Genomic DNA, 55852 nt, shown 5'->3' with positions numbered 1-55852 from the left:
AGGATAGTATGTATTCCTCCACGGTTGCGCCTTTGGATTTCGCAAAGGTACGAATAGCCTGTTTGCTACCAATGTCGCTCAAAGTCACGCGTTGATCTTCGTCGATGAAGAAAATCGAGCATTTCGCTGAGTTGATCAATTCCTTGATTTGGTTCTCGCCCAGGTTTCCATAAAGACCGCTTTTCTCGTTGAGTCTGTGAGCTTCGTCAACGATGAGTGCGTCGAACGTGTTGGGCTCGGTTTCGATAAACGCACCCGAGCCGGAAAAGAAATTAGAAAAATGACTACGCTTGATCGTACCGACCAGTTTGCTTTCGTAGACCTTGCGTGGTGCGGCGTTTTTCGAGACGTATTTGCTCAGTAACTTTAACCCGGTGAGTCTTACCAGCAAGTTAATTGCTAAAACGGTTTTTCCGGTTCCAGGGCCGCCCTCGATGATTAGCACCTTTGGCGCTGCTATGGACGCTTCACTCGCCGCAACAAGCGCTGACTCGAATATTTCCTTTTGGTCGTCAATCAATACGAACTCTGGTTTGCCTTTCATGAGCCCGCCAAGCGCCTCGGCTAACGCTTTGGATGGCCGAATTTTTCCGTTGGAGAGTTCGTAGAGAACCTCCTTGTTATCGCCGTGGGTAATGTGTTTTTTCAGGAAGGTCCGTAGCTTGGTCAGTTCCTCGGGGCCTTTGAGGAACAATGGAGCTTTACTGGTATGGGCTTGGTAGTGAGCGGAGTCGATGACGCCATCACTGACGTAGTTATGCAGATAGGCGCAGGGGCGAATTTCGATGCTTTTGTCATATACCGCTTCGTTGAAGCCTTCCAGTAGCGCTGCGTACGACCATACCTGGTAGGACGGGTGAATGGTTTCAACGAGACCGCCACCTAAGGCGGTTTTGACAATTGCGTCCTTGCTGGTTGCGCTCGCCTTGCTCCATTGCTTCAGTTCGATCAATACGGCTTTTTTGGCTTGGTTCTCATCACGACCTGTGAGCAAAAAGTCGATGCGCTTCGAGGACTGAGGGATGTGCAGCTCAATAGCCAGGCCAGCATTGCTAGGCAGGTCATCATCTCGAAGTACCTTGGCCATGTAGGTCAAGGATCCCTGCCACGACCTGATCTCTGATGCGCCCACCTTCTTACCGGTGGCCTCTTTGAAGTGCCGCAGGATTACTTCTTCAATATCGTCGTTATCGTTGTCTTTCAGGAATTGCTGTTTGGTCGCTGCGTAAACGATCACAAGAGATCCTTAGAGCACTGAAGGTCAGAGTTGGTCGTACTTTTTGCTGGTGCTTTTGGCTTTGTCGACGGGGTATTTCTGGCCGTTCAGAGCAAGCTTGCTCGTGACCGCTTCGTTGAGATCGACGCCAAGCACGCTACTCAGGCGAACCAAGTACATGAGCACGTCGGCTAACTCGTCCTTCACGGATTGGGCGGTCGTCGGATGCTTAGCGGCAGCCAGTGAATCGGCTTCGTTCATCCATTGGAATACTTCGCACAGCTCGCCCACCTCGCCTGTCAGCGCTAGGAGAAGGTTTTTGGGGGAGTGGAATTGCTGCCAGTCGCGATCATCTGCAAAGCGCTGAAGGGACGCTGCAAGATTTTCCACGTCGATTAATTGTTTGGGTGTGCCATCTGCCTTGCTCACAGGCTGCCTCTCGTTTGCCGCCAGAAACGTGACCAACAGCCACGTCAGAAATCTAGGGATGGATTGTAGGAGTTTTCTTTTGGCGTAGTGGGCTTTTCACCGATTTGCCCTTAGCAGCCGAGCCAGTTCAGGCTGTGTTTTTGGCTGCTTGGTAGCGGTCCTTGACCTCTGCGACACTCAGCCACTTACGGCGTGAATGCACCACTCGATGGCAATTGGCACATAACAATGCGAGGTCCGCGAGTTTGGTTTTATCGCCAGGTTGGAGCGTATGCAGTGGCTTAGTGTGGTGCACATCGATAACACCTTCGATGTCCGGGCCATATGTTTTGCTGAAGTTGAAATCACAGGCTTCGCACTGGAGCACACCGTGCTTCTTGAGGGCTTCGTCCTTTTTTCGTTTTACGAGTTTTTTGTCCCTTTCCCGTACACGGTGCACGCGAGTTAGCACTTTTCCTTCCTCTGCTTCGAAGAAGCCCGGTTCTTCCTCCGCACTTAGATCCATTGGCGTAGTAGAAGAAGTGGTTCCGACGTTCGCCTTGATGGCTGCTACGACTTCGGCCAGACGCTCGGGATTATTAGCAAACTCCAGCCATACCAATTCCTCGTCCTTATTTCCTTTTGCAAGACCTGTGCGACCAGTGTGGGTGTAGCTCGGATCCCAACGACGGAAATTGTTGAGCTTCATGCAGACACCATTGGTGTTACGAAAACTCTGGTTCTTGCTCACACCTGTAGCGGTGCCAATGAGATTAAGGCTCTGTGATAGGGCTCGGACTTCCGGATGATTCACTCCGGGTAAACCATTGCGGTGAAGAAGGTACAGGTTCAGGGCTAGGACGAGTTCGTCACGGCTCCAGGGCGGATTGGATTGATTGCTGATAGGTGAAGAGGACATGGCGGGGGCTATCCGTAGGGTTCCCGTTTCGCTGTAGGACGCAGCGCAATATGTCGTCAGAATATTCTCTTCTGGTGGCGTTTGGGAATCATACGGTGTTCGATGACCTTTGCTGTCGAGCACGGAGATGCTTACGCGCGACTTTGTTTGGTCATCAGGCGGGATTTTGGACGGGGGGATGGATAAAGCTCAGACATTAAAAAGCCGGCTTATGGCCGGCTTCTCGTTGACTGATTCAGCTCGTTTTTGACAAACCTTACCAGCCTTCAAAACGTACATCCGGCTCTTGCGGCCGGCTGTGGGACTTGGTCAGAAAGTGATCTGCCTTGTCGGTGCGAGGCGTGGGCTCGCAAATGTGGGGCGGAGGATACGCGGGTTTGGTTCAGAAGCCCAGTGGTAAGTGGTGTGGAATCATTGGGTTAGGGTGATTCAGGGGGAAAGCAGGGGGCTGCTGCGCAGCCCAGCGGGAGCAAGCTCCCTCGCCACAAAAGCTTGCTGTCACAAAGGCTCCTCAGCGCAAGGAGCTTTGCTTGTCTGTCCGTTCGGGTGGGTTAGTCGAACACCGGCGGTCTCTGTTTGTTGAGGGTTGACCACCAGAACACCCAGCCAATCACGTGGATGTGTTGCGCGTCGATTTGTTCGGCGCTGAAGACCTCGTCGGGATACGCAGCGCTGTTGTGGCTGCGCAGGCGCAGTCGGTTGCCGGGGATTCGGTGGAGGTATTTGATGCGCAGCATCCCGTCATGCTCAAGGGCGTAGATCTGGCCGTCGACGATTTGGGTCAGGCCGCGGTCGATGGCGAGGGTGGAGCCGTCGGCGATGCGTTCGGCCATGCTGTCGCCGACCATGGTGATGCAGATGGCGTCGCTGGGGTTTATTTCCAGGGATTCGAGGTGGCTGCGGGGCAGGCGGATGGATTGGTCGGGGATTTCGACGATGTGGGTTTTGGTTTCGCCGGGGGCGATGGGGGCTTCCTTGTAGAAAGGCAGTTCGATGTCCGTGGGTTCCGCCACGCTGTAGACGCCATCGTTTTCGGCCGCCTCGTAGGTGGTGCCGGGGCCGAGGCCCAATGGGGTTTGCGGGCCTTGGCCGGTGGCGAGCCATTCCGGGCTGACGGTCAGCAGGCTGGCGATGCTGTAGATGCGCCCCGGCGGGATGCCACGGTTGAACCAGTTGTTCACGTGCTGGGATTTCACGCCGTACAGCTTCGCGAAGTCGGCGGATCGAATATTGGCTTCTTTTAGAAGGGCTCTGAAGCGGTCGCCACTGGAAAGTATTTTCATAAACGAAAAGTTTAGAGACGAAGGTGTTTTCGGCAATAAACATGTCGTTCAAATATATAAGACAATCTTTCCGTTTGCAGGATTTGAAAGGCGCGGGCTAAACGTGGTTACACAGTGTTAATACGGTTTCGTATTGGGAACCATTAAGACATAAAAAAACCCCGGGGCAAACCGGGGTTCTTTATCAAGTTTGTTTCAGCCTTTGTAGGCGGCAACCGACTTGGTGATCGCTTCGCGGGCGGCGTCTGCACCGGCCCAACCTTCGATCTTGACCCACTTGCCTTTTTCGAGATCTTTGTAGTTCGCGAAGAAGTGCTCGATCTGCTGGATCAGCAGTGGTGGCAGGTCGGTGTATTCCTTCACGTCGACGTACAGTTGCGACAGTTTGTCGTGTGGCACTGCGATGACTTTGGCATCGCCGCCGCCGTCGTCGGTCATGTTCAGGATGCCGACTGGACGGGCGCGGATGACCGAGCCTGGGGCCACTGGGTAAGGGGTCACGACCAGCACGTCGAGGGGGTCGCCGTCGTCGGCCAGGGTGTTGGGGATGTAACCGTAGTTGGCCGGGTAGAACATGGGGGTGGCCATGAAACGGTCAACGAACAGGCAATCGCTGTCTTTGTCGATTTCGTATTTGATCGGGGCGTGGTTGGCCGGGATTTCGATCGCGACGTAGATGTCGTTCGGCAGGTCTTTGCCAGCCGGAATCTTGCTGTAGCTCATTGGGCGGTGCCCCCGTTAGTTGACCAAATGACTGGTCGGATTGACCAAAAAGTGGCGGCGATTATAGGCATATTCAGCCGCTGTTGCCACGTTACCAGGGTCGTAGAGACCTTAGTATGACGCCTGATAGACCGGATCTTCGGCTTGAAGTTGCCGCAGTCGGGCCAATGGATCCTGGCGGTAGAAGGCCTTGAGCTGTTCGTAGACCTTTGGATAGGCCTGGTGCAGCAGGTCTGGGGCGCTGAAGAAGTATTCGCTGGTGACGGCAAAGAACTCCGCCGGGTTTTCCGCGGCGTAGGGGGCGATGAGGGTTTGTGCGTCGGGGTTGTGGTCGAGTTGGCGGTCGAGGTCGTCGAAGGCTTGTTGCATGGCGTCGGCCCAGTCGCTGACGCGCATGTCGGCGTGCAGGGGGGGCAGGCCGTTGGCGTCGCCGTTGAGCATGTCGAGTTTGTGCGCCAGTTCGTGGATCACCAGGTTGTAGCCGTCCCAGCCGCCGCTGGCCATCACGCCGTCCCAGGCCAGGATGATCGGGCCTTGGGGCCAGGCTTCGCCGCTGTGTTCGCCGTCCCACTCGTGCTCGATGCCGCTGGCGTCGCGGTAGCGCTGGGGGCTGAGGAAGTCGTCGGGGTAGAGGACGATTTCGTGGAAGCCCTGGTACCAGTTCAGTTCGCCCAGGTGCATCAGCGGCAATTGGGCCTGGGCGGCGAGCAGCAGGCGTTGTTCCTGGTGCAGTTCGACGCCGGGCAGGGCGGTGAGGTGTTTATCGTGCAGGAACAGTACGCAGGCTTCCCGCAGCCATTGGTCCTCGACGGCGCTGATGCCGTCGAGGAAGCTCAATTGTTGGCGCACACGCTGCCAGGTGTCCTCGGCCACGGGGTGTTTGGCGAGGGTGCGTTGGCGGCGCCAGTTGCTCAGGGACCACATGGGCGATCAGCGCGGTTGGGTTTTTGAGGTGCGCTGGTTCAGTTTGCTGCGCACCAGGCTGATGATCATCGGCAGCAGCGACAGCAGGATGATGCCGACGACCAGCAGCGACAGGTTCTGCTTGATGAACGGCACGTTGCCGAAGAAGAAGCCGAGTGTCACCAGGCCGCCGACCCAGAGGATCGTGCCGAGGACGCTGAAGCCGAAGAAGCGTGCGTAAGGCATTTTACCGACGCCGGCGACGAAGGGCGCGAAGGTGCGGATGATCGGCAGAAAGCGCGCCAGGGTCACGGTTTTGCCGCCGTGTTTGTCGTAGAAGTCGTGGGTTTGCTGCAGGTAGTCGCGGCGGAAGATTTTCGAGTTGGGGTTGCTGAACAGTTTTTCGCCGGCGGTGCGGCCGATGAGGTAGTTGGTGCTGTCGCCGAGGATGGCCGCGAGCATCAGCAGGCCGCCCAGCAGGACTGGGTCCATGGCGCCACCAGCGGCGACGGCGCCGGCGATGAACAGCAGCGAGTCGCCCGGCAGGAAGGGTGTGACCACCAGGCCGGTTTCACAGAAGATCACCAGGAACAGGATGGCGTAGATCCACGTCCCGTAGTTGGTCACCAGCATGTCGAGGTAGACGTCGAGATGCAGAATGAGGTCGAGGGGGTTGAAATCCATGCATAACACCTGTGGTGGCCCGACTCGGCAGGCTTTGGGTCTGGCTTTGAGTATGGCTACAGAGTGTGTAGCTTTTTCTTACAAGCCGGGAAGACCGGCATTATACGGCGCGGATTGTGAAGTGCGTGTTGAGTTTGTAGCGGGGGATTTCGGTGGTTTTGTGGGCGGTGAAGCACCCTGTGGGGGCGGGCTTGCTCGCGATGGCGGTGGGGCAGTCAGTATTGATGTTGCCTGACGGACCGCTATCGCGAGCAAGCTTTGCTCCCACAGATCTATCTCCCATGGATATGTCTGTCACATATATCCATGGACTGCTTCCCCTCTGAGCGGCTCAGAGTTCTTCGCTGATCGGCAACACGTAGTTCTTGAACTCGGTGTCTTCCTTGAACCCAATCGACTCGTAGGTCTTCTGCGCCACGTCGTTGTTGCTGCTGGTGGAGACGCGCATACGTACGGCGTTGGTTTCCTTGGCCATTTTTTTCGCGGTGCGGATCAGGTTGTCGGCCACCAGTTGGCGGCGGGCGTCTTCGGCGACGTAGATGTCGTTGAGGATCCATACGCGCTTGAGCGACAGCGACGAGAAGCTTGGGTAGAGCTGGCAGAAGCCCAGCAATCTGCTGTCGTCATCATCGGGCAAGGCCAGGTAGATCACCGATTCCTTGCGGCGCAGGCGTTTTTCGAGGAAGGCTCGGGACGAATCCGGGTAGGGCAGTGAACCGTAGAATTCCCGGTACTTGACGAACAATGGGGTCAGCAGGTCCAGGTGTTCCAGGGTCGCTTGGATAATCCGCATGGTAGGTCTCGTCTGCAAGGGTCGACATATATTCAGACAACAACGTCGCGCTGCCGTGCTTTTGATGCTGCCTGAAAGCGGATCAAAAACGCAATCGGATAAACGGATCAGCTTCGGGGCGGCATCAGTAGGAAATTACCTTTCATATCGGCACCGTTTTCCGACTCTAGAGTGTTTACCTGGGCTTCGTCCTTCAGATTGACCCCCGAAAGCTGCCGGCGACAGGCTTCGCGCATCAGGTAGATCAGGCGGTGGGCGGCCATGCCGTAGCTCAGGCCTTCGAGGCGGACATTGGAGATGCAGTTGCGATAGGCATCGGTCAGGCCGACCTTGGGGGCGTAGGTGAAATACAGCCCCAGGCTGTCGGGGGAACTGAGGCCGGGGCGTTCGCCAATCAAAATCACCGACATTTTTGCGCCAAGCCGCTGCGCCACTTCATCGGCCACGGCGACGCGGCCCTGTTCCACCAGGACGACGGGCGACACTGACCAGCCGTCGGCGGCGATCTGTTCCTCCAGGCGGGCCAGGAACGGCAAGGTATGGCGATGCACCGCCAGCGCCGACAGGCCGTCAGCCACGACGATGGCCAGATCCACGCCGCCAGGGTGGGCCGCCGCGTAATCCTCCAGGACCTGCGCGGAGGCGTCGTCGAGCCGTCGGCCCAGGTCCGGACGCTGTAGATAACTGTGTCGGTCGGCCGCCGCGCTGTGGAGCAACAGGCTTTCACGGCCGCGCTCGCTCAGTTGCGCGCGAATACCCTGGTGGTCGAACGCCAGGTGCACGGCATCGCGGGCCTGGGCGTGAGCGTATTGGAAGTCCAGTTGCGCCTGGGTCGGCAGGCTGGTGCCGGTGCGGCCCAGGGCGATGCGCGCCGGCGTGAGGTTGCGCAGGCTCAGCCAAGGGTTTTGTGGGTCGACAGGTTTTTTATCCATGGGCAGGTCTCTCATCCCAAATGAGCTAATGCGTGACGAAACGCCGGTGGCAGGTTGTCGCCGAACCGCACCCGGCCATCGGCCTGGGTGAAGATGCCCATGTTCGCCAGCCACAGTTCGAATTCCGGCGCGGGTTTCAGGCCCAGGGTCTGGCGGGCGTAGAGGGCGTCGTGGAACGAGGTGGTCTGGTAGTTGAGCATGATGTCGTCGGAGCCGGGGATGCCCATGATGAAGTTGATCCCGGCCACGCCCAGCAGGGTCAGCAGGGTGTCCATGTCGTCCTGGTCGGCTTCGGCGTGGTTGGTGTAGCAGATGTCGCAGCCCATCGGCACGCCCAAAAGCTTGCCGCAGAAGTGGTCTTCGAGGCCGGCGCGGATGATCTGTTTGCCGTTGTACAGGTATTCCGGGCCGATGAATCCTACAACCGTGTTCACCAAAAACGGGTTGAAATGCCGTGCCACGGCGTAGGCCCGCGTCTCACAGGTCTGTTGATCGACGCCGTGGTGGGCGTTGGCTGACAGCGCGCTGCCCTGGCCGGTTTCGAAATACATCAGGTTGTTGCCCAAGGTGCCGCGATTCAGGCTGAGCCCGGCGTCGTAGCCTTCTTTCAAGACGCTCAGGCTGATGCCGAAACTGGCGTTGGCCGCTTCGGTGCCGGCGATGGACTGGAACACCAGGTCCAGGGGCACGCCCCGGTTCGCCGCTTCGATGGAGGTGGTGACGTGGGTCAGCACGCAGCCTTGGGTGGGAATGTCGTAGCGCTGGATGATGGCGTCGAGCATTTCCAGCATGGCGCAGATCGAGGCGGTGCTGTCGGTGGCCGGGTTGATGCCGATCATGGCGTCGCCGTTGCCGTAGAGCAGGCCGTCGAGGATGCTCGCGGCGATGCCGGCGGGTTCGTCGGTGGGGTGGTTGGGTTGCAGGCGGGTGGACAGGCGCCCGCGCAGGCCGAGGGTGCCGCGGAACTTGGTGACCACGCGGATCTTTTGCGCCACCAGCACCAGGTCTTGCACGCGCATGATCTTCGACACGGCGGCGACCATTTCCGGCGTCAGGCCGGGGGCCAGTGCCCGCAGGCTCTGTTCATCGGCGGCGTCGCTGAGCAGCCAGTCGCGAAAACCGCCGACCGTGAGGTGGCTGACGGTGGCGAAGGCTTGTTTATCGTGAGTGTCGACGATCAGTCGAGTGACTTCGTCGACCTCGTAAGGAATCAGCATTTCTTGCAGGAAATGGCTGAGGGGCAGGTCGGCCAGCGCCATTTGCGCAGCCACGCGCTCGCCGTCGTTGAGGGCGGCGATCTCGGCCAGGAAGTCCCCGGAACGCGCCGGGCTGGCCTTGGCCATCAGGTCTTTGAGGCTGTCGAAGCGGTAGGTCTGGGCGCCGACTGTGTGTGCAAAACTGGCCATACAGGATCTCCGTGACGGCGCCGCTGGGCGGCGCCGTGGTTTTCGGCGTTTTACAACTTAGTGCAAGGCTTCTTCAGCTTTTTGAATGGCCGCGAATTCCTCTTCGGGCGTGCCTGCTACCAAGTGATGCCGACTGTAGAAAGCAAAGTAAGCAATTAACACTCCATAGATGATCGCGGCGCCGATGACCACCCGTGGGTCCACCAAAAAGCCCGCCACCACGGCGATGCACGCCAGCACCAGGGCCACGCCCGAGGTGAAGATGCCGCCCGGTGTGCGGTATGGCCGGTCCATTTTGGGGCGACGGATGCGCAGGGTGATGTGCGCGGCCATCATCAGCACGTAGGAAATGGTCGCGCCAAACACCGCCACCAGAATCAGCAGGTCACCCTGGCCGGTCAAGGACAGGCCGAAACCGATGATGCCGGGAATGACCAACGCCAGGACCGGCGCTTTGCTTTTATTGGTTTCCGAGAGTTTGCGCGGCAGGTACCCAGCACGGGACAAGGCAAAGATCTGCCGCGAATAGGCGTAGATGATCGAGAAGAAACTGGCGATCAAACCGGCCAGGCCGACGAGGTTGACGAAGCCGCCCATCCAGGTCGAGCCACCGTAGGCCTTGGCCAGGGCTTCTACCAGCGGGTTGCCCGAGGCCATCAACGCGTTCGAGCCGGCGCCGCCCGGGCCTATCACCAGGATCAGCAGGGCGAAGGCCACCAGCACCAGCATGGCACCGATCAGGCCGCGCGGCAGGTCGCGCTTGGGGTTCTTGGTTTCTTCAGCGGCCAGCGGCACGCCTTCCACGGCGAGGAAAAACCAGATGGCATACGGAATGGCCGCCCACACGCCGACATAGCCGAACGGCAGGAATGGGCTGGCGCCCGTGGCTGCGGTGACCGGGATGTCCAGCAGGTTGGCGACGTCGAAATGCGGCACCATCGCCACCAGGAACACGCCCAGTGCCAGGGCGGCGACGGCGGTGATGATGAACATCAGTTTGAGCGCTTCACCCACGCCGAATATGTGGATGGCGATGAAGATGATGTAGAACGCCAGGTAGATCATCCAGCCACCAATGCCAAATAGCGATTGGCAATACGCACCGATGAACACCGCAATCGCCGCCGGGGCGATTGCGTACTCGATCAGGATCGCCGTGCCCGTGAGAAACCCGCCCCAGGGCCCGAATGCGCTACGGGCAAAGCCATAGCCGCCGCCTGCGGTGGGAATCATCGAGGACAGCTCGGCGAGGGAAAAGCACATGCACAGGTACATCGCGGCCATCAGCAGCGTGGCGAGGAACATCCCGCCCCAGCCACCTTGGGCCAGGCCGAAGTTCCAGCCGGCGTAGTCGCCGGAAATGACGTACGCCACGCCCAGGCCCACCAGCAGGACCCAGCCTGCCGCGCCTTTTTTCAGTTCGCGTTGTTGGAAATATTCGGAGCCGACTTTTTCGAAGTCGACCGATGACGTTGCCGATTGCGTGTTTGCATGATCGCTTGGCATAAGGGTTTACCTGTTTTTATTGTTTTTTGGCCAACCTGATCGCCGATTTAGCGCAGTCCCCTGTGGGAGCGTATGACCCTGAATCCTGTGGGGGCGAGCCGGCTCCGGGCGGCGATCCGACGAAGGCAATCTAAAGGGCCAGGCAGAATGACCTGCCTGGCCCCAAGGGCTTAGAAGAACCCCAACGGATTGATGTCGTAGCTCACCAGCAGGTTTTTGGTCTGCTGATAGTGATCGAGCATCATCTTGTGCGTCTCACGACCCACGCCGGACTTCTTGTAGCCACCGAACGCGGCGTGCGCCGGGTACAGGTGGTAGCAGTTGGTCCACACGCGCCCGGCCTTGATCGCCCGGCCCATGCGGTAGGCGCGGTTGATGTCGCGGGTCCAGAGGCCGGCGCCGAGGCCGAACTCGGTGTCGTTGGCGATCGCCAGGGCTTCGGCTTCGTCCTTGAAAGTGGTGATGCTCACCACTGGGCCGAAGATTTCTTCCTGGAACACGCGCATTTTGTTGGTGCCCTTGAGCAGGGTCGGCTGGATGTAATACCCGGTCGCCAGGTTGCCCTCGAGTTTTTCCACCTTGCCACCGGTCAGCAGCTCGGCGCCTTCGCCCTTGGCGATTTCCAGGTACGAAAGAATCTTGTCGAATTGCTGCTCGGACGCCTGGGCGCCGACCATGGTCTCGGTGTCCAGCGGGTCGCCGCGTTTGATCTGCAGGACTTTCTTCATCACCACTTGCATGAATTCGTCGTAGATCGACTCCTGCACCAGGGCGCGGGATGGGCAAGTGCAGACTTCACCCTGGTTGAAGAACGCCAGCACCAGGCCTTCGGCGGCCTTTTCAATGAAGCTCGGCTCGGCCTGCATGATGTCTTCGAAGAAGATGTTCGGCGACTTGCCGCCCAGTTCCACGGTCGACGGGATGATGTTCTCGGCAGCGCATTTCATGATGTGCGAGCCCACCGGGGTGGAGCCGGTGAAGGCGATCTTGGCGATGCGCTTGCTGGTGGCGAGGGCTTCGCCGGCTTCTTTGCCGAAACCTTGCACCACGTTCAGCACGCCAGGTGGCAGCAGGTCGCCGATCAGCTCCATGAGCACACAGATGCCCAGTGGGGTTTGCTCGGCCGGCTTGAGCACCACGCAGTTACCGGCGGCCAGGGCCGGGGCGAGTTTCCAGGCGGCCATCAGCAGGGGGAAGTTCCACGGGATGATCTGCCCGACCACGCCCAGCGGTTCATGGATGTGGTAGGCCACGGTGTTGCCGTCGATCTCGGCGGCGCTGCCTTCCTGGGCCCGCAGGCAACCGGCGAAGTAGCGGAAGTGGTCGGCGGCCAGGGGAATGTCGGCGTTGAGGGTTTCGCGCACGGCCTTGCCGTTGTCCCAGGACTCGGTGATCGCCAGCACTTCAAGGTTGGCTTCGATGCGGTCGGCGATTTTCAGCAGGACTAGCGAACGGGCTTGGGCCGAGGTGGCGCCCCAGGCATCAGCGGCAGCGTGGGCGGCGTCCAGGGCTTTTTCGATGTCTTCGGCCGTGGAGCGCGGGAACTCGGCAATGGGCTGGCCATTGACCGGGGAAGTGTTGGTGAAGTACTGACCTTTGACAGGCGCGACGAACTCGCCGCCGATGTAGTTACCGTATTTGCTCTTGAACGAAACGATAGCGCCTTCAGTACCGGGGTGAGCGTAACGCATGATGAGTTCTCCTTGGCTTTTGTGCTTATACGGGAGGGCCGCGCAAAATTGAGCGCTGGTAATTAAGCCTAGAGCAAAGGTTGGGCCATTGCCTTGCAGGGCCCGTAAATCAAGACTTTAGGAGGAGTTGGCCGGACAAACGGATGGGTTGTGTGACGCTTGCGATACAGCGGGTGTGACAGTTTGTGCCAGATGCGAGACAGTCTGTGACTGACAGGTCGCGCCAGCATTGCAAAGGCGGTTGGGCTGGAGGATGCTGGGCCTCAATGCGAAGCCGACCAGGTAGGCGCTGTGTAGGAACCTGTAGAAGCCCTGTAGGAGCTGTCGAGTGAAACGAGGCTGCGATCTTTTGATCTTTCGCTCGCGACTCAATTGTCAGTGAAAAGATCGCAGCCTCGTTTCACTCGACAGCTCCTACACAGCTCCTACACAGCTCCTACACAGCTCCTACACAGCTCCTACAGGGCGAGTTCCGACAGCGATAGCTATTCGACCGTTACCCCAGCAAGGCCGTCACCTTCGGGAGAATAATAAGAAAATGCACAGCAACCATTTGAGTCGCCATGCCCAGCAAGTCCTGACGGTCACCCAGGGCAAGGCCCATTTGCAGGGCCCTGGCAGCGATCCGTCGATTGCCCGTTCCTGGCTGCGCTGCCTCGAGGACTATCACCTCGACCCGGCCCAGAACCTGGCGCCGACGGTGCTCGAACATGGCCGGGTGCTGGAAAGCCGCGAACGCCTGCAGCAAGTGCTGCACATTGCCGGCAATGAAATGACCAGCCTGCACCAGCAACTCTCCGGCGCCGGCCACGCGGTGCTGCTGACCGACGCCCGGGGCGTGATCCTCAACTGCGTCACCGCCCCCAGCGAACGGAAGATTTTCGAACGGGCCGGCCTCTGGCTCGGCGCCGACTGGAGCGAAGCCTGCGAAGGCACCAACGGTATCGGCACCTGTCTGGTGGAGCGCCAGGCCCTGACCATTCACCAGGAAGAACATTTCCGTGGTCGCCACACCGGCCTGACCTGCTCGGCCAGCCCGGTCTTCGATCCCCAGGGCGAACTGCTGGCGGTGCTCGACGTGTCTTCGGCCCGGCCGGACGTGTCGCGCCAGAGCCAGTTCCACACCATGGCCCTGGTCAATCTCTCGGCGAAGATGATCGAGAGCTGCTATTTCCTGCGCTGCTTCGACAATCAATGGCTGCTGCGTTTCCATCTGCAGGCCGAGTCCGTGGGGCTGTTCAGCGAAGGTTTGATGGCGTTCGACGGCGAAGGACGAATCAACGCCGTCAACCAGAGCGCGCTGAACCTGCTGGGGCATATTCGCGGCAGCTTGTTGGGCCAGCGGGTGGAAGACTTTTTCGATTGTTCGTTGGACGAATTGCTTGGCCGCGCGAGTGTAAACGCCAGTGCGAGCTGGCCATTGCGCACCCGTGACGGCCGGCATTTGTTCGCCGTGCTGCGCGGGCAGCCCCGTAGCGTGCCGGTGCCGGTTGCGCCGCTGCTCAAGGCCATCGAGCCCGCGCGCCTGCCGGGCATCTGCCTGGGGGATGCGGCGTTGCAGGAACATTTTCGCAAGGCGCTGCGGGTGTTCGAGCGCGATGTACCGCTGCTGATTCAGGGCGAAACCGGCTCCGGCAAAGAGGCGTTCGCCAAGGCCGTGCACCACGCCAGCCAGCGCGCCGGCAAGCACTTCGTCGCCCTCAACTGCGCGGCCATCCCGGAAAGCCTGATCGAGAGCGAGCTGTTCGGTTATCGCGGCGGCAGCTTCACCGGCGCGCGCAAGGAAGGCATGCGCGGCAAGCTGCAACAGGCCGATGGCGGCACGCTGTTCCTCGATGAAATCGGCGACATGCCCCTGGCCTTGCAGACCCGTTTGCTGCGGGTGCTGGAGGATCGCCAGGTGGTGCCGATTGGCGGCGAGCCCGAGGCGGTGAACGTGCGCATCATCAGTGCCACTCACCGGCAGCTGCTCGACCGGGTGCGCGATGGCAGTTTTCGCGAGGATTTGTACTACCGCCTCAACGGCCTGGAAATCCCCCTGCCGGCGTTGCGCGAGCGCAGCGACAAGTCGCAGTTGCTGGATTTTCTGTTGGCAGAAGAGAGCGGTACCGAGACGGTGTCTATCGACGAACCGGCGCGCCAGGCGTTGCTGGGGTTCGACTGGCCGGGCAACGTGCGGCAACTGCGCAATGTGCTGCGCACCCTCGCCGCGCTGTGCGACGGCGGGCGGATTGGCCTGGAGGATTTGCCGGCCATGATCCGCCAACGCCCGGTTGAGCTGGTTGAAGCGGTGGCGGAGCGACCGCTGGAGGATGCCGAGCGCCTGGCGCTGCTCGATGCGCTGGAACGCCAGCGCTGGCACATGACCCACACGGCGGAACAACTGGGGATCAGCCGCAATACCCTTTACCGAAAGCTGCGTAAACACGCGATTGCCCGATAAAGCACTGACTGCCTTTGTGGCGAGGGGATTTATCCCCTCGCCACAAAAGCCAGCTTGTACATTCATTTGTGGGAGCGGGCTTGCTCGCGATGACGTCGGCACATTCAATATCGCCGCAAGCTGATCCACCGCTATCGCGGGCAAGCCTTGCTCCCACAGAAGGCCGCCTGTGCGCCGAGGTTCAAACACAAGGTGCGATTTCCCCCTCCCTAGGCTAACCTGCGGCCATGTTTTACGAGGTCGACTATGCACATCCATATTCTCGGTATTTGCGGCACTTTCATGGGTTCGATGGCGGTCCTGGCCAAGGAGCTGGGCCATCACGTGACCGGCTCCGACGCCAACGTCTACCCGCCGATGAGCACGCAGCTGGAAGCCCAGGGCATCGAGCTGACCCAAGGCTACGACCCGGCGCAACTGGACCCGGCGCCAGACCTGGTGGTCATCGGCAACGCCATGTCCCGTGGCAACCCGGCGGTGGAGTACGTGCTCAACAAAGGCCTGCCGTACGTGTCCGGGCCGCAGTGGCTGGCCGATCACGTGTTGCAGGGCCGCTGGGTCCTGGCTGTGGCCGGCACCCACGGCAAGACCACCACCAGCAGCATGCTCGCCTGGGTGCTGGAGCATGCGGGCATGAGCCCGGGCTTTTTGATCGGTGGCGTGCCGCAGAACTTCTCGGTGTCGGCGCGCCTGGGTGGCACGCCGTTCTTCGTGATCGAGGCCGACGAGTACGACAGCGCGTTTTTCGACAAGCGCTCGAAATTCGTCCACTACCGTCCGCGCACGGCGATTCTCAACAACCTTGAGTTCGATCATGCCGACATCTTCCCCGATCTGCCGGCCATCGAGCGGCAGTTCCACCATTTGGTGCGCACCATCCCCAGTGAAGGCCTGATCATCCATCCGACCACCGAGCCGGCATTGCAGCGGGTGATCGACATGGGCTGCTGGACCCCGGTGCAAACCACCGGCGCTGGCGGGCAGTGGCAGGTGAAGTTGCTCAAGGATGACGGCTCGCAATTCGAAGTCATGTTCGAAGGCCACTCCCAGGGCGTGGTCGACTGGGACATGACTGGCCAGCACAACGTCGCCAACGCCCTGGCGACCCTGGCGGCGGCCCGGCATGTCGGCGTGGTGCCGGCCATGGGCATTGCTGCGTTGAGCGCGTTCAAGAGCGTGAAGCGGCGCATGGAGAAAGTCGCCGAGGTGAACGGCATCACCATCTATGACGACTTCGCCCACCACCCGACCGCCATCGCCACCACCCTCGACGGGTTGCGCAAGCGCATCGGTGATGCGCCGCTGATTGCGATCATCGAGCCGCGTTCCAATTCCATGAAGCTCGGTGCGCACCGTGATGGCCTGCCGGAAAGCGTGGTCGATGCCGACCAGGTGATCTGGTACGCACCGGCCAACCTCGGTTGGGACCTGGGCGCCACTGCGGCGCTGTGCACGGTGCCGTCGATTGTCAGCGATTCCCTGGAAGGCATCATCGAACGCGTGAAGAGCCAGGCCCAGCCCGGCACTCACGTGGTGATCATGAGCAACGGCGGCTTCGGCGGCCTGCACGGCAAACTGGCCGAGGCCCTGAAATGAGCAATGGTCCGGAACGCATCACGCTGGCGATGACCGGGGCTTCCGGCGCCCAGTACGGCTTGCGCCTGCTCGATTGCCTGGTGCGCGAAGACCGCGAGGTGCATTTCCTCATCTCCAAGGCCGCGCAACTGGTGATGGCCACCGAGACCGACGTGACCCTGCCGGCCAAGACCCAGATGATGCAGGCCTTCCTCACTGAATACACCGGTGCGGCGGCGGGGCAGATTCGCGTGTATGGCAAGGAAGACTGGATGTCGCCGGTGGCCTCGGGCTCCGGCGCACCGGCCGCCATGGTGGTGGTGCCGTGTTCCACCGGGACGCTGTCGGCGATTGCCACCGGGGCCTGCAACAACCTGATCGAACGGGCGGCGGACGTGACGCTCAAGGAGCGCCGGCAGTTGATCCTGGTGCCGCGGGAAGCGCCGTATTCGAGCATTCACCTGGAGCACATGCTCAAGCTGTCGAACATGGGCGTGACCATCCTGCCGGCCTCGCCGGGTTTCTATCACCAGCCGCAGACCATCGACGACCTGATCGATTTTGTCGTCGCCCGGATCCTCAATCTGCTGAACATCCCCCAGGACATGTTGCCGCGTTGGGGCGAGCATCATTTGAGCAGTGATGAATAAGCTGCTGATCGTGCTGCTGGCGCTGCAACTGAGCGGCTGCGCCACCGTCCGCACCCTCGACGCCGCCAAGCCCGGCGCGCCGGTGGTGTACGCGGGCACGCGCCTGGATCTTTACGCCCTCAACGGTGGCTGCTGCGCCAAGGACCGCTTTGGTGCCGAGGCCCCGAGTTACCCGGGTCTCGATCTGCCGGGCAGTGCGCTGCTCGATACCTTGTTGTTGCCGTTGTCGTTGTTTACGGCGATAGGGGTGGGGTTTCAAGCCACAGGCGGGTTGTAACAAACACCACAGTACCTTGACCTGCCCAAAACCCGTGGCGAAGGAGTTTACCCCGCTGGGCTGCGCATGGACGCTACACAGGAGCTACACAGGAGCTACACAGGAGCTACACAGGAGCTACACAGGAGCTACGTAGAGCGCTGTGTAGGAGCTGTCGAGTGCAACGAGGCTGCGATCTTTCCCCAGCCACTTGAGTCGCAAGCGAAAGATCAAAATCAAAAGATCGCAGCCTTCGGCAGCTCCTACAGGGCGTCCGCAGAATCATTTGCCGAGCTTGCGCAACTCATCCGACTCCACCACCCGCACCCCATCCTGCTCTTCCAGCGCCAGACGCCACATGGCGCGGGCCAGTTGGCAGGCTTCGATGCCGTGGTACTTGCCGGGGATCAGTTTCGACAAGGGACCGGCCAGCTGCTCGGCCAGGCGCGGTTCAGCCCGGTCGCCCAGCAGCAGGGAAGGCCGGCAAATGGTCAGTTGCGGCCAGCCCTGGGCCTTGAGTGCTGCCTCCATTTCACCTTTGATCCGGTTGTAGAAGATCGATGACTTGGCGTCGGCCCCCAGCGCGCTGACCACCACCAGGTGGCGTGCGCCCAGTTCCCGGGCGCGCTTGGCAAACGCCACGACCAGGTCCAGGTCTATCGCGCGGAAGGCTTGCTCGGAACCGGCTTTCTTGATGGTCGTGCCGAGGCAGCAGAAGGCGATGTCGACCTGGCCACTGAGTTGTGGCAGCACCTGGGCCGGTTCCCCGACCGGATTTTCCAGGCGCGTGTGCTCGGCCAATGGCCGGCGGGTGGGGGCCAGGACCCGGGTGATGGTCGGCTCGTTGAGCAGCCGGTCCAACAGGTGTTCCCCGGTCAACCCGGTCGCACCGGCGAGCAAAACATGCTGAGGCGTCAAGTACATAGTGTTTCCCCCTTGATACGGTTCAGCTTAGTTGCTCTTTGTGGCCTCGTCGTTCAATGCAGTGCTTTGCAATGCTTTACGTGCCTGCTGTTTGCGCAGCAGTTGCCAGTGGGAAAGGACCGTCCTGGGCGCCCACATCTGCGGTTCGGACGCCTCGAAATTGTCTGCCTGTTCGCGTTCGGCAACGGTGGCCTTGGCCCGTTTGAAGGCCTGCTCCAGGTTGTCGGTCTGGTTCAATGCCTGGGCGAACAGCGCATCGCCGAAATAGGTGAAGTTGGCTTCCTCGGAGCAGCCGAAGGAGACTCGGTCGGCCCGTGAAGCGGTCATGATCAGGGTGCGTTCATCCTTGAGCGCCGGGATGAAACCGCCGGAATAGCAGGCCGAGATCACCACGATCTTGTCGCGGTTCTTCAATGGCGCCAGCACCGCGGCCAGTTCATCGGCGGGCAGGTCGGCCAGTTCCATGCGTGGCTGGTCGAGCACCAGCTCGTGCTCGCTGGTGCCGTGGCTGGTCAGGTAAATGAAGATCAGGTCTTCCGGGCCGCTGCGTTCGGCCAACGTGGCGGCAGCGCGGCGCAGGCTTTCGCGGCTGGCCATGGGCCGGTCGCTGAGGTGATCGCGGTGGTTGACCAGGCGGATCTGCCCGAACGCGCCGAAACGGCTGGTGAGCATATTGGCGACATAGTCTGATTCACGCAGGAACACGCTTTGTTTACCGTCGCCGCCCAGGGTCAGGCTGTACAGCTCCACCGCAGGCGTCGAGGCCGGGATGTTGGCCAGGGCATCCTCCAGCAGGCGGCCCTGGGCCAGCAAGCCGAGTTCGAGCACATCCGGCAGCAGCCTGTCGTCAGCGTCGCGCACCCGTTGGCCGTTGGCCCAGGTGCCGCTTTGCACGGTGCCGTCGGTCAGCGCCAAAGTGCCACGCCCGTGGTAACTGTCGCTTTCGAACTGACCGACGTAAAAACTGCCGTCGGGCAGGTTCAGGCGGCCCTCGCCGGTAAAGCGCCAATCATTGAATTGACCGAGGTAGTGGCTGCCGTCGGCACCGATCAATTCGCCCTTGCCGGTCAGCGCACCCTCCTTGAACCGGCCGATCCAGACGTCGCCGTCGGCATTTTCGTAGCGTCCGCGACCGTTGAGTTGGTTGTTCTTGAAGCCGCCGATGTAGACATCGCCGTCGGCGCTGTTGAAGGTGCCCTTGCCCTGCAGTTGCCCGTCGACAAACTGCCCGGTGAACTGGTTGCCGCTGGCGTCGAAGCGCTGGCCTTCGCCGTTGGGCTTGCCGTTGGTGAATGGGCCCTGGTACTGGCTGCCGTCGTCGAGTTCCAGGCGGCCGAGGCCGGAATAGCGGTCGGCCTTGAACTCGCCCCGGTAGGTCATGCCGTTTTCCTGGAGTGTCCCTTCACCGTCCCGTCGCCCCAGCTTGAAGCCGCCGGTGTAGCTGCTGGTCGGTGTGGTCAGGCTGCCCTGGCCGTGGAACAGGCCGTGCTGGAACTGGCCGCGATAGACCTCGCCATTGCTGCCATGCCATTCCCCGGTGCCGTGCCACTGGCCTTTGTCGAACTGCCCGGCGTACCAGCTGCCATTGGGGTAGTCGATGCGCCCCTGGCCTTGCAGCAGCCCATCCACCAGGTCGCCGCGATAGCGTCCGCCGTCGGGCAGGCGCGCGTCGGGAGGCAGCGGCGATTCGCCGTCGCCACAGGCGGTGAGCAGCAGGGTCAGGGTCAGTGGGACGAATAAGCGCATAACGGGATCCAGGTCATCAGGCCACGAGTATGCCGCAGCTATGCGCGTTAGGAGAAGCGATGCGAAACTGCCTGGACGGTTTCGCGACCGCGCAGGTTTACACGAAGCAGAGCGACAGCGGCTCGGCGATGTAGGCCGGTTTTTCCGAACCTTCGATTTCCAGCGTGGCGGTGGCCTTGAGCAGCCATTGGCCAGGTTTTTTCTCGGTGACTTCCACCAGGTCGACCTTGAGTCGGACCTTGGAATCGACCTTCACCGGTTGGATGAAGCGCACGCTGTCCAGCCCGTAGTTGACGACCATCTTCACGCCTTCGGGCAGGATCAGGATGTCTTCCATCAGCTTGGGCATCAGCGACAGCGACAGGAAGCCGTGGGCGATGGTGCTGCCGAACGGGGTCTGCGCGGCCTTGACCGGATCGACGTGGATGAACTGAAAGTCGCCAGTGGCTTCGGCGAACAGGTTGATGCGGTCCTGATCGATGGTGAGCCATTCGGAACGTCCAAGTTCCTTGCCGACATAATCTTTGAGCGCTGCAACGGGGACGTAGGGCATTGAGACTCTCCTTGGGTTCATCTGTTTTACTTTTTCTGGAGCGGGGAACTGCGTCCCCGGAGAACCACTGTAGATCAACATGGCGCGCAAGTAAGGTCACCGAACATGCTTTTTACGAATGCCGGCTCATAGCGCGGGCGTGTTTAAATGTGTCATCTGGTTACTCCCTGTAGGAGCTGCCGAAGGCTGCGATCTTTTGATTTTGATCTTGATCTTGATCTTGATCTTTCGCTTGAGACTCAAGTGTCTGGGGAAAGATCGCAGCCTCGTTGCACTCGACAGCTCCTACGCAGCTCCTACGCAGCTCTGCGCGGCTCCTACGGGGAGGGGGTTCATGGTGTTTGTGAGGGGGGAGAGCGGATGTTGCTACGGGGCCTGACCTGGCTGGTGCTGTTTCAATTGCTGGGCACTGCGATCAATCATTTGTTCTTGCCGGTGCTGCCGGGGCCGATCGTTGGCCTGCTGCTGTTGCTGGGCTATCTGGTGGTGCGCGGCGAAGTCAGCGAACCGTTGAACCTGGCCGCTGGCAGCCTGCTGCGTTATCTGCCATTGCTGCTGGTGCCGCCCGCGGTGGGCGTGATGGTCTATGCCCGGGCCATTGCCGCCGATTTCTGGGCCATCGTCGGCGCGTTGACATTGTCGCTGGTGCTGTCCGTGGCGTTGACGGGGTTGCTGATGCAGCGCCTGGCCCGACGTCACATCGCCGCCTCGGAGGACAGCCAATGATGCTCGATTGGCAGGGCGCCTGGGCTTCGGTGATCCACCATCCGCTGTTCGGCATCGGCATTACCCTGGGTGCCTATCAACTGGTGCTGGCGGCGTTCGAAAAGACGCGCTGGGTGTTCCTGCAACCGGTGTTGATGTCGATGGTGCTGTTGATCGGCGTGCTGGTCGGTTGCGGCATCGACTATGCCGAGTACCGCAAGAGCACCGAGATCCTCAGCATCCTGCTGGGCCCGGCCACGGTCGCCCTGGCGGTGCCGTTGTATCTGAACCTGCGACGGATCCGGCAGTTGTTCTGGCCGATTTTTACTACGCTGGTGATAGCCGGGGTGTTTGCCACGGGCTCTGCGGTGGTGTTGGGTTGGGCGTTCGGCGCCGAGCACATGATTCTGATGACCATGGCGCCCAAGTCCGTGACCTCGCCGATCGCCATGCTGGTGGCCGAGCAGATCGGCGGTGTCGCGGCGATGGCGGCGGTGTTTGTGTTGATCACCGGTGTGCTCGGGGCGATCCTCGGCCCGAGCATTCTGACGAAGCTGGGTGTCCATAGCCCTGAGGCCCGGGGCATGGCCCTGGGGTTGGCGGCCCATGCGGTGGGTACGTCGGTGGCGTTGCAGGAAAGCGAGGAAACCGGCGCCTTTGCGGCGCTGGCGATGAGTCTGATGGGCGTGGCCACGGCGGTGTTGCTGCCGTTGGTGGTGTCGATGACGGTTTAAGGAATTGGTTATGAGCTTGCCGCTTTTCCCGTTGAACACCGTGCTGTTCCCCGGTTGCATCCTCGACTTGCAGATTTTCGAGGCGCGTTACCTCGACATGATCGGGCGCTGCATGAAAAAGGGCGAAGGCTTCGGCGTGGTGTGCATCCTCGATGGCGAGGAAGTCGGCATCGCGCCTGAAGGCTACGCGCGGGTCGGTTGTGAAGCACGCATCACCGATTTCTCCCAGCAGGACAATGGCCTGCTGGGCATTCGCGTGCAGGGCGGGCGGCGCTTTATCGTCCATGGCAGCAGCGTCCAGGCGGATCAACTGACGGTCGCTGAGGTCGAGTGGCTGGAAGAAGAGCCGGAGCAACCGCTGCAAGAGGAAGACGCCGACCTGGTGGCGCTGCTCAAGGCCCTGGCCGAGCACCCGATGGTCGAGGCGCTGAACATGGGCACCGAAGCGAGCGGCCAGCAATCGCTGGCCAATCAACTGGCCTACCTGTTGCCGTTCAATGAGTTGGACAAGATCGACCTGCTGCAACTCGATGATCCCCAGCAGCGGCTGGATGCGATCCAGGCCTTGCTCGATGAATTGCAGGGCGAACTCTTCGCCTGATACCACACATATCTACTGAACAGCACTGATCCCCTGTGGCAGCGTCTTGGCATCAATAGGCATACCGCAACATCGCATGCGGCAGGTGCCGCAGGGCGAAGAAGCTGAACGCCGCCACCAGCGCCGGCAGGATCAGCCACCAGATTTTCGGCGGCATGGCCGGCAGCGGGGTCTGGCGTTGGCTCAACCACAGCACGGCGGCGCAGACACAGGCGGCGAGCATCGCCCCGGCGACGATGTCACTCGGCCAATGCGCGCCCAGGTACACCCGCGACAGGGCAATGGCCAGCGCCGGCAGGCAGCCCAGCAGCAGCCAGGTCAGGCGCAGGCGTGGCGGTTGGCCGCGTCCGGCCAGGACGGCGAGGGCCAGGAACAGCGCGAACGCCCCGGAGGCGTGGCCGCTGGGCATGCTGTAGCTGGTCAGCGGGTCGGTGAGGATTTCCGGGCGCATGCGGGCAAAGAAGTGTTTGCTGCCGGTATTGGCCAGGGCGGTGAGCAGCATCGCGCCACCGGCAAAGATTGCCTGGCGCCATTGGCGCGCCAGCAACAGCAACCCGGTCAGCAGCGCGCTGAAAATCAGCATGTAGCGGAATTCGCCCATCAGCGTGAAGGTCACCGCGATTTCATCCAGCGTCGGGCTGCGGTGCTCCTGGACCAGGGTCATCAGGCCTTGATCGAACGCGCTCAGGTAGCGAAAGCCGATGAACAGACTGATCAGGATCACCAGGCCAAGGCCTGCGATCAGCGCCGAGGCATGGCGATGACGACGCAGGCTGCTGTTGACGCTCAGCCCGATCATCACCGCGATGCTGCCGATGACCACGCCGGCCTGTGGCCAGAAACCTTCGGGCAGCGGCAGGCGAAACGCCGCCCCGGTGGCCCAGCCCGGCAGCAGGTACGCCACGGTCCAGCCCGCCGCAGCCAACACGCTGACGGCGGCGAAGCGCGGGAACGGCATGTCGCACATCCCGGCCACCATCGGCAACATCGGCCGTAGCGGGCCGATAAAACGACCCACCAGCAGGCTGGCGATGCCGTAGCGCTGGAAATAACTTTCCGCAGCGCTCATCCATTCCGGGTGATGCCGCAGCCCTGGCAGGCGCCGGATGTTCTGGTGGAAATGCCGGCCCAGGAAGTACGACACCAAGTCCCCGAGCAGCCCGCCGAGCAGGCCCAGCAGCAACGTCTCGCCCAAGGACAACGCGCCGCTACCGGCCAGCACGGCGATGGCAAACAACAGCACGGTACCCGGCACGATCAGGCCGGCGATGGCCAGGCACTCCACGCAGGCGACGATGAACACCGCCACCGCCAGCCATTGCGGGTTGACGGTCAGCCAGCCGGTGATGCTATCGAGCCATGGGCCCATAAGTACAACTCCATTGAATATTGATCGGCATGCAGTTTTTGCTGTGGGGAGAGCTTGTGGGAGCAAAGCTTGCTCGCGACGAGCGGTGACACGACCTTACTGTTGACCCGTGTCGCCTGCATCGCGGGCAAGCCTTGCTCCCACAGGGGGTATACGGTATTTCATCAGGGCAACAAAAAATAATCACGCCCTTCGACCTGCCCGCGCCGCAAAGGGTTGCGGGTGCACCATGGGGCGTAGGCAGCGTCAACGAAGCGGTAGGGCAGGTGCTCGTCTCGTCCCTGGGGAATACCCAGGCGCGTGGTCTGGATCGCGTTGACCGTCGGCACGCCGACGTCTTCCACCAACAAGCGTTCGGGGTCGAAGCGTTTGGCGTCCCAGTCCGGCACCCTCAACCCCAGGGCTTTGCACAGCAGGGTCTGGCCGGCACAGAGTTTCTGCGGTGTGCGCGGCCGGCCTTGGGCGTCGGGGTTGTTGAGCAGCATCTGCGCCAGGCTCGCCGGCCCGGAAAGGGCGTCGACCCACGGGTACGCCGATTTGATCAGCACTGCATTGCCTGGGCCCTGGGCGCTGAAGTTCAACGAATCACCGCCCCGTGCGTAGTACATATAGATGTGGCCGCCATCCAGAAACAACGCCTTACGTTTTTCTGTGTAGCCCAGCGAGGCGTGGCTGCCTTTTTCGGCGAAGTAATACGCCTCGGTCTCGATGATCCGCGCGCTGAGCCACAGGTCACCGACCTTGTGGCGGATGACTTTACCCAGCAGGTCCTTGGCAAGCACTTGCGCGTCGCGATCGAAAAAGGCGTGGGGCAGGGCGTTGGGTGATGGCAAATCGGTCATGGCGATAGACGAGGTGAGGCCAGAGGAAGCGCGATGATACCAATGGAAAGCTTAATCACCGCTGAACACTCGCTTCAACCGGCTGTTTACACCTGTTTTGCTTCTCCGCCGGTCACCACTGCGAGTCCATGCTGTTAGTCGAGGGTTACGACAGCTATAATCTGCCGCTTTCCTCATCGCCAAGACCACACAGACCATGACTGAGTCCGTTCTTGACTACATGATCCGCCTGGGTCGCGCCGCTCGCCAAGCGTCGCGCATCATCGGCCGTGCCAGCACCGCGCAGAAAAACCGCGCCCTGCAGGCCGCCGCCAGTGCGCTGGACGCTGCGCGTGCCGAGTTGTCCGCCGCCAATGAGCTGGACCTGGCCGCCGGCCGGGCCAATGGCCTGGAACCGGCCATGCTCGAGCGCCTGGCGCTGACCCCGGCCCGCATCGACGGCATGATCGTCGGTCTGCGCCAGGTTGCGGCCCTGCCGGACCCGGTCGGGGCGATCCGCGACATGAGCTACCGTCCGTCGGGCATCCAGGTCGGCAAGATGCGCGTGCCCCTGGGCGTGGTCGGGATCATCTACGAGTCGCGCCCGAACGTGACCATCGACGCCGCGAGCCTGTGCCTGAAGTCGGGTAACGCGACCATCCTGCGTGGCGGCTCCGAGGCTATCCATTCCAACCGTGCCATTGCCGCCTGCATCCAGCGCGGCCTGGCCGAGGCCGATCTGCCAGCGGCCGTGGTGCAAGTGGTGGAAACCACCGACCGTGCCGCCGTCGGCGCATTGATTACCATGCCCGAGTTCGTCGATGTCATCGTACCGCGCGGTGGCAAGGGCCTGATCGAACGGGTCAGCCGTGATGCCCGCGTGCCGGTGATCAAGCACCTGGACGGCATCTGCCACGTCTATGTCAGCGCCCACGCCGAATTGCCGAAAGCCCAGCGCATCGCCTTCAACGCCAAGACCTACCGCTACGGTATCTGCGGCGCGATGGAAACCCTGCTGGTGGACCAGGCCGTGGCCAAGCAATTCCTGCCATCGATGGCTGCCCAGTTCCGCGAAAAAGGCGTCGAGCTGCGCGGTTGCGAGCGCACCCGGGCGATCATCGAGGCCGTTGCGGCCACGCAAGAAGACTGGGACACCGAATACCTGGCACCGATCCTGTCGATCCGTGTGGTCGACGGGCTGGATGAAGCCATCGAGCACATCAACCGCCACGGCTCGCACCACACCGACTCCATCGTCAGTGAAAACCTGGGTGAAACCCGGCGCTTCGTGGCTGAAGTGGATTCGGCATCGGTGATGATCAACACCCCGACCTGCTTCGCCGATGGCTTCGAATACGGATTGGGTGCCGAGATCGGCATTTCTACTGATAAGCTGCACGCCCGCGGCCCGGTGGGTCTTGAAGGCCTGACCTGCGAGAAGTACATCGTGGTGGGTGACGGCCAGCTGCGCGGACAGGAGCCGGTCTGACTTGGGCGACCTTGACCCGTCAGCCGCAGTGACGACAACCCCGCCCCGGCGCATCGGTATCCTGGGCGGCACGTTCGACCCGGTGCACATCGGCCATTTGCGCGGTGCGCTGGAAGTCGCCGACGCCCTGGCCCTCGATGAGCTACGCCTGACGCCCAGCGCCCGGCCACCTCATCGGGATACGCCGCAGGTGTCGGCGCAGGACCGCCTGGCGATGGTCGAGTGCGCGGTGGCCGGTGTGGCGCCGCTGGTGGTGGACGCCCGCGAATTGCAGCGGGACAAACCGTCCTACACCATTGATACCCTGGAGCTGATGCGCGCCGAACTGGCCGCTGATGCCCAGGTTTTTCTGCTTCTGGGCTGGGACGCATTTTGCGGCCTGCCCACTTGGCATCGCTGGGAAGAGTTGCTCCAGCATTGCCACATCCTGGTGCTGCAACGCCCGGATGCCGACAGCGAGCCGCCGGATGCCTTGCGCAACCTGCTGGCGGCACGCTCGGTGAGCGACCCGCTGGCCCTGAAAGGGCCGAGCGGACAGATTGCATTCGTCTGGCAGACGCCGCTCGCGGTATCCGCCACCCAGATCCGTCAACTGCTGGCCAGCGGTAAGTCGGTACGTTTCCTGGTGCCCGACGCGGTCCTGGCCTACATCGATGCGCACGGGCTTTACCGTGCGTCGAACTGAAAAAGGCGCGCTTCAAGGCACGTGAATGCGTGTAGCGAAGCGCCCGAACATACGAGCAAAACGAGTTTTATATGACTGACAAAGACGTAAACAAAGTAAAGCGCAAAGGCACGTTCAAAAGCGCCCCGCTGCCGGTAGAGGCCCACACTGGCGTGGCACTGGTCGGCGAAGAGCTGGTCAAGGTGGCCGTGGCGGCCCTGGAAGACGTCAAGGCCCAGGACATCCAGGTGATCGACGTTCGTGAAAAGCAGAGCATCACGGACTACATGATCATCGCCACCGGTACGTCCAACCGCCAGATCGGCGCGATGCTGGACAAGGTCCGCGAAGCGGTCAAGGCCCAAGGCGTCAAGCCGCTGGGTGAAGAAGGCAAGGGTGACAGCGACTGGGTCTTGCTGGACATGGACGACGTCATCGTGCACATGATGACCGCCTCGGCGCGCCAGTTCTATGACCTGGAGCGCCTGTGGGCCGGTGCCGAGCAGAGCCGTTCGGCCAGCGCCGCGCACCACAGCCCGGAAAACCCCCATGAGCACTTCACCAAGCTCAACAAAGACCAGCAATAAGGGACCGCTGTGCGACTGCGCCTGATCGCCGTCGGTTCTCGCATGCCCAAGTGGGTGGAAGAAGGTTGGCATGAATATGCCAAGCGTCTTCCGTCCGAGCTGGCCCTGGAACTGGTGGAAATTCCGCTCAACACCCGTGGCAAGAACGCCGACGTGGCGCGCTTCATCCGCCAGGAAGGCGAAGCCATGCTGGCCAAGGTCGGGCCGAACGAGCGCATCGTCACCCTTGAAGTCCACGGCAAGCCCTGGAGCACCGAGCAACTGGCGGTAGAGCTCGATCGCTGGCGGCTGGATTCGCGCACGGTCAATTTCATGGTCGGTGGCCCGGAAGGGCTGGCGCCTGAAGTCTGCGCCCGGGCCGATCAGCGCTGGTCATTGTCGCCGTTGACGTTGCCGCACCCGCTGGTGCGGATATTGATCGGCGAACAGCTGTATCGTGCCTGGACAGTCCTGTCCGGGCACCCTTACCACAAGTAATCTTGCCCCATGCCTCAGCCGATCCGCATCAAGGACCACGAAAAAGACGCCCGCCTGGTGCGGGGCCGTGTCGTGTTCGGCGCCATTGCCGTGGTGACGCTGATCGGCGTGCTGATTGCGCGCTTGTATTTTCTCCAGGTGATCCAGTACGAGTACCACTCGACCCTGTCGGAAAACAACCGGGTGCATGTGCAGCCGATTCCGCCGACCCGCGGGTTGATCTTCGACCGCAATGGCGTGGTGGTGGCGGATAACCGGCCCAGCTTCAGCCTGAGCATGACCCGCGAGCGCTCCGGCGACTGGCAGCATGTGCTCGACGTGATCGTCGAAGTGCTGCAACTGACGCCCGAGGACCGGGCGATCTTCGAGAAGCGCATGCGCCAGGGCCGGCGCCCGTTCGAGCCGGTGCCGATTCTGTTCGAGCTGACCGAAGAGCAGATCGCCCTGATCGCCGTGAACCAGTTCCGCCTGCCGGGCGTCGAGGTGGTGGCGCAGTTGGTGCGGCATTATCCCCAGGGGGCGCACTTTGCCCACTCGGTCGGCTACATGGGGCGGATCAACGAGAAAGAGCTCAAGACCCTAGATCCTGTCAATTACAGCGGTACCCACCATATCGGCAAGACCGGCATCGAGCGCTTCTACGAGCCCGAGCTGCATGGCCAGGTGGGGTACGAAGAAGTCGAGACCAACGCCCGCGGCCGCGTATTGCGAGTGCTCAAGCGTACCGACCCGATCCCCGGCAAGGACATCGTCCTGAGCCTGGACATCAAGCTGCAAGAGGCCGCCGAAGCGGCGCTGGGCGGCCGGCGCGGCGCGGTGGTGGCGCTGGACCCCAACACCGGCGAGGTGCTGGCGATGGTCAGCCAGCCGAGTTTCGACCCGAACCTGTTCGTCACTGGCATCAGCTTCAAGGCCTACGCCGAATTGCGCGATTCCATCGACCGGCCACTGTTCAACCGCGTGCTGCGCGGCCTCTATCCGCCGGGATCGACCATCAAGCCGGCCGTGGCGATTGCCGGATTGGACTCGGGTGTGATCACCGCTTCCAGCCGGGTCTACGACCCCGGTTATTACCAACTGCCGAACTACGACCACAAGTACCGCAACTGGAACCGCACCGGCGACGGTTATGTGGACCTGGAAACGGCCATCATGCGTTCCAACGACACCTACTTCTATGACCTGGCCCACAAGCTGGGGATCGATCGGTTGTCGACCTACATGAACAAGTTTGGTCTGGGGCAGAAGGTCTCCCTGGACATGTTCGAAGAATCGCCCGGGCTGATGCCGTCCCGGGAATGGAAGCGCGCCACCCGGCGCCAGGCGTGGTTCCCTGGCGAAACCCTGATCCTGGGGATCGGCCAGGGCTACATGCAGGCCACGCCCTTGCAGCTGGCCCAGGCCACGGCGTTGGTGGCCAGCAAGGGCAAGTGGTATCGCCCGCACCTGGCCAGGACCATCGAAGGCCAGAAACCGGTGGACCCGAACCCGATGCCGGACATCATCCTGCGCAATCCGTCGGACTGGCAGAAGGTCAACAACGGCATGCAGCAAGTAATGCATGGTGCCCGGGGCACCGCTCGCAAGGCGGCCATCGGCGCGCAGTACCGTATTGCCGGCAAGAGCGGTACGGCCCAGGTCGTCGCCATCAAGCAGGGCGAGAAGTACGACCGCTCCAAGGTCCAGGAACGCCACCGCGACCACGCCTTGTTCGTCGGTTTTGCGCCGGCCGAAAACCCCAAGATCGTCGTGGCGGTGATGGTCGAGAACGGTGAGTCCGGTTCCGGCGTCGCCGCGCCGGTGGTGCGCCAGGTCATGGACGCCTGGCTGTTGGATGAGCACGGCCAGCTCAAGCCCGAATTCGCAAGCCCCATCAGCGCGGAGGCTACGGCCCGTGAAGAATAATTTCGACCGGATCCTCTCCAGCGAGGATGTGATGCGCCGCCGTGCCACCCTGCTGCAGCGCATGCACATCGATGGCCCGTTGCTGATCCTGCTCCTGACCCTCGCCGCAGGCAGCCTGTTCGTGCTGTATTCGGCCAGTGGCAAGAACTGGGACCTGCTGGCCAAGCAGGCCACCTCGTTTGGCATCGGCCTGGTGTCGATGGTCATCATCGCCCAGCTCGAGCCGCGCTTCATGGCGCGCTGGGTGCCACTGGCGTACGTGGTGGGGGTCTGCTTGCTGGTGGTGGTGGACGTGATGGGCCACAACGCCATGGGCGCTACCCGCTGGATCAACATCCCCGGGGTGATCCGCTTCCAGCCTTCGGAATTCCTCAAGATCATCATGCCGGCGACCATCGCCTGGTACCTGTCCAAGCGTTCCCTGCCGCCGCAGCTCAAGCATGTGTGCATCAGCCTGTTGCTGATCGGCATCCCCTTCATCCTGATCGTCCGCCAGCCGGACCTCGGCACCTCGCTGCTGATCCTGGCCGGCGGTGCCTTCGTGCTGTTCATGGGCGGGCTGCGCTGGCGCTGGATCCTCAGTGTCATCGCCGCTGCCGTGCCGGTATCGGTGGCCATGTGGTACTTCGTGATGCACGACTACCAGAAGCAGCGGGTGCTGACCTTCCTTGACCCGGAGAGCGATCCGCTGGGCACCGGCTGGAACATCATCCAGTCCAAGGCCGCCATCGGCTCCGGCGGGGTGTTCGGCAAGGGCTGGCTGATGGGCACCCAGTCGCACCTGGACTTTTTGCCGGAAAGCCATACCGATTTCATCATCGCCGTGATGGGCGAAGAGTTCGGCCTGGTGGGCATCTGCGTGCTGCTGCTGATCTATTTGCTGCTGATCGGCCGAGGGCTGGTGATCACCGCCCAGGCCCAGACGTTGTTCGGCAAGTTGCTGGCGGGCAGCCTGACCATGACGTTTTTTGTTTACGTTTTCGTCAACATCGGTATGGTCAGTGGCCTGTTACCGGTCGTGGGGGTGCCGTTGCCATTCATTAGCTACGGAGGAACTTCGCTGGTGACACTACTGTCAGCGTTTGGGGTTTTGATGTCGATTCATACGCATCGCAAGTGGATCGCGCAGGTTTGAATAAGGTGAAGAGTTCAATGCAAGCAATGCGTGGCTGGTCGACGCGATATGCGCCGTGGATCGGCCTGGTCGGTTTCCTGGGCGGTGCGCCGCATGCCCAGGCGGGCGAATACGAAGGCTCGCCGCAGGTGGCCGAATTCGTCGGTGAGATGACCCGCGACTACGGTTTTGCCGGTGAGCAGTTGATGGGGGTGTTTCGCGAGGCCGAGCGCAAGCAGTCGATCCTTGACGCCATCTCCCGCCCCGCCGAGCGGGTCAAGCAGTGGAGCGAGTACCGGCCGATGTTCATCACCGAGGCGCGTATCGCCCGGGGCGTGGACTTCTGGCGCCAGCACGAGGCGGCCCTGGTCCGTGCCGAGCAGGAATATGGCGTGCCGGCCCAGTTCATCGTGGCCATTATTGGCGTCGAGACCTTCTTTGGCCGTAACACCGGGAATTTCCGGGTGATCGACGCGCTGTCGACCCTGGGCTTCGATTACCCGCCGCGCGCCGAATTCTTCCGCAAGGAGCTGCGCGAGTTCCTGCTGCTGGCCCGCGAAGAGCAGGTCGACCCGCTGACCCTCAAGGGTTCCTATGCCGGGGCGATGGGCCTGCCGCAATTCATGCCCAGCAGTTTTCGCGCCTACGCGGTGGACTTCGACGATGACGGCCACATCAATATCTGGACCAACCCGACCGATGCCATTGGCAGTGTTGCCAGCTATTTCAAGCGCCACGGCTGGGAAGCCGGCCAGCCGGTGGTCAGCCGGGCCGACGTGCGTGGCGAGCAGGTGGACGAGGGCCTGACCGAGGGCATCGAGCCAACGAAAACCGTCGGGGAGTTGCGGGCGTTGGGCTGGTCGAGTCATGATGCGCTGCGTGACGACATGCCAGTCACCGCGATACGCCTGGAAGGCGAACAAGGCCCCGAGTACTGGATGGGCCTGAAGAATTTCTACGCGATTACGCGTTATAACCGCAGCGTGATGTACGCCATGGCCGTATATCAACTGTCTGAAGAGCTGGTCAAAGCACGGGGCGTCAAATAATGCGGGCAATGCCTACCTATCTACCCCTGAAAGCCAAGTCCCTCAAGCTCGTGGCGTTGGCCGCGCTGTCGTTGTTGGTCGTCAGTTGTTCGACCAGCCGCGCGCCGGCCCAGAAAAACTCCACCGCCGTGCGCGCGACGCCCGGGCTGGACATCAACCGCGCCCACAAGGATGGCGCGCCGTGGTGGGACGTGGACGTCTCGCGCATTCCCGACGCCACGCCGACCCTGCACACCGGGCCCTACAAGGCCAACCCCTACACGGTGCTGGGCAAGACCTATTTCCCGATGGCCGACTCCAAGCGCTACGTGGCCTCGGGCACGGCGTCCTGGTATGGCACCAAGTTCCACGGCCAGAACACCGCCAACGGCGAGGTGTATGACCTGTATGGCATGAGCGCGGCCCACAAGACCTTGCCGCTGCCCAGCTATGTGCGGGTGACCAACCTGGACAACAACAAGAGCGTGATCCTGCGGGTCAATGACCGTGGGCCGTTCTATTCCGACCGCATCATCGACTTGTCGTATGCGGCGGCGAAAAAACTCGGTTACGCTGAAATCGGCACTGCCCGGGTCAAGGTCGAAGGTATTGACCCGCAGGAATGGTGGGCCCAACGCGGCCGTCCGGCGCCTTTGGTGCTCAACGAGCCGAAAGTGGCGCAAAATGCCGCGCCGACCGTGACGGCGTCCACCGGTAGGGTCGAGCAGTGGACGCCACCGGCGCAGCAGCACGCGGCGGCTGTAGTGCCCGTTCAGCTCGACACAAAAAAAAACGCTTCTGCAACAGCGTCTGGCCAGTATCTGCAAGTGGGCGCGTTCGCCAACCCGGACGCTGCCGAGCTGCTGAGGTCCAAGCTCAGCTCGATGGTGAGCGCGCCGGTGTTCATCAGCTCGATCGTGCGCAACCAGCAGACACTGCATCGGGTGCGCCTGGGGCCGATCGGTTCTCCGGATGAAGTCCAGCAAGTGCAGAACAGCGTGCGCCTGGCCAATCTCGGTTCGCCGAGCCTGGTCAGCGCCGAGTAACTGATTGAGGCCCGCTTGCGGTTGGAGCGGGTCAGGTTGTTGGCTCCATGAATAACAAAAGCCCGGCAAGGGTTGTGAGTGAGCAACTTAAATACGCGGCGGCCCGTTAGAAGGTTGCCTGTTTTAGTTTGCCTTCGGGCAGTCCCATTAGCGATTTCGAGAGACGGATGAACATCACCACCTTTGCCAAACGCCTTTGCCTGCTAGTCCCGCTGCTTCTCTCACCGGCCGCGTTCGCGGTCGAGATGATGCCAGCGCCCCCTCAATTGGCCGCCAAATCCTTTGTGCTCATGGATGCCAGCAGCGGCGAGGTCCTGGTAGAGAACAACGGTGACCAGCGCCTGCCCCCGGCCAGCCTGACCAAGCTGATGACCGCCTACATCGCCACCCTGGAAATCCGTCGTGGCCAGATCGGTGAAAGCGATCCGGTGACCGTCAGCGAAAACGCCTGGCGCACCGGCGGTTCGCGGATGTTCATCAAGGTCGGTTCGCAAGTGTCCGTCAGCGACCTGCTGCACGGCATCATCATCCAGTCCGGCAACGACGCCAGCGTCGCCCTGGCCGAGCACATCGCCGGCAGCGAAGATGCGTTCGCCGACATGATGAACAAAACCGTGGCCGACCTGGGCATGACCAACAGCCACTTCATGAACCCCACCGGCCTGCCGAACCCTGAGCACTATTCGTCGGCTCACGACATGGCGATCCTGGCCCGGGCAATCATTCATGAAGACCCGGCGCACTACGCCATCTACTCCCAGAAGGAATTTTTCTGGAACGGTATCAAGCAGCCTAACCGCAACCTGCTGCTGTGGCGCGACAAGACCGTCGATGGCCTGAAGACCGGCCACACCGAAGAGGCCGGCTATTGCATGGTGTCTTCGGCTGTCCGTGACGGCATGCGCCTGATCGCCGTCGTTTTCGGTACCAACAGCGAAGTGGCCCGTGCCGCCGAGACCCAGAAGCTGTTGACCTACGGTTTCCGTTTCTTCGAAACCCAGACCTTCTACCAGAAGGGCACCGAACTGGCCCAGGCCCAGGTCTGGAAAGGCACCACCAATCAGGTCAAGGCCGGCCTGGCCCAGGACCTGACCTTGACCTTGCCTAAAGGCCAGCTCAAGAAGCTCGCTGCCAGCATGACCATGAACCCGCAACTGACCGCACCCATCGCCAAGGGCGACGTGATCGGTAAGGTCGAAGTCAAACTGGACGACAAAGTGGTGCACAGCGCCGACCTGATCGCTCTGGACGCGGTCGAGGAAGGTGGTATCTTCCGCCGCATGTGGGATAGCATCCGTCTATTCTTCTACGGCTTGTTCAACTGATTGAAGTGTTGACCTGCATGGCCCCGTTCCTATCCGGAGCGGGGCCATGTGCGTTACCACGGCTTACGAGGCCGTTACCCCATGACAGACTCTGAAGTAAAAGCGCCAAAGATCGAATTCCCCTGCGCGGATTATCCGATCAAGGTAATCGGCGACACCGGCGTGGGTTTCAAGGACCGGATCATCGCGATCCTTGAAAAACATGCCACCGTTGACCACGAGACCCTGGCCGAGCGCCAGAGTACCAACGGCAAGTACACGACGATTCAGTTGCACATCATCGCCACCGGCCAGGAACAGCTCTACGACATCAACAGCGAGCTGCGCGCGACCGGTTTCGTGCACATGGTGTTGTGATGCCGGGCACGCTGGGCTTTCGCGAGCTGGGCACGATGGCTTACGAGCCGGTCTGGCATGCCATGCAACGTTTCACGAACGAACGCGGCAACACCGCCGGCGATGAAGTCTGGCTGGTGGAACACCCGCCGGTATTCACCCAGGGCCAGGCCGGCAAGGCCGAGCACCTGCTGCTGCCGGGGGATATCCCGGTGGTGAAGGTCGACCGGGGCGGGCAGGTGACCTACCATGGCCCTGGTCAACTGGTTGCCTATCTGTTGCTGGATGTGCGCAAGCTGGGGTTTGGCGTGCGCGAGCTGGTCACCCGCATGGAGACATGCCTGATCGAGCTGCTGGCCAGCTACGGTGTGACGGCGGCGGCCAAGCCCGATGCGCCGGGTGTCTATGTCGACGGGGCGAAAATCGCCTCATTGGGATTGCGAATCCGCCACGGCTGTTCGTTTCATGGCCTGGCGCTGAACGTGGACATGGACCTTGCGCCATTTCGACGGATTAATCCCTGTGGCTACGCGGGACTGGCGATGACCCAGTTGAGCGAGCATGCAGGATCGATTGAATTTGCCGAGGTAAGTGCCCGGCTGCGCGCGCAGCTCGTCAAACACCTCGACTATGCTGAGCAGACGACCCTCACGGGCGGAATCGACTGATATGACTACTGATGCAGTGCAAACCATTATCCCGACGCAGGACGTCACCGAGCGTCCGGCCCCACGTGCCAAGGTAGAAGCCGGCGTCAAGCTGCGCGGCGCCGAGAAGGTTGCACGCATCCCGGTCAAGATCATCCCGACCACCGAATTGCCGAAGAAGCCTGACTGGATCCGCGTGCGCATCCCGGTGTCCCCGGAAGTCGATCGGATCAAGGCCCTGCTGCGCAAGCACAAGCTGCACAGCGTCTGCGAAGAAGCCTCCTGCCCGAACCTGGGCGAGTGCTTCTCCGGTGGCACCGCCACGTTCATGATCATGGGCGACATCTGCACCCGTCGCTGCCCATTCTGTGACGTCGGCCACGGCCGTCCGAAGCCGCTGGACACCAACGAGCCGGAAAGCCTGGCCATCGCCATCGCCGACCTGAAGCTCAAGTACGTGGTCATCACCTCGGTGGACCGCGACGACCTGCGTGACGGTGGTGCCCAGCACTTTGCCGACTGCATCCGCGAGATCCGCAAGCTGTCGCCGAACGTCCAGCTGGAAACCCTGGTGCCCGATTACCGTGGCCGCATGGACATCGCCCTGGAAATCACCGCCGCCGAGCCACCGGATGTGTTCAACCACAACCTGGAAACCGTGCCGCGCCTGTACAAGGCCGCGCGCCCGGGTTCGGACTACCAGTGGTCGTTGACCTTGCTGCAACGCTTCAAGCAGATGATGCCGCACATTCCGACCAAGTCCGGCTTGATGCTGGGCCTGGGGGAAACTGACGAGGAAGTCATCGAAGTCATGAAGCGCATGCGTGAGCATGACATCGATATGCTGACCTTAGGGCAGTACCTGCAGCCTTCGCGTAGCCACCTGCCGGTGCAGCGTTTTGTGCATCCGGATACCTTTGCCTGGTTTGCTGAGGAGGGGTACAAGATGGGGTTCAAGAACGTGGCTTCGGGGCCTTTGGTGCGGTCTTCGTATCATGCGGATGAGCAGGCTAAGTTGGTCAAGGCTGAGCTTCTGGGTGCCTGAGTTTTTGGGCGGTGTGTATATCCGTTTTTTGTGTAATGGCGGCTTATGGTTCCGCTCTTACAGCGGGTCACTTTTGGAAAAGCGCCAAAAGTAACCAAAAACGCTTTGCCCCACCACTCGGTGCCTCGCCTAGGCTCGGCATGCCTTCACTCCGGCATTGGTTCGTGGGCCGCCGCGAAGGGCCATCCATGGCCCAGCGCGGCTAACCCGGTATCCATGCCGGGTTGCCCACGAACCAATGCCTGCGTTCAGCCATCGTGGTTAACGGGGCGCCCCAGATCAACGTCCACCGCGAGGCGGCCTTAGAGCCGACCTGGTTCTTGGTGGGACCGCGTTTCTCCCGTGGGAGCGGGCTTGCTCGCGATAGCGGTGGCGCAGCCACCTAGATACTAGACATGCCCCGCTTTTGCTTTGCTTTGCTTTGGATCTTGATCTTGATCTGGGCGCCCCGTTAAACCACGCTGGCCGAACGCAGGCATTGCGCAGTGGGCATCCCGGCATGGATGCCGGGATAGCCGCGCTGGGCCATGGATGGCCCTTCGCGGCGGCCCACGGAGCAATGCCGGAGTGAGGGCACACCGAGCCTAAGCGAGGTGCCGAGTGGTGGGGCAAAGCGTTTTTGGTTACTTTTGGCGCTCTTCCAAAAGTGACCCGCTGTAAGAGCGGAACCCTAAGTAGCCGTTACCGCAGAAACGGATATACACGCATAAGTACCGGGAAACCCATGGAAGCCACCCACACCCTAAGCCCACATAACCCCGTCCCGGCACTCCCAAAGGAAGGCGTGATCGCCGTGATCGCCCCCGCCGGCCCCGCCCCCCTGGACACGGAAAAAGCCATCCAATGGATGCGCGCAAGGGGTCATGAGCTGCAAATATTCCCAGGCGTCTACGAAAAGAACGACTACCTGGCCGGCAGCGACGAGACAAGGCTCAACGACCTCCACACCGCCTTCGCCGACCCAGAAATAAAAACCATCATCTGCCTACGCGGCGGCTACGGCACCCCCCGCCTGCTGGATCGCATCGACTTCGACCTTCTACGCCGCAACCCCAAACCATTCGTAGGCTACAGCGACATCACCGCCCTGCACCTGGCCATCAGCCGCTACGCCGGCTTCGTGACCTTTCACGGCCCGCTGCTCAACGCCGATCTGCTGGGCGACAAGCAACCCCCTACCGTCACCTCGTTTTTCAGCCTGCTGCGTGGACAGTTGAAGGCCGGCAGCGTGCTAAGCCATCCCGCCGCCTACCCATTGACCACCGTCGAGCCGGGCATCGCCCACGGACGTCTGCTGGGCGGCAACTTGTCGATGATTGCCGCGACCATGGGCACGCCTTATCAAATCGACGCCGAAGGGGTCATCCTGTTCATCGAAGACGTCAACGAACCGCTGTATCGCATCGATCGCCTGCTGACTCAACTGCGATTGGCCGGCACATTGCACCAGCTACGCGGCGTATTGGTTGGGGATGTGGCGGGGGTCGATATCGAAGCATTGAACCGATTGCTCAAGCAGACCTTCGAGCCATTGCGCATCCCGGTGCTGTCCGGCTGGCGCAGCGGGCACTGCGATCCGAACCTCACCTTGCCCATGGGGGCGTTGGTGAGGTTGGATGCGGGGGAGAAGAGGTTGGTCCTGGAGCAGGATGTGGTGGTCAGTCGCTAGTCGTGTAGCGCCTGTAACTCAGCCATCGCGAGCAAGCTCGCTCCCACAGGTTGACCGAGAACACCTGTGGGAGCTTGCTCGCGAAAGCGGTAGTCGCCATACGCCAATTCAGCGGCTACGCAACGCCTCCAGCAACTGGTGCGTCGGATACCCGTCCGCCGGCCAGCCGAACGACTGCTGGGCGCTGCGGATGGCCTTGCGGGTGTTGGCGCCGATGATGCCGTCGGGGTTGCCCGCGTCGTAGTTGTGCTTGCCCAGCAGGGTCTGCAGTTCGATGCGTTCGCTGCGACTCAGGGGCAGATCCTCTTTTGGCCACTGGCCGTAGACCAACCCGGCACCGGTGAAGCGCTGCGACAACAGCCCAACCGCCAGGGCGTAGGACGATGAGTTGTTGTACTTGAGGATGGCGCGGAAGTTATCAAAGATCAGGAACGCCGGGCCGCGATGGCCGGCCGGCAGGAGCAGGGACGCCGACAGCTGCTTGTCATCGGGGGCGATCGGCAAGCTGCCATATTCTGAGACGCCCAGCCGCATCCATTCGGAGACGGGCTTGCGGATCGTGCCATCGGCCAGTGTGTAGTCGAAGCCCTCTGCGAGATCGACCTCGACCCCCCACGGCTGGCCACGTTGCCAGCCGGAGCTTTGCAGGTAGTGCGCGGTCGAGGCCAGGGCGTCCGTGGAGCTGCCCCAGATGTCGCGGCGACCGTCGCCGTCGAAATCCACCGCATGGGTATTGTACGTGGTGGGAATGAACTGGGTCTGGCCCATGGCGCCGGCCCAGGAACCGAGCATTTTTTCTGGCGAGATATCGCCCTGTTGCAGGATCTGCAGCGCGGCGATCAGTTGCGCATGGGCAAACCCTGGGCGCCGTCCTTCGTAGGCCAGGGTCGCCAGGGAGTTGATCACCGACTTGCTGCCTTGGAACTGGCCGAAGTTGCTCTCCATGCCCCACACCGCCACCAACGCCTCGCGATCGACGCCATAACGCTGCTCGATGCTTTGCAGGATCTGGGCATTCTGTTGGATCAGGCTCTTGCCTTTGTTGACCCGCAGTGGCGACAACGCGCCATCGAGGTATTCCCACACGGGGCGGGCGAATTCCGGCTGGCTGCGATCGGCCTTGATCACGCTCATGTCCGGACTGACCCCGATAAACGCACGATCGAACAGATCGCCACGGATCCCAGAAGCCAGTGCCTCCTTGCGAAACCCGGCCTGCCATTGCGCAAAGGTCTGGGTGGGCGCAATGGTCAGGTCTTCACCGGTCGGCACCACGGGCGGCACGATCGCCGGAGCGGTCACGGTGGGGACTGTCTGGAGCGGTTGGGCGTCGGCGGCAGTAGGTTTTTCGGCGCAGGCGACAAGCAGGACAACGCTTGCGGCAACAATCATTTGGCGCAGTGGCCAACGATGGGAAAGACAGAAGGGCATGCACGGGTCCAGAAATACAAATCAGGTGCTGACCTTAACATGCGAAAGGGGCGTAGGGCTTGTCCGGGTGTTTCAAGCGGCCAGAAAGCAAGAAGCCTCCCAGTTGTCAGACTGGAAGGCTTCGCGGCGGTAGCTGCCTTTGCCCTTGGCGGGTCGTTCCTGGCGACTGCGGAACAGGGGCTGGGCGACGATGGACTTGGCCTTGTTGGGGCCATGCTTGGATGGCTTTTTGCTCATGGTGGTTACTCTCGTGGGGTGGGTTTTGCGGGGTAAATCATGGGATAGAGTCGGGGCGTTGTCCATAGGGTAAATGGAGGCGATATTTGTAGGATCAAGAGCGGAAAAGATCGCAGCCTTCGGCAGCTCCTACAGAAGTATGCATTTCCATTGTAGGAGCTGCCGAAGGCTGCGATCTGTTATTCAGCTGGCAGCGTCAACCGCTGCCCAGCCATCAACAGCGACAAGCGACTGAGGCTCATCCACGGTGAGCCGGCAGCCTGGCCCTTGATCTGCGCATCGATGCGCTGGGCTTCGAGCAGCAGTTGTGCCCAGCGCGATGCGGAATAGCGTTGCAGGGCCTTGCTCATCAGCGGTTTGCGTTTGTCCCACACCGGCGGGCGGGCCTGGCTGAAGGCCTTGTCCAGCGGTACGCCCTGGCTGTATTGCAGGGACAGGTTGGCCAGCAGGCGCAACTCCCGGGCCAGGGCCCAGAGAATCACCGGCGGCTCGACGCCTTCGCCCCGCAGCCCTTCGAGCATGCGCAGGGCATGGGCGGCTTCACCGTTGAGGATCGCATCGGTCAGCCCGAAGACATCGAAGCGCGCACTGTCGGCCACGGCAGCCTGCACCGTTTCCACGGTGATCTGCCCGCCCTCGGCCATCAGCTTGAGCTTTTCGATTTCCTGGGCGGCGGCCAGCAGGTTGCCTTCGACCCGGGCGGCAATCAGTTCCACGGCGTCCTGGCTGGCCGAGAGGCCGGCCTGGGACAGGCGCTGGCGGATCCAACTGGGCAGCTGGCTGACATCCACCGGCCAGATCTGCACGAACTGGGTCTGTTGGCCTTCGACCAGGGCCTTGCCCCATTTGGTCTTTTGCGCGCTGCCGTCGAGCTTCGGCAAGCTGATGAGCAGCACGGTGTCCTCGGCGGGCCGTGAGCAATATTCGATCAGCGCGGCGGCGCCTTTGTCACCGGGTTTGCCGGACGGCAAACGCAGTTCCAGCAGGCGTTTTTCGGCGAACAACGACATGCTCGCCCCGGCCTGCAGCAGCGTGCCCCAGTCGAAACTGGCGTCGGCGGCGAAGACCTGGCGTTCGTCGAAGCCTTGCTGGCGTGCAGCAGTGCGGATGGCGTCGGCGGCTTCCTGGCACAGCAGTGGGTCATCGCCACTGATGATGTAGACCGGCGCGAGGGCGCCTTGCAGGTGTTTGCCGAGTTGGGCGGGAGCGAGCTTCATAAGAAAAGGCGAGCGGGGCGCCGGAGCGCCCCGCAAGGCTTATTCAGCCGGGATCTGCATTGGCGACTGTTGCGGGGTCTCCGCTTCAGCCTTGCGTGCCGCTTCCAGCGCATCGGCTTCGGCTTTGGCCTTGGCGTCGGCCGTCTGTTGCAGCTGCTCCAGTTGGGCCGGGCTCAGCTGTTGCAGGCGCAGCATCATGCGCTGTACGAGGTCACGCCGCATTTCGCCACGCACTTCGCTCGACTCCTGGTCGGAACCGGTGATGTTGTTGCCATCGTGCAGGTAGACCTTCTGCACCTGCAGCTTGTCGTCCACCAGCACCAGGTCGTTCTGGCCGCGGATCTCATAGCTCAGTACGTTGTTCAGTTCGTACTCGGCCGAACGACCGGCGCCGGCATAGCTCAGGCTGCGCTGGCTTTGCTGTTCACGGGTCAATACCAGCTTGTACGGGGCGCCGGTGTAGACTTTCACTCCGCTGTTTTCCAGGGTGTCGCGCAGCATCTTGACGGTTTCGCCATAGGCGTCCCGTGCGCTGAGGTCCAGCTCGGTGATGGCCAGCTCGGTGGTGCCGGTGCCGCGCAGTTGGAAGCCGCAGGCGCTCAACAGGACCGCCAGGCCCACTACCAGCAGATTACGTTTGATCATCTTGTTGCTCCCCTTGAACCCTATGGGGGTCGACCATGCGACCCCGCAGGTTATATTCGGCGCCAGGCTCGAGCCTCGCGCCTGATCCAATTAGCTTGCGACGATGTTGACCAGCTTGCCGGGCACGACGATCACTTTGCGAATCGTCAGGCCATCGACGAAGCGCAGTACGTTTTCATTGGCCCGCGCAGCAGCTTCGACTTCTTCGCGAGTGGCGACGGCCGGCATTTCGATCTGGCCGCGCAGCTTGCCGTTGACCTGGATGACCAGGGTCAGGCTGTCCTGCACCAGCGCGGTTTCGTCCACCACCGGCCAGCGTGCGTCAATCACCGGGTCGGCGTGACCCAGTTGATTCCACAGCTCGTGGCTGATGTGCGGGGTGATCGGCGCCAGCAGCAACGTCACGGCTTCCAGGCCTTCGTGAATCAGAGCGCGATCCTGCTCGGTGCCTTGCGCGGCTTTTTCCAGCACGTTCATCAGCGTCATCACCTGGGCGATGGCGGTGTTGAATTTGTGGTTCTGGCCGACGTCATGGCTGGCCTGCTTGATGGCCAGGTGGATCGAGCGACGAACGGCTTTGTGCTCGTCGTTCAGGCTGGCGATGTCCAGTTTGCCCGGCAGGCCCTGGGTGACGTGGGCTTGCGCCAGGCGCCAGACGCGCTTGAGGAAGCGGTGCGAGCCCTCGACGCCCGAATCGGACCACTCGGCGCTCATGTCAGGTGGCGAGGCGAACATCATGAACAGGCGGCAGGTGTCGGCGCCGAACTGGTCGATCATCGACTGTGGGTCGACGCCGTTGTTCTTCGACTTGGCCATTTTCTCAGTGCCGCCGATTTCCACCGGCAGGCCGTCGGCGATCAGCTTGGCGCTGATGACCTTGGCTTTGCTGTCGCGTTCCAGTTCTACGTCGCTCGGGTTGAACCAGGTGTAGGCACCGTTGGCTTCGCGACGATAGTAAGTCTCGGCGATCACCATGCCTTGGGTCAGCAGGTTCTTGAACGGCTCGTTGGAACTCACCAGGCCTTCGTCACGCATCAGCTTGTGGAAGAAACGTGCGTAGAGCAGGTGGAGAATGGCGTGTTCGATACCACCGATGTACTGGTCCACCGGCAACCAGTGGTCAGCCGCGGATTTTTCCACCAGGCCGCCTTCATAGTGCGGCGAGGCATAGCGTGCGTAGTACCACGAGGACTCGACGAAGGTGTCCATGGTGTCGGTTTCACGCTTGGCCGGTGCGCCGCATTTCGGGCAGTTGCACTCATAGAACTCGGGCATGCGCGCCAGGGGCGAACCGGCGCCGTCGGGTACGACGTCTTCGGGCAGGACCACGGGCAACTGATCTTCCGGCACCGGTACGTCACCGCAGGTGTCGCAATGCACGATCGGGATCGGGCAGCCCCAGTAACGCTGGCGGCTGATGCCCCAGTCCCGCAGACGGAACTGGGTGCGCGAGGCGCCGAGGTTTTTCTTGATCAGGGCGACTTCGATGGCATCGAACGCGCCGGGGAAATCCAGGCCGTTGAACTCACCGGAGTTGATCAGCTCGCCATGTTCGCCGTAGGCGTCCTGCCAAGGTTCCGGGGTCTGGTCGCCGGCGCTGGTGCGCACGACCGGTTTGACCGGCAGGTTGTACTTGTGGGCGAATTCGAAATCACGCTCGTCGTGGGCAGGGACTGCCATTACCGCGCCGTCCCCGTAGTGCATCAGCACGTAGTTGGCGACCCACACGGGCAGCTTCTCGCCGGTAAGCGGGTGTTCGACGAACAATGAAGTGGGCAGGCCCTTCTTCTCTTGGGTGGCGACGTCGGCTTCGGCGACGCTGCCGCCCTTGCATTCGGCGATGAACGCCTGCAGCTCAGGGTCGTTCTGTGCCGCCAGGGTCGCCAGTGGATGCTCGGCGGCCACGGCCACATACGTGGCGCCCATCAGCGTGTCCGGGCGGGTGGTGAAGACTTTCAGGGTACCGGCTTCGCCGATGGAGGCGACGTCGTAGGGGAACTGCACTTCCATGCCGCGGGACTTGCCGATCCAGTTGCGCTGCATGGTCTTGACCTGCTCGGGCCAGCCAGTCAGTTCGTCGAGACTCTCCAGGAGTTCATCCGCGTAGGCGGTGATCTTGAAGTAGTACATCGGGATCTCGCGCTTTTCGATCAGCGCGCCGGAGCGCCAGCCGCGACCGTCGATCACTTGTTCGTTGGCCAGTACGGTCTGGTCCACCGGGTCCCAGTTCACGGTGCCGTTCTTGCGGTAGATCACGCCTTTTTCGAACAGGCGGGTGAACAGCCATTGTTCCCAGCGGTAGTAGTCGGGCTTGCAGGTGGTGACCTCGCGGGACCAATCCACCGCCAGGCCCAGGCTGCGCAGCTGGGTCTTCATGTAGGCGATGTTTTCGTAGGTCCACTTGGCGGGGGCCACGTTGTTCTTCATCGCGGCGTTTTCCGCCGGCATGCCGAAGGCGTCCCAACCCATGGGTTGCAGGACGTTCTTGCCTTGCATGCGCTGGTAGCGGGAGATCACGTCGCCGATGGTGTAGTTGCGCACGTGCCCCATGTGTAGCTTGCCGCTGGGGTAAGGGAACATCGACAGGCAGTAGTAAGTCTCCTTGCCTGGCTGTTCACTGACTTCAAAGGACTTTTGCTCGTCCCAGAACGACTGGGCGGCGGCTTCGATTTCACGGGGCTGGTAGTGTTCGTGCATGGCTACTTTTGTACTGAATGGGGTGGCCCAATCCTCTTCGTGGCCATGCTGGACGCAGACGACGCCGAATCCGGCGTTTTCGATGCCCAGCCAAGCTGGAAGTGGAGTTACAGGAAGCGCCGTAGCATACATGACCGCGCTCTGCCGAGGGAAACCCTGATTGTTGCCGAATCCTCGCTGACCATCGGCGATGACCGGTATTCAGGGCCGTTGGTCGCGGCGCCCTGCCGGTTTGCCCAGCGAAGCTAAGCTTCTCAATGGGGAGTGAGTCTTATCTTCAATGAGGTGAGGGATGGTTGAATCACAACGAAAAGTCGCTACACCTGAGTTGTATGAAAAACTGATCGATCGTCTTGGGGTGGCCCTGGACGCTGCAAGAACCGCCGGACGCTTGCGTGATGAACGCCCGGCAGAGCTGGAACTGCGAGGCTTGAGCCCCGCGGAGTTCGAACTGGTCAAGGCTTACCTCGAACAGGCCGGGCATCAAACCCCCACCAGTGGGGCCCAGGTACTCAAGCGTCTCGATGCGCCCCGTTCGGCCAAGGTTGTGTGGCTCAAGGACCGGACGCCTGATAAGGATGCTGTAAAGGTCCGGTCGCTGCAGTTCAAGTAAAGCCGGATTCACGCGTGTCGCTTTTTTTGGTTCAAGGCTTTTTCGAATCTGTTGTCGCTTTGCGTCAACCCACTTAGGCTTCGGGCATCTATGGAGATGCCCGATGCCGTTTCGCTATTTCATCAAACAACTTTTATTGCCGCCCGGCATTCTTTTGCTGCTGTTGGCGCTCGCCTGGTGGTGGCGCCATTCACGGCCGCGCCTGGCCCGGCTGTGTTTCGCCGTGGGCCTGGGCGGTTTCTGGTTGATGAGCCTGCCGGTGGTGGTGCAGTGGAGCGCCAAGGCCTTGGAGCGTGAGCCGCCGCTGCTGCGCGGCGAATGGGCGACCCTGGCCCAGCGTGCCGACGCCATCGTGGTGCTGGGTTCCGGTCGCGAGCGCGGGGACCCGGCCTGGGGCGCCGACCAACCCACCGGGGTCGGCCTGGAGCGCCAGCGTTATGCGGCGCGGCTGGCCAAGGCTTCGGGCTTGCCCGTGCTGACCACCGGCGGCTTGCACTATGGCACCCCACCCAGCGAGGCCAAGTTGATGGCCGACTCGATGCGCGAGGATTTCGGCGTCAACGTGCGCTGGCAGGAAGGACGTAGCCGCACCACCTGGGAAAACGCCCAGATGAGCGCCGAGATCCTGTTGCCCGAAGGCATCAAGCGGGTTGTGGTGGTCACCCAGGCCTGGCACATGCCTCGGTCGGTCTGGAGTTTCGAGCGCGCGGGGTTTGAAGTGGTGCCGGCGCCGGTGGGTTTCCTGGGGGCGGACAACGCCCGGCCACTGGGCGGCTGGATGCCGGAGTTCAAGTCGATCTGGCAATCGGGGCAGTTGATGAATGAGGCGGTCGGGCTGGTGGGGTATTGGTTGTTCTACCGCTGAGCACTGCTCTGGGGGCTTATTTGTGGTAGGCATTTATCTGTGGCGAGGGGATTTATCCCCGCTGGGCTGCGAAGCAGCCCTGAAAACCTGACCCTGTGGTGTATCAGACAGTTTGAATGGGGGGCGCTTCGCACCCCAGCGGGGATAAATCCCCTCGCCACAAGGATTATCGAGAACCTTAAACCGTCCTGGCCATCCGTCCCGCCATCAACGCCCAGCCCAGCAGCAACACGCACAGGATGATCAGCGGCCACGAGCGCCATTGCAGGTATGGCGTCAGGTCGTGCATCGGCACCACTTCGCCGTAGAGGATGCCGCGCTCGAATTGCGGGATCTGTGCCGTGATCTGGCCGAAAGGGTTGATCAGGCCGGTCACGCCGTTGTTGGTGGCGCGGATCATCCAGCGGCCGGCTTCCAGGGCGCGCATCTGGGCCATTTGCAGGTGCTGCAACGGACCGATCGAGGTGCCGAACCAGGTGTCGTTGCTGATGGTCAGCAGCAGGTCGCTGCGCGCTGACAGGCTGGCGGCAAATTCCGGGTAGACCACTTCATAGCAGATGAACGGCGCGATCTGGTAACCCTTGGCTTGCAGCAGCGGCTGGTCGGCCGGACCCCGGGCGAAGTCCGACATGGGCAGGTCGAAGAAGGCGATCAGGCCGCGCAGGATGTCCTGTAGCGGCACGTATTCGCCAAACGGCACCAGTTTTTGCTTCAAATACGTACCGTCACCTTCGCCGGTCACCGTGATGCCGTTGTAGTAACGTTTCTCGTGATGTACCAGTTGGCGAATCGGCACACCGGTAATCAACGCCGAATGCCGCTCGGCGGCGAAGCTGCCCATCATGTCCAGGTAGCCCTGGGCAGACTCCTTGAGCACCGGCACCGCGGTTTCCGGCCAGATCAGCAGGTCGACGCGCTTGGATGCAAAGCTCATGTCGCGGTACAGCGCCAACTGCGCGTTGAGCTGCTCGGGGTCCCACTTCATGCTTTGTTCGATGTTGCCCTGGATCGCCGCGACGCTCAGCGGGTCGCCCGAGGGGCTGGTCCAGGCGTGGCCCTTGAGTGCCATGCCGGCCACCCATGGACCAATCAACAACAGCATGCCCGCGGCAATAAAACCTTTGCGCCCGGTGCGGATCAACCGCGGCGCGTTGTACAGCAGCGCGGCGGTCAAGGCCAGGGTGAAGGAGATCAACCACATCCCGCCCAACGGCGCGAGGCCGGCCAGCGGGCCGTCGAGCTGGCTGTAACCGGAATACAGCCATGGGAACCCGGTCAGAAACCAGCCGCGGAAGGCTTCCTGGCCCAACCACAGCGCGGCGAACGCCAGGGCGTCGGCCAACGGCGCCTCGTTGCGGCGCAGCCAGCGCGCCCACAGCCAGGCGGGCAGGGCGAAGAACCAGGCGATGGCGGCGATGAACAGCAGCATCAAGAACCCGGCGAGCAGCACCGAGGCGCCGCCGAAGTTGTGGATGCTGACGTAGATCCAACTGGTGCCGGCACCGAACAGGCCAAAGCCGAAACACCAGCCACGGCCCAGGGCCTGGCGCGGCGAGAGCTCGCGCAGCCCGGCATAGAACAAACCGACCGCCAGCAATGCCAGCGGCCAGAGGTCGAACGGCGCCAGGGCCAGGGTGGTGATCGCACCGGCCGCCGAGGCCAGCAGGTTACCGGGCCAGCCGGGGCGGGTTATCCAGCGCATTTTTGTCCTTAGCGGGTCTCGCAGGGGTTATCGGCCAATGGGCGACAGGCGCAGCAAGTGAATCCGACGGCTGTCGGCATTCAGGATGCGGAAGCGCCAGGCGCCGATTTCCGTGGTTTCGTTGCGCTTGGGCAGGTGCCCGAAAGCGCTCATCACCAGGCCGCCGACGGTGTCGAACTCATCGTCGGAGAATTGGCTGTCGAAAAATTCGTTGAAGTTCTCGATCGGCGTCAGGGCCTTGATCAGGAAATCGCCGCTGGGCAGGGGCTTGATGTAGCTGTCTTCCTCGACGTCGTGTTCGTCTTCGATGTCGCCGACGATCTGCTCGAGCACGTCTTCGATGGTGACCAGGCCGGCCACGCCGCCGTATTCGTCGATGACGATGGCCATGTGGTTGTGGTTGGCGCGGAATTCACGCAGCAGCACGTTCAGGCGCTTGGACTCGGGCACGAAAGTGGCCGGACGCAGCAAATCCTTGATGTTGAAGCTGTCGCCGTTTTCCTGAAGGATCAGCGGTAGCAGGTCCTTGGCCAGCAGCACGCCCATGACATCGTCATGGCTCTCGCCGACGACCGGGTAGCGCGAGTGAGCGGAGTCGACCACGGCGGGCAAGAATTCGCGAGGGGTCTGGGTCGCCTTGATGCTGACCATCTGCGAGCGCGGGACCATGATGTCGCGCACTTGCAGGTCAGCGACCTGGATGGCGCCTTCGACGATGGCCAGCGCTTCGCTGTCCAGCAGTTTGTTCTGGTGTGCATCGCGCAGCAGCTCCAGCAGCTCCTGGCGGTTCTTCGGCTCATGGGCAAAAGCCTGGGTGAGCTTGCCCAGCCATGACTTTTGCCCGCTGCTCGATCGATCTTCGCTCATAGCGATTACTCTGAATCCTTTGTCGTTACAGGTTGATGTATCAGTGTTCGTCGCCGGCATAAGGGTCGGGATGACCCAGCTCTGCAAGCAACGTTCGTTCCAGAGCTTCCATTTCTTCGGCTTCGTCATCTTCTATATGGTCGTAACCCAGTAGATGCAAGCAGCCGTGAATCACCAGATGAGCCCAGTGGGCCTCAAGGGGCTTGTCTTGTTCCGCCGCTTCACGCTCGACCACCGGGACGCAGATCACCAGGTCGCCCAGCAGCGGGATATCGAGCAGTTCGTCGGGCACGTCGGCGGGGAACGACAGCACGTTGGTGGCGTAGTCTTTCTGCCGCCAGGTGTGGTTCAGTTCACGGCCTTCGGGTTCGTCCACCAGGCGGATCGTCAGCTCCGAGTCGGCGCTGCGTTGGCGCAGGGCCAGTTCGCACCATTGGCGGAACTGGGCTTCGCTGGGGGCGGCGTGTTCGCAGGCCACTTGCAGGTCGAGTTCAAGCATTGCGGCCATGGCCTTTGCTGTCCAACTCTTGCTCGGCGCGATGCTCGAAACGCTCGTAGGCTTCGACGATGCGTTGCACCAATGGATGGCGCACCACGTCCTTGGGCATGAAGTGCGTGAAGCTGATGCCCGGCACGTCCTTGAGGACCTGGATCACATGGTTCAGTCCGGACTTGGTGCCACGAGGCAGGTCGACCTGGGTGATGTCCCCGGTGATGACAGCGGTGGAACCGAAGCCGATGCGGGTCAGGAACATTTTCATCTGCTCGACCGTGGTGTTCTGGCTTTCGTCGAGGATGATGAAGCTGTTGTTCAGGGTCCGACCACGCATGTAGGCCAGCGGTGCGACCTCGATGACCTGGCGCTCGATCAGCTTGGCGACGTATTCGAAGCCGAGCATTTCATACAACGCGTCATAGAGCGGGCGCAGGTACGGGTCGATCTTCTGGGCCAGGTCGCCGGGCAGGAAGCCGAGTTTTTCGCCCGCTTCGACCGCCGGTCGCACCAGCAGGATGCGCCGCACCTGTTCACGTTCCAGCGCATCGACGGCGCAGGCCACGGCCAGGTAGGTCTTGCCGGTACCGGCCGGGCCGATGCCGAAGTTGATGTCGTTGCCCAGGATTTCCTTCACGTAGCGCTGCTGATTCAAGCCGCGAGGGCGAATCATGCCTTTTTTCGTGCGCAGGGCCACGGCAGGTTCCGACGGGGCGTGGTTGTCGAGTTCTTCGACAGCCGACTCCTGCAGGAACAGGTGGACCGTATCCGGCGACAGCTCGCTCCCCTTGGTTTCCCGGTAGAGACGGCGCAGCAGGTTTTCCGCGGAGGTGGTGTGCTTGGGTTCGCCGATCAGTTCGAACTGGTTTCCGCGGTTGCGGATCTCGATGGCCAGGCGCTGTTCGATCAAGCGCAGGTGCTCGTCGAATTGCCCGCACAGATTGGCGAAGCGGCGAGCCTCAAAGGGCTCGAGAATAAAGCGATGTGGTTCGATGGGTGCGTTCAAGGTCGTTTTTAGCCGCCCGGGGGCAATTAAGGTGAAATCAAGGATAACGCCAGTAGGCTGGGTGCGAAAGCTCTTAAACAGGCGAATCTGATCACAGGGCTTGGCACAGCCCATTGTGGGAGCAAGGCTTGCCCGCGATCAAGGCGCCGCGGTCTTCAGTGAGATTGCGGTGCTTCTATCGCGGGCAAGCCTTGCTCCCACAGGTCTTGCTTCCACAGGCAATAGGGTTTTTGAGCCGGTTACTGGATCAACGAACCGCGCAGCGAGTGCGGTTGCGCGGCGTCGATGTGCACGTCGGCGAACTGGCCGATCAGGGCCGGGGTGTCGCAGCGGAAATTGACGATGCGGTTGTTTTCGGTCCGCCCTTGCAACTCGCCCGGGTCCTTTTTCGAGTAATCGGTTACCAGAATCCGCTGGACGGAGCCGACCATTTGTCGGCTGATCTCGAAACCTTGCTGGTTGAGGCGATGTTGCAAGGCGTTGAGACGTTCTTTTTTCAGTTCTTCGGGCGTTTCGTCTGCCAAGTCGGCCGCCGGCGTGCCGGGGCGCTGGCTGTAGACGAAGGAATAGGAGAAGTCGAAGCCCACGTCTTCGATCAGCTTCATGGTCTGCTGGAAGTCTTTCTCGGTTTCGCCAGGGAAGCCGACGATAAAGTCCGAGCTGATGCAGATCCCCGGCACTGCCGCGCGCAACTTGCGCAGCTTGGATTTGTACTCCAGCGCCGTGTGGTTACGCTTCATGGCCGCAAGGATCCGGTCGGAGCCCGATTGCACTGGCAGGTGCAGGTGCTTGACCAGTTCGGGGACTTCGGCGTGGGCCTGGATCAGGCTGTCGGAGAACTCCAGCGGGTGAGACGTGGTGTAGCGGATGCGGTCGATGCCATCCACTGCCGCCACGACGCGGATCAGTTCGGCGAGGTCCGCCAGGCGACCGTCGTGGGTCAGGCCACGATAGCCGTTGACGTTCTGCCCCAGCAGGGTCACTTCGCGCACGCCGTTTTCCGCCAGGTGGATGATCTCGGCGATCACGTCGTCGAACGGCCGGCTGACTTCTTCGCCGCGGGTGTAGGGCACCACGCAGAACGTGCAGTACTTGCTGCAACCTTCCATCACCGACACGTAGGCACTAGGGCCGTCGATGCGCGGTTCGGGCAGATGGTCGAATTTTTCGATTTCGGGGAACGAGACGTCCACTTGCGGCAATTTGGTCGCGCGGGCGGCGTCGATCATCTCCGGCAGGCGGTGGAGGGTCTGCGGGCCAAAGACCACGTCCACGTACGGCGCGCGATCACGAATGGCCGCGCCTTCCTGGCTGGCCACGCAACCGCCCACGGCGATGACCATTTCCGGGTTGGCGAGCTTCAGTTCGCGCCAGCGGCCCAGTTGCGAGTACACCCGGTCTTGGGCGCGTTCGCGGATCGAGCAGGTGTTGAGCAGGATCACGTCCGCGTCTTCAGCGCGGGCGGTGACTTCCAGGGCCTGGTGTTCACCCAGCAGATCGACCATGCGCGAGCTGTCGTACTCGTTCATCTGGCAACCGTGGGTTTCGATGTAAAGCTTCTTGGCCATGGACGGGATCATCACGTGATTCAAAGAACCGCGCATTATAGGGAAATAGTGGCCTGTGTGGCTAATTCGCGCACTCAACTTCGGCGCCAGGACTTACCAGGCTGCGTTGCCATTCCTCGCCGTAGCGGGCTACGACTCGTCATGGCGCCTTGCCTGGCAAGCCCTGGCACTCGAATTTGAATGCGCGAATTAACCGTACAGGCCACTGGGTTCCTACCGCCGTGCGAGCAGTGGCTATGCTATAGTTCGCGCCCTCATTTTTACCCGCCGATGTGTTTCGCCAGCCATGACCAAACGTGAAGCTCCAATCTACAAGGTGATTTTCCTCAACCAGGGCCAGGTGTTCGAAATGTACGCCAAGCAGATCTATCAAAGTGATCTGTGGGGCTTCCTGGAGGTGGAAGAATTCGTCTTTGGCGAGCGCACGCAAGTGGTCGTCGATCCGAGCGAGGAAAAGCTCAAGGCGCAGTTCGAAGGCGTGGTGCGCAGCTTCGTGCCGATGCATTCGATCGTGCGCATCGACGAAGTCGAACGCCTGGGCACCCCGAAAATCAGCGAAGCCCGTGGCGCGGTCGGCAATGTGATGCCGTTTCCGATGCCGATGCCTGAGAAGTAGGAAATTTGTTGTTGCGGCGGCGGGCCCTGTAGGAGCTGGCGAAGCCTGCGATCTTTTGATCCTGATCTTGATCTTGATCTTTCGCTCTCGACTCAATTGCCAGTGGAAAGATCGCAGCCTCGTTGCACTCGACAGCTCCTACGCCCCTACGCCCCTACGCCCCTACAGGGGTCAGGCTGTGCGATTCAGGGCAGGGGTGAGAAGGGCGTACGCCCGTCGGCGTTCTGCAATTCCATCAGGTATTTGCGAAAGATCTGCCCCAGCACCTGGGTCGCCACTTCCAGCTCGTCGCGGGGCATCTGCTCGGCGACTTCGTCGGCAGTGTCCAGGGCTTCTTCGGCGCCGTTGACCGCGGCCATCTTCAGGACGATGTAGGCCTGGACGTTGTTGGCCGGCACACCTTCGCCATGGAAGAACATGCCGCCGAGCTTGAATTGCGCCTGGGCATGGCCTTGCAGCGAGGCTTTTTCGAAGTAGTTGAGGGCCAGCTTGAGGTCGCGCGGCGCAGCCTTGCCTTCATAGTAGAACTCGCCCAACTCGTATTGCGCTTGTGCATCACCTGCGTCCGCCGCTTTTTGACAGGCGTCGAGTGCCGGTGCGAGATCTTGTGGCTGGGTATTGAGCGTGCAGCGGCCCAGCGCCGGGATCAACAACGAGTTGCCGCCTGCCTGTGCATTCGCCAGCAGGGGCTGAAGGAGCAACAGGCAGCCCAAGGCAAGGGTGCGGCCGGTGCGGTTCATGGGAATCGACTTACCTCTGAGGGGCGCGCGGACCCTCCGGGGGATCCAATAAGCGCGCATTATGAAATAAGCAGGGCCATCCTTACAAAGTCTTTACTCGTTTTTCTGCTGCGAGGGAATGCTAATAGCTGCTTCGGGCATAAATACGTAGGAAAAGAGCGGGAGATTGTCGGCAATCACTGACGCTAGCTTCAGCCGGCGTCAGTTATCCACAGGCTTACTTCAGTGCAGCAAAGGCCCGTTCGGCCGCATCGAGGGTGATCTTCAGCTCGGTCTCGCCATGGGCGATGGAGGTGAAGCCGGCTTCGAATGCGCTCGGGGCCAGGTACACACCACCGTCGAGCATCAGGTGGAAGAACCGCTTGAAACGGTCGGCGTCGCTGGCCATCACGTCTTCGAAGGTGACGATGTCATCGGCACCACTGAAGTACAGGCCGAACATGCCGCCGGCCTGGGTGGTCACGAAGGGGATGCCTGCCGCGTCAGCGCGAACTTGCAGGCCGTCGAGCAGGCGGGTGGTGTAGTCGGTCAGTTCGGCGTGGAAACCCGGGCGGCTGATCAGGCGCAGCGTGGTCAGGCCGGCGGCCATGGCCAGTGGGTTGCCCGACAAGGTGCCGGCCTGGTAGACCGGGCCCAGCGGGGCGATGCATTCCATGATCTTGCGCTTGCCGCCGAAGCAGCCCACCGGCATGCCGCCGCCGATGATCTTGCCGAAGGTGCTCAGGTCCGGCGTGACGCCGTAATGGGCCTGGGCGCCGCCGAGGGCCACGCGGAAACCGGTCATCACTTCATCGAAAATCAACACCACGCCATGCTGGTCGCACAGGCTGCGCAGGCCTTCGAGGAAACCCGGTGCCGGTGGCACGCAGTTCATGTTGCCGGCCACTGGCTCGACGATGATGCACGCCACTTCCTGGCCGACTTCGCCGAGCATTTTCTCGACTTCTTCAAGGTCGTTGAACGGCAGGGTCAGGGTGTGTTTGGCGAACGCCGCCGGTACGCCGGCCGAGCTCGGCACGCCCTGGGTCAGGGCGCCGGAGCCGGCCTTGACCAGCAGGCTGTCGGAGTGGCCGTGGTAGCAGCCTTCGAACTTGATGATGCTGTCGCGGCCGGTAAAACCCCGCGCCAGGCGGATCGCGCTCATGGTCGCTTCGGTGCCGGAGCTGACCATGCGCACCATTTCCATCGACGGCACGATCGAGCAAACCAGGTCGGCCATCTCGGTTTCCATCGCGGTCGGGGCGCCGTAGGACAGGCCGTGTACCAGTTGCTTGCGCACCGCATCCAGCACGTCCGGATGGCTGTGGCCGAGGATCATCGGGCCCCAGGAGCCGACGTAATCCACATAGCGCTTGTCGTCTTCGTCGGTGACGTACGCGCCTTCGGCGTGCTTGAAGAAAAGCGGGGTGCCGCCAACGCTCTTGAACGCACGAACGGGCGAGTTCACGCCGCCGGGGATGTGTTTCTGGGCATTGGCAAACAGGGTTTCGGAACGGGACATGGTTGGGCTCTCGAAAACGGAAAATGGACTATTTGATCTGCAGCAGCTCGTTGAAGGCGCGGGCGCGGCGCGTCACTTCAGTGGTGCTGTCGGCGCCGAACAGGCCGTGGACCACCGCCAGCAGGTCGACCCCATGGGCCACCAGCGGGGCGGCGTTGTCCAGGGTGATGCCGCCGATGGCGCACACCGGAATATGCAGCTTGAGGTGCGCCTGTTCGAGCAGTTCAAGGTTTGCGCTGGGGGCGCCGGGCTTGGTGTTGGAGTTGAAGAAGCGCCCGAACGCGACATAGCTGGCGCCTTCGCTGGCGGCCTGTTCGGCCAATGCCAGGCTGGCGTGGCAGGTGGCTCCGACGATCGCCTTGTGCCCGAGCAGTGCCCGCACTGGCGCCAAAGGGCCATCAGTCTGGCCCAGGTGCACACCGACGCCCAGGCGTGCGGCCAGTTCGGCGTCATCGTTGATGATCAGCTGGGTCTTGTAGCGCTCGCACAGGTTGCGCAGGGCTTCGGCTTCGCGCAGGCGGCGGGCCTCGTCGCTGCTTTTGTCGCGGTATTGCAGCAGGGTGACGCCACCTTCCAGCGCTGCTTCGACATAAGCGAGGAACTTGCCGGCCAGCAGTTGGCTATCGGTGATGGCGTAAAGGCCACGTAATTTCATTCCACAGGCCTCCGGTGCTACGAGCAGAAATCCAGCGGCAGGCGACGCGGTACGAACTGGCCTTTGCCCAGTTGTTCGGCATCGCGCAAGGTGCGCCAGGTGTAATCCAGCGCCGTCTTGACGGCGCTGGCGAGCTGTTCGCCCTGGGCCAACCGGCCCGCCAGGGCGCTGGCCAGGGTACAGCCGGAACCGTGGTAACTGCCGGGCAGACGCTGGCAGGTAAAGGTTTCGCGCCGGCCATCGCGGCTGTACAGGCGATTATGGACTTCATGTTCGTCGCCGTGACCACCGGTGATCAACAGGTGTTTGACGAAGGGCAGCAGTTTTTCCGCGCACTCATCGGCGCTGCCCTCGGGCAGTTCGGCGAGGATGCGCGCTTCAGGCAGGTTGGGGGTGGCGATGATTGCCAGGGGCAGCAGGCGTTCGCGCATGGCGTAGCCGACCTCATCCTTGCCCAGGCGCCCGCCACCGCCGGCGCGCAGCACCGGGTCGCAGACCATGGGCAGGTGCGGGTGTGCCTGGAGCAACTCGACCACCGTGTCGACCATTTCCAGGGAGCCAAGCATCCCCAGTTTGACCGCCGCCACCTGGGCATCGTTGAGCACGGCATTGGCTTGTGCCAACACCCATGCTCGGTCGAGCACCCGGAAATCGCTGACGTTGACGGTGTCTTGCACGGTCAAGGCGGTAACGGCAGGGGCGGCATGACAACCCTGGGCAAGCAGGGCTTCGATATCTGCCTGCAAACCGGCGCCACCACTGGGATCGTGGCCGGAGAGGCAGAGGACAACGGGGCGAGAGCTGTAGATATTCATGGTGCGCGAGC

At 61.8% G+C, this 55852-nt stretch carries 54 protein-coding genes (1 of these 54 running past the window's edge); 23 read left to right on the top strand and 31 right to left on the bottom strand.

Annotated elements, in window-relative coordinates; genetic code table 11:
- From AC09SL_RS24215 to exaC, 12 genes are all read right to left on the bottom strand, one after another.
- Positions 1–1237 carry the 5' portion of a DUF2075 domain-containing protein gene (locus AC09SL_RS24215; protein ID WP_058544532.1) on the bottom strand. 635 nt of this gene lie to the left of the window's left edge, so 1237 of the gene's 1872 nt are visible here — the first part of the coding sequence; the start codon lies at positions 1235–1237; its stop codon lies off the left edge, out of view.
- Between the two features lie 24 nt (positions 1238–1261).
- Positions 1262–1645 carry a nucleotide pyrophosphohydrolase gene (locus AC09SL_RS24210; RefSeq protein WP_053189928.1) on the bottom strand — a complete coding sequence of 128 codons (384 nt, stop codon included), beginning with the start codon at positions 1643–1645 and terminating at the stop codon, positions 1262–1264.
- A gap of 127 nt (positions 1646–1772) precedes the next feature.
- Complete coding sequence (locus tag AC09SL_RS24205) at positions 1773–2543, bottom strand: HNH endonuclease (protein ID WP_116641255.1); 771 nt, start codon at positions 2541–2543, stop codon at positions 1773–1775.
- Between the two features lie 551 nt (positions 2544–3094).
- Complete coding sequence (locus tag AC09SL_RS24200) at positions 3095–3826, bottom strand: LexA family transcriptional regulator (protein WP_058544531.1); 732 nt, start codon at positions 3824–3826, stop codon at positions 3095–3097.
- A 195-nt stretch (positions 3827–4021) separates the two neighbouring features.
- The gene (gene ppa, locus AC09SL_RS24195; RefSeq protein WP_003205933.1) at positions 4022–4549 is read right to left on the bottom strand and encodes an inorganic diphosphatase; all 528 of its coding nucleotides are present in this window, start codon (positions 4547–4549) and stop codon (positions 4022–4024) included.
- A 111-nt stretch (positions 4550–4660) separates the two neighbouring features.
- Entirely contained in the window at positions 4661–5473 is an 813-nt protein-coding gene (locus AC09SL_RS24190; protein ID WP_058544530.1) for a M90 family metallopeptidase, read from the bottom strand.
- A 6-nt stretch (positions 5474–5479) separates the two neighbouring features.
- The gene (locus AC09SL_RS24185; RefSeq protein WP_058544529.1) at positions 5480–6136 is read right to left on the bottom strand and encodes a DedA family protein; all 657 of its coding nucleotides are present in this window, start codon (positions 6134–6136) and stop codon (positions 5480–5482) included.
- Between the two features lie 331 nt (positions 6137–6467).
- Entirely contained in the window at positions 6468–6929 is a 462-nt protein-coding gene (locus AC09SL_RS24180) for a GNAT family N-acetyltransferase (RefSeq protein ID WP_058544528.1), read from the bottom strand.
- A gap of 107 nt (positions 6930–7036) precedes the next feature.
- Positions 7037–7861 (bottom strand): ethanolamine ammonia-lyase subunit EutC, encoded by an 825-nt coding sequence (eutC, locus tag AC09SL_RS24175; RefSeq protein WP_058544527.1) that lies wholly within the window; start codon positions 7859–7861, stop codon positions 7037–7039.
- An 11-nt stretch (positions 7862–7872) separates the two neighbouring features.
- Complete coding sequence (locus AC09SL_RS24170; RefSeq protein ID WP_058544526.1) at positions 7873–9267, bottom strand: ethanolamine ammonia-lyase subunit EutB; 1395 nt, start codon at positions 9265–9267, stop codon at positions 7873–7875.
- A 57-nt stretch (positions 9268–9324) separates the two neighbouring features.
- Positions 9325–10773, bottom strand: coding sequence for an ethanolamine permease (eat, locus tag AC09SL_RS24165; RefSeq protein ID WP_058544525.1), 1449 nt, complete (start codon positions 10771–10773; stop codon positions 9325–9327).
- 170 nt (positions 10774–10943) lie between these two features.
- The gene (gene exaC, locus AC09SL_RS24160) at positions 10944–12464 is read right to left on the bottom strand and encodes an acetaldehyde dehydrogenase ExaC (protein WP_014340393.1); all 1521 of its coding nucleotides are present in this window, start codon (positions 12462–12464) and stop codon (positions 10944–10946) included.
- 538 nt (positions 12465–13002) lie between these two features.
- Between exaC and AC09SL_RS24155 the strand changes: the two genes are divergently transcribed.
- The 4 genes from AC09SL_RS24155 (at position 13003) to AC09SL_RS24140 (ending at position 17409) form a co-directional block, all read left to right on the top strand.
- The gene (locus AC09SL_RS24155; RefSeq protein WP_058543136.1) at positions 13003–14907 is read left to right on the top strand and encodes a sigma-54-dependent Fis family transcriptional regulator; all 1905 of its coding nucleotides are present in this window, start codon (positions 13003–13005) and stop codon (positions 14905–14907) included.
- Between the two features lie 246 nt (positions 14908–15153).
- Positions 15154–16503, top strand: a complete 1350-nt coding sequence (gene mpl / locus AC09SL_RS24150; RefSeq protein WP_058543137.1) for a UDP-N-acetylmuramate:L-alanyl-gamma-D-glutamyl-meso-diaminopimelate ligase — start codon at positions 15154–15156, stop codon at positions 16501–16503.
- Entirely contained in the window at positions 16500–17132 is a 633-nt protein-coding gene (gene ubiX, locus AC09SL_RS24145; protein WP_014340390.1) for a flavin prenyltransferase UbiX, read from the top strand. The genes mpl and ubiX overlap by 4 nt, the downstream gene beginning before the upstream one ends.
- Entirely contained in the window at positions 17125–17409 is a 285-nt protein-coding gene (locus tag AC09SL_RS24140; protein WP_058543138.1) for a YceK/YidQ family lipoprotein, read from the top strand. Before ubiX ends, AC09SL_RS24140 begins: the two co-directional genes overlap by 8 nt.
- 261 nt (positions 17410–17670) lie before the next feature.
- On the opposite strand, the gene AC09SL_RS24135 is transcribed toward AC09SL_RS24140, so the two are convergent.
- From AC09SL_RS24135 to AC09SL_RS24125, 3 genes are all read right to left on the bottom strand, one after another.
- Positions 17671–18312 carry an oxidoreductase gene (locus tag AC09SL_RS24135; protein ID WP_058543139.1) on the bottom strand — a complete coding sequence of 214 codons (642 nt, stop codon included), beginning with the start codon at positions 18310–18312 and terminating at the stop codon, positions 17671–17673.
- 27 nt (positions 18313–18339) lie between these two features.
- Positions 18340–20058, bottom strand: coding sequence for a C13 family peptidase (locus AC09SL_RS24130; RefSeq protein WP_058543140.1), 1719 nt, complete (start codon positions 20056–20058; stop codon positions 18340–18342).
- Positions 20059–20155: 97 nt separating this feature from the next.
- Positions 20156–20611, bottom strand: coding sequence for a MaoC family dehydratase (locus tag AC09SL_RS24125; protein WP_003185804.1), 456 nt, complete (start codon positions 20609–20611; stop codon positions 20156–20158).
- Between the two features lie 360 nt (positions 20612–20971).
- Here AC09SL_RS24125 and AC09SL_RS24120 point away from each other — a divergent pair, with 360 nt between their 5' ends.
- The 3 genes from AC09SL_RS24120 to AC09SL_RS24110 are packed head-to-tail and all read left to right on the top strand — an operon-like array spanning position 20972 to position 22651.
- Positions 20972–21337 carry a CidA/LrgA family protein gene (locus tag AC09SL_RS24120; protein ID WP_058543141.1) on the top strand — a complete coding sequence of 122 codons (366 nt, stop codon included), beginning with the start codon at positions 20972–20974 and terminating at the stop codon, positions 21335–21337.
- Positions 21334–22050, top strand: a complete 717-nt coding sequence (locus tag AC09SL_RS24115; RefSeq protein WP_058543142.1) for an LrgB family protein — start codon at positions 21334–21336, stop codon at positions 22048–22050. The genes AC09SL_RS24120 and AC09SL_RS24115 overlap by 4 nt, the downstream gene beginning before the upstream one ends.
- Positions 22051–22060: 10 nt before the next feature.
- Entirely contained in the window at positions 22061–22651 is a 591-nt protein-coding gene (locus AC09SL_RS24110; RefSeq protein WP_058543143.1) for an LON peptidase substrate-binding domain-containing protein, read from the top strand.
- Positions 22652–22703: 52 nt separating this feature from the next.
- On the opposite strand, the gene AC09SL_RS24105 is transcribed toward AC09SL_RS24110, so the two are convergent.
- Both AC09SL_RS24105 and AC09SL_RS24100 read right to left on the bottom strand, forming a co-directional pair.
- Positions 22704–24020 (bottom strand): bifunctional DedA family/phosphatase PAP2 family protein, encoded by a 1317-nt coding sequence (locus tag AC09SL_RS24105; protein ID WP_058543144.1) that lies wholly within the window; start codon positions 24018–24020, stop codon positions 22704–22706.
- A 164-nt stretch (positions 24021–24184) separates the two neighbouring features.
- The gene (locus tag AC09SL_RS24100; protein WP_058543145.1) at positions 24185–24862 is read right to left on the bottom strand and encodes a DNA-3-methyladenine glycosylase; all 678 of its coding nucleotides are present in this window, start codon (positions 24860–24862) and stop codon (positions 24185–24187) included.
- 196 nt (positions 24863–25058) lie between these two features.
- Here AC09SL_RS24100 and AC09SL_RS24095 point away from each other — a divergent pair, with 196 nt between their 5' ends.
- From AC09SL_RS24095 to AC09SL_RS24035, 13 genes are all read left to right on the top strand, one after another.
- Entirely contained in the window at positions 25059–26330 is a 1272-nt protein-coding gene (locus AC09SL_RS24095; RefSeq protein WP_058543146.1) for a glutamate-5-semialdehyde dehydrogenase, read from the top strand.
- Between the two features lies 1 nt (position 26331).
- Positions 26332–27015, top strand: a complete 684-nt coding sequence (gene nadD / locus AC09SL_RS24090) for a nicotinate-nucleotide adenylyltransferase (protein ID WP_025215651.1) — start codon at positions 26332–26334, stop codon at positions 27013–27015.
- Between the two features lie 71 nt (positions 27016–27086).
- Positions 27087–27581, top strand: a complete 495-nt coding sequence (gene rsfS / locus AC09SL_RS24085) for a ribosome silencing factor (RefSeq protein ID WP_058543147.1) — start codon at positions 27087–27089, stop codon at positions 27579–27581.
- A gap of 9 nt (positions 27582–27590) precedes the next feature.
- Positions 27591–28058 (top strand): 23S rRNA (pseudouridine(1915)-N(3))-methyltransferase RlmH, encoded by a 468-nt coding sequence (gene rlmH / locus AC09SL_RS24080; RefSeq protein WP_003185785.1) that lies wholly within the window; start codon positions 27591–27593, stop codon positions 28056–28058.
- Positions 28059–28067: 9 nt separating this feature from the next.
- Positions 28068–29963, top strand: coding sequence for a penicillin-binding protein 2 (gene mrdA / locus AC09SL_RS24075; RefSeq protein WP_058543148.1), 1896 nt, complete (start codon positions 28068–28070; stop codon positions 29961–29963).
- 31 nt (positions 29964–29994) lie between these two features.
- Positions 29995–31098, top strand: coding sequence for a rod shape-determining protein RodA (gene rodA / locus AC09SL_RS24070; RefSeq protein ID WP_058543149.1), 1104 nt, complete (start codon positions 29995–29997; stop codon positions 31096–31098).
- Positions 31099–31115: 17 nt separating this feature from the next.
- Positions 31116–32126 (top strand): lytic murein transglycosylase B, encoded by a 1011-nt coding sequence (gene mltB, locus AC09SL_RS24065; RefSeq protein WP_058543150.1) that lies wholly within the window; start codon positions 31116–31118, stop codon positions 32124–32126.
- Positions 32126–33151 (top strand): septal ring lytic transglycosylase RlpA family protein, encoded by a 1026-nt coding sequence (locus AC09SL_RS24060; protein WP_058543151.1) that lies wholly within the window; start codon positions 32126–32128, stop codon positions 33149–33151. Before mltB ends, AC09SL_RS24060 begins: the two co-directional genes overlap by 1 nt.
- Positions 33152–33318: 167 nt before the next feature.
- Complete coding sequence (locus AC09SL_RS24055) at positions 33319–34476, top strand: D-alanyl-D-alanine carboxypeptidase family protein (protein ID WP_058543152.1); 1158 nt, start codon at positions 33319–33321, stop codon at positions 34474–34476.
- A gap of 81 nt (positions 34477–34557) precedes the next feature.
- Positions 34558–34833 (top strand): DUF493 domain-containing protein, encoded by a 276-nt coding sequence (locus AC09SL_RS24050; RefSeq protein WP_058543153.1) that lies wholly within the window; start codon positions 34558–34560, stop codon positions 34831–34833.
- Positions 34833–35480, top strand: coding sequence for a lipoyl(octanoyl) transferase LipB (lipB, locus tag AC09SL_RS24045; RefSeq protein WP_058543154.1), 648 nt, complete (start codon positions 34833–34835; stop codon positions 35478–35480). The genes AC09SL_RS24050 and lipB overlap by 1 nt, the downstream gene beginning before the upstream one ends.
- A gap of 1 nt (position 35481) precedes the next feature.
- Positions 35482–36504 carry a lipoyl synthase gene (gene lipA, locus AC09SL_RS24040; protein ID WP_058543155.1) on the top strand — a complete coding sequence of 341 codons (1023 nt, stop codon included), beginning with the start codon at positions 35482–35484 and terminating at the stop codon, positions 36502–36504.
- Between the two features lie 724 nt (positions 36505–37228).
- Positions 37229–38173: a S66 peptidase family protein gene (locus tag AC09SL_RS24035; protein WP_064107075.1), complete on the top strand. Its 945-nt coding sequence runs from the start codon at positions 37229–37231 to the stop codon at positions 38171–38173.
- A 108-nt stretch (positions 38174–38281) separates the two neighbouring features.
- Here AC09SL_RS24035 and AC09SL_RS24030 read toward each other — a convergent pair whose 3' ends face one another.
- From AC09SL_RS24030 to leuS, 5 genes are all read right to left on the bottom strand, one after another.
- Positions 38282–39604, bottom strand: coding sequence for a lytic murein transglycosylase (locus AC09SL_RS24030; RefSeq protein WP_058546727.1), 1323 nt, complete (start codon positions 39602–39604; stop codon positions 38282–38284).
- A 72-nt stretch (positions 39605–39676) separates the two neighbouring features.
- Positions 39677–39841: an alternative ribosome rescue factor ArfA gene (gene arfA / locus AC09SL_RS24025; RefSeq protein ID WP_003205882.1), complete on the bottom strand. Its 165-nt coding sequence runs from the start codon at positions 39839–39841 to the stop codon at positions 39677–39679.
- A gap of 179 nt (positions 39842–40020) precedes the next feature.
- A complete protein-coding gene (holA, locus tag AC09SL_RS24020) occupies positions 40021–41058 on the bottom strand; it encodes a DNA polymerase III subunit delta (protein WP_058546728.1) in 1038 nt (345 codons plus the stop codon).
- A 39-nt stretch (positions 41059–41097) separates the two neighbouring features.
- Positions 41098–41703, bottom strand: a complete 606-nt coding sequence (locus AC09SL_RS24015; protein ID WP_058546729.1) for an LPS-assembly lipoprotein LptE — start codon at positions 41701–41703, stop codon at positions 41098–41100.
- Positions 41704–41793: 90 nt separating this feature from the next.
- On the bottom strand, positions 41794–44400 hold the full coding sequence (gene leuS / locus AC09SL_RS24010) for a leucine--tRNA ligase (protein WP_058546730.1): 2607 nt from the start codon (positions 44398–44400) through the stop codon (positions 41794–41796).
- 292 nt (positions 44401–44692) lie between these two features.
- Between leuS and AC09SL_RS24005 the strand changes: the two genes are divergently transcribed.
- Positions 44693–45013, top strand: a complete 321-nt coding sequence (locus tag AC09SL_RS24005) for a hypothetical protein (RefSeq protein ID WP_058546732.1) — start codon at positions 44693–44695, stop codon at positions 45011–45013.
- Between the two features lie 103 nt (positions 45014–45116).
- Entirely contained in the window at positions 45117–45878 is a 762-nt protein-coding gene (locus tag AC09SL_RS24000) for a YdcF family protein (RefSeq protein ID WP_058546733.1), read from the top strand.
- A 178-nt stretch (positions 45879–46056) separates the two neighbouring features.
- Here the strand turns inward: AC09SL_RS24000 and lnt are convergent, their stop codons facing one another.
- From lnt to miaB, 5 genes are all read right to left on the bottom strand, one after another.
- Positions 46057–47580 (bottom strand): apolipoprotein N-acyltransferase, encoded by a 1524-nt coding sequence (lnt, locus tag AC09SL_RS23995; RefSeq protein WP_058546734.1) that lies wholly within the window; start codon positions 47578–47580, stop codon positions 46057–46059.
- Between the two features lie 27 nt (positions 47581–47607).
- Positions 47608–48447 (bottom strand): HlyC/CorC family transporter, encoded by an 840-nt coding sequence (locus AC09SL_RS23990; RefSeq protein ID WP_058546735.1) that lies wholly within the window; start codon positions 48445–48447, stop codon positions 47608–47610.
- Positions 48448–48487: 40 nt separating this feature from the next.
- Positions 48488–48946, bottom strand: a complete 459-nt coding sequence (gene ybeY, locus AC09SL_RS23985) for an rRNA maturation RNase YbeY (protein ID WP_058546763.1) — start codon at positions 48944–48946, stop codon at positions 48488–48490.
- Complete coding sequence (locus AC09SL_RS23980; RefSeq protein WP_064107079.1) at positions 48939–49946, bottom strand: PhoH family protein; 1008 nt, start codon at positions 49944–49946, stop codon at positions 48939–48941. Before AC09SL_RS23980 ends, ybeY begins: the two co-directional genes overlap by 8 nt.
- Positions 49947–50185: 239 nt before the next feature.
- Complete coding sequence (miaB, locus tag AC09SL_RS23975; RefSeq protein WP_058546764.1) at positions 50186–51514, bottom strand: tRNA (N6-isopentenyl adenosine(37)-C2)-methylthiotransferase MiaB; 1329 nt, start codon at positions 51512–51514, stop codon at positions 50186–50188.
- 286 nt (positions 51515–51800) lie between these two features.
- On the opposite strand from miaB, the gene AC09SL_RS23970 reads away from it, so the two are divergent.
- Entirely contained in the window at positions 51801–52130 is a 330-nt protein-coding gene (locus AC09SL_RS23970; protein WP_003185742.1) for a DUF1820 family protein, read from the top strand.
- A 185-nt stretch (positions 52131–52315) separates the two neighbouring features.
- Here AC09SL_RS23970 and AC09SL_RS23965 read toward each other — a convergent pair whose 3' ends face one another.
- The 4 genes from AC09SL_RS23965 to AC09SL_RS23950 form a co-directional block, all read right to left on the bottom strand.
- Positions 52316–52870 (bottom strand): tetratricopeptide repeat protein, encoded by a 555-nt coding sequence (locus tag AC09SL_RS23965; protein WP_014340359.1) that lies wholly within the window; start codon positions 52868–52870, stop codon positions 52316–52318.
- Between the two features lie 217 nt (positions 52871–53087).
- Positions 53088–54371: a glutamate-1-semialdehyde 2,1-aminomutase gene (hemL, locus tag AC09SL_RS23960; protein ID WP_058546736.1), complete on the bottom strand. Its 1284-nt coding sequence runs from the start codon at positions 54369–54371 to the stop codon at positions 53088–53090.
- 28 nt (positions 54372–54399) lie between these two features.
- Complete coding sequence (thiE, locus tag AC09SL_RS23955; RefSeq protein ID WP_058546737.1) at positions 54400–55026, bottom strand: thiamine phosphate synthase; 627 nt, start codon at positions 55024–55026, stop codon at positions 54400–54402.
- Between the two features lie 17 nt (positions 55027–55043).
- Entirely contained in the window at positions 55044–55841 is a 798-nt protein-coding gene (locus AC09SL_RS23950) for a hydroxymethylpyrimidine/phosphomethylpyrimidine kinase (protein ID WP_058546738.1), read from the bottom strand.
- Positions 55842–55852 lie beyond the last annotated feature (11 nt).

The sequence above is a fragment of the Pseudomonas sp. PF05 genome (genome assembly GCF_056521845.1).
The sequence above is the reverse complement of the archived record's forward strand: the minus strand, read 5'-3'. Positions and strand labels throughout refer to the sequence as shown.

What these genes read in the sequence shown, in the direction of transcription:
- lipA (WP_058543155.1), top strand. Translation starts at nt 35,482, where the DNA reads ATGACTACTGATGCAGTGCAAACCATTATCCCGACGCAGGACGTCACC.
- mrdA (WP_058543148.1), top strand. Translation starts at nt 28,068, where the DNA reads ATGCCTCAGCCGATCCGCATCAAGGACCACGAAAAAGACGCCCGCCTG.
- AC09SL_RS24185 (WP_058544529.1), bottom strand. Translation starts at nt 6,136, where the DNA reads ATGGATTTCAACCCCCTCGACCTCATTCTGCATCTCGACGTCTACCTC.
- AC09SL_RS23990 (WP_058546735.1), bottom strand. Translation starts at nt 48,447, where the DNA reads ATGAGCGAAGATCGATCGAGCAGCGGGCAAAAGTCATGGCTGGGCAAG.
- AC09SL_RS24110 (WP_058543143.1), top strand. Translation starts at nt 22,061, where the DNA reads ATGAGCTTGCCGCTTTTCCCGTTGAACACCGTGCTGTTCCCCGGTTGC.
- rsfS (WP_058543147.1), top strand. Translation starts at nt 27,087, where the DNA reads ATGACTGACAAAGACGTAAACAAAGTAAAGCGCAAAGGCACGTTCAAA.
- AC09SL_RS24015 (WP_058546729.1), bottom strand. Translation starts at nt 41,703, where the DNA reads ATGATCAAACGTAATCTGCTGGTAGTGGGCCTGGCGGTCCTGTTGAGC.
- mpl (WP_058543137.1), top strand. Translation starts at nt 15,154, where the DNA reads ATGCACATCCATATTCTCGGTATTTGCGGCACTTTCATGGGTTCGATG.
- AC09SL_RS24060 (WP_058543151.1), top strand. Translation starts at nt 32,126, where the DNA reads ATGCGGGCAATGCCTACCTATCTACCCCTGAAAGCCAAGTCCCTCAAG.
- AC09SL_RS24030 (WP_058546727.1), bottom strand. Translation starts at nt 39,604, where the DNA reads ATGCCCTTCTGTCTTTCCCATCGTTGGCCACTGCGCCAAATGATTGTT.
- AC09SL_RS24205 (WP_116641255.1), bottom strand. Translation starts at nt 2,543, where the DNA reads ATGTCCTCTTCACCTATCAGCAATCAATCCAATCCGCCCTGGAGCCGT.
- AC09SL_RS24105 (WP_058543144.1), bottom strand. Translation starts at nt 24,020, where the DNA reads ATGGGCCCATGGCTCGATAGCATCACCGGCTGGCTGACCGTCAACCCG.
- AC09SL_RS24115 (WP_058543142.1), top strand. Translation starts at nt 21,334, where the DNA reads ATGATGCTCGATTGGCAGGGCGCCTGGGCTTCGGTGATCCACCATCCG.
- miaB (WP_058546764.1), bottom strand. Translation starts at nt 51,514, where the DNA reads ATGGCCAAGAAGCTTTACATCGAAACCCACGGTTGCCAGATGAACGAG.
- rodA (WP_058543149.1), top strand. Translation starts at nt 29,995, where the DNA reads ATGCGCCGCCGTGCCACCCTGCTGCAGCGCATGCACATCGATGGCCCG.
- holA (WP_058546728.1), bottom strand. Translation starts at nt 41,058, where the DNA reads ATGAAGCTCGCTCCCGCCCAACTCGGCAAACACCTGCAAGGCGCCCTC.
- arfA (WP_003205882.1), bottom strand. Translation starts at nt 39,841, where the DNA reads ATGAGCAAAAAGCCATCCAAGCATGGCCCCAACAAGGCCAAGTCCATC.
- AC09SL_RS24130 (WP_058543140.1), bottom strand. Translation starts at nt 20,058, where the DNA reads ATGCGCTTATTCGTCCCACTGACCCTGACCCTGCTGCTCACCGCCTGT.
- AC09SL_RS24140 (WP_058543138.1), top strand. Translation starts at nt 17,125, where the DNA reads ATGAATAAGCTGCTGATCGTGCTGCTGGCGCTGCAACTGAGCGGCTGC.
- AC09SL_RS24125 (WP_003185804.1), bottom strand. Translation starts at nt 20,611, where the DNA reads ATGCCCTACGTCCCCGTTGCAGCGCTCAAAGATTATGTCGGCAAGGAA.
- ppa (WP_003205933.1), bottom strand. Translation starts at nt 4,549, where the DNA reads ATGAGCTACAGCAAGATTCCGGCTGGCAAAGACCTGCCGAACGACATC.
- AC09SL_RS24200 (WP_058544531.1), bottom strand. Translation starts at nt 3,826, where the DNA reads ATGAAAATACTTTCCAGTGGCGACCGCTTCAGAGCCCTTCTAAAAGAA.
- ubiX (WP_014340390.1), top strand. Translation starts at nt 16,500, where the DNA reads ATGAGCAATGGTCCGGAACGCATCACGCTGGCGATGACCGGGGCTTCC.
- lipB (WP_058543154.1), top strand. Translation starts at nt 34,833, where the DNA reads ATGCCGGGCACGCTGGGCTTTCGCGAGCTGGGCACGATGGCTTACGAG.
- AC09SL_RS23950 (WP_058546738.1), bottom strand. Translation starts at nt 55,841, where the DNA reads ATGAATATCTACAGCTCTCGCCCCGTTGTCCTCTGCCTCTCCGGCCAC.
- eat (WP_058544525.1), bottom strand. Translation starts at nt 10,773, where the DNA reads ATGCCAAGCGATCATGCAAACACGCAATCGGCAACGTCATCGGTCGAC.
- leuS (WP_058546730.1), bottom strand. Translation starts at nt 44,400, where the DNA reads ATGCACGAACACTACCAGCCCCGTGAAATCGAAGCCGCCGCCCAGTCG.
- AC09SL_RS24095 (WP_058543146.1), top strand. Translation starts at nt 25,059, where the DNA reads ATGACTGAGTCCGTTCTTGACTACATGATCCGCCTGGGTCGCGCCGCT.
- AC09SL_RS24000 (WP_058546733.1), top strand. Translation starts at nt 45,117, where the DNA reads ATGCCGTTTCGCTATTTCATCAAACAACTTTTATTGCCGCCCGGCATT.
- AC09SL_RS24190 (WP_058544530.1), bottom strand. Translation starts at nt 5,473, where the DNA reads ATGTGGTCCCTGAGCAACTGGCGCCGCCAACGCACCCTCGCCAAACAC.
- AC09SL_RS24135 (WP_058543139.1), bottom strand. Translation starts at nt 18,312, where the DNA reads ATGTACTTGACGCCTCAGCATGTTTTGCTCGCCGGTGCGACCGGGTTG.
- AC09SL_RS24120 (WP_058543141.1), top strand. Translation starts at nt 20,972, where the DNA reads ATGTTGCTACGGGGCCTGACCTGGCTGGTGCTGTTTCAATTGCTGGGC.
- AC09SL_RS24155 (WP_058543136.1), top strand. Translation starts at nt 13,003, where the DNA reads ATGCACAGCAACCATTTGAGTCGCCATGCCCAGCAAGTCCTGACGGTC.
- AC09SL_RS24050 (WP_058543153.1), top strand. Translation starts at nt 34,558, where the DNA reads ATGACAGACTCTGAAGTAAAAGCGCCAAAGATCGAATTCCCCTGCGCG.
- AC09SL_RS23970 (WP_003185742.1), top strand. Translation starts at nt 51,801, where the DNA reads ATGACCAAACGTGAAGCTCCAATCTACAAGGTGATTTTCCTCAACCAG.
- ybeY (WP_058546763.1), bottom strand. Translation starts at nt 48,946, where the DNA reads ATGCTTGAACTCGACCTGCAAGTGGCCTGCGAACACGCCGCCCCCAGC.
- AC09SL_RS24005 (WP_058546732.1), top strand. Translation starts at nt 44,693, where the DNA reads ATGGTTGAATCACAACGAAAAGTCGCTACACCTGAGTTGTATGAAAAA.
- eutC (WP_058544527.1), bottom strand. Translation starts at nt 7,861, where the DNA reads ATGGATAAAAAACCTGTCGACCCACAAAACCCTTGGCTGAGCCTGCGC.
- lnt (WP_058546734.1), bottom strand. Translation starts at nt 47,580, where the DNA reads ATGCGCTGGATAACCCGCCCCGGCTGGCCCGGTAACCTGCTGGCCTCG.
- thiE (WP_058546737.1), bottom strand. Translation starts at nt 55,026, where the DNA reads ATGAAATTACGTGGCCTTTACGCCATCACCGATAGCCAACTGCTGGCC.
- AC09SL_RS23965 (WP_014340359.1), bottom strand. Translation starts at nt 52,870, where the DNA reads ATGAACCGCACCGGCCGCACCCTTGCCTTGGGCTGCCTGTTGCTCCTT.
- AC09SL_RS24035 (WP_064107075.1), top strand. Translation starts at nt 37,229, where the DNA reads ATGGAAGCCACCCACACCCTAAGCCCACATAACCCCGTCCCGGCACTC.
- AC09SL_RS24100 (WP_058543145.1), bottom strand. Translation starts at nt 24,862, where the DNA reads ATGACCGATTTGCCATCACCCAACGCCCTGCCCCACGCCTTTTTCGAT.
- AC09SL_RS24170 (WP_058544526.1), bottom strand. Translation starts at nt 9,267, where the DNA reads ATGGCCAGTTTTGCACACACAGTCGGCGCCCAGACCTACCGCTTCGAC.
- mltB (WP_058543150.1), top strand. Translation starts at nt 31,116, where the DNA reads ATGCAAGCAATGCGTGGCTGGTCGACGCGATATGCGCCGTGGATCGGC.
- hemL (WP_058546736.1), bottom strand. Translation starts at nt 54,371, where the DNA reads ATGTCCCGTTCCGAAACCCTGTTTGCCAATGCCCAGAAACACATCCCC.
- AC09SL_RS24055 (WP_058543152.1), top strand. Translation starts at nt 33,319, where the DNA reads ATGAACATCACCACCTTTGCCAAACGCCTTTGCCTGCTAGTCCCGCTG.
- exaC (WP_014340393.1), bottom strand. Translation starts at nt 12,464, where the DNA reads ATGCGTTACGCTCACCCCGGTACTGAAGGCGCTATCGTTTCGTTCAAG.
- AC09SL_RS24180 (WP_058544528.1), bottom strand. Translation starts at nt 6,929, where the DNA reads ATGCGGATTATCCAAGCGACCCTGGAACACCTGGACCTGCTGACCCCA.